Genomic DNA, 57,671 nt, shown 5'->3' with positions numbered 1-57,671 from the left:
TTCCCCGACAGCCAAACCGTTCCAGACGCCAAAAGATGATATCTTCCAGCGCCGGATCGCAAAGAATTCTAATTTCCCACCAGCTATGTGCCATAACGATTTTAGATTTTAGATTTTAGATTTTAGATTGGCCCAGGGGAACTGGAGACTGGGAACTGGGGAGTGAGGAATGAGGATTGGTTAATAGAAAAATTCCCGCTTTCTTGCCAATTACCAACGATCGATTACCCATTACCAATTATCAGTCCTGGCATCCAAAATCTAAACTCCTAAATCCGTCAAAGATTTACCGTGTAAGCATCCCGAATTCCCGGAACTTTGAGGATCTCCGCCAGTATCCCCTCTGGTAGAGGGTCATCGAGGCTCAAAACCATCACCGCATCGCCGCGCACGATTTTGCGGCCTACTTGCATACTGGCAATATTGACATTAAAACTGCCCAATTGGGAACCAATTTTGCCAATAATCCCCGGCATATCGCGGTGCAGGGTAAACAGCATATGGTGAGTGGGGGAAACGTTGACTGGGAAATCGTCAACGCTGGTAATCCGAATTTCGCTTTCGCCGAGCACTGCACCTGTCACGGTGTGTTCGCCGAGGGTTCCTTTGGCCGAGAGGTGCAGGGAGCCTGTGTAGTCGCGAATCGAGGCGTCTCTGGTTTCGACGACGCGAATTCCGCGTTCTTTGGCTTCAATGCTGGCGTTGACGTAGTTAACGCGCTCTCGCAGGGCTTGGGAGAGCAGGCCTTTGAGGGCGGCAACGACTACGGGCTGGCTTTGGTTGTTGGCCAATTCGCCTTGCAGTTGAACGTTGAGGTAATCGACTCTGCCTCCGGCTAGCTGGCTGACGAGGTTGCCGAGGGTTTCGGCGAGTTGCAGGTAGGGTTTGAGTTTTTCGATCGAGTCTGGGAAAATGCCGGGTATGTTGACAGCCGATCGCGCGGGCAATCCTAACAGTACATCGCGAATTTGTTCGGCAACATCGATCGCCACATTCACCTGAGCTTCCGCTGTGGATGCTCCCAAGTGGGGCGTCAGCACGATGTTCTGGCCGACATTCCGCAGCGGGGAATCGGCTTCCAGCGGTTCGTGTTCGTAAACGTCCAAAGCTGCGCCGGCGATCTTGCCTTCTTTGATGGCTTCTGCGAGGGCTGCTTCGTCGATGATGCCGCCTCTGGCGCAGTTTATGATGCGGGCAGTGGGCTTCATTTTCGACAGCACCTCAGCGTTAATTAAGTGCAGGGTTTCCGGCGTTTTGGGGATGTGCAGGGTGATGTAGTCGGATTCCCGCATCAGCAGTTCGAGTTCTACCAAGCGGCAGCCCAACTGGTCGGCTCTTTCGGTGGAAATGAAGGGGTCGTAAGCCAGCAGTTTCATGCCCATTGCTTTGGCTGCGGCCGCGAGGTGAGAGCCGATTTTGCCCAAACCGACGATGCCGAGGGTTTTTTTGTAAACTTCTACGCCGATAAAGCGGTTGCGTTCCCATTTACCACCTTTGACGGATGCGTTGGCTTCCGGGATGTGGCGGGACATGGAGAGCATCATGGCGATCGCGTGTTCGGCGGCGGCGATCGTGTTGCCTTCGGGGGAATTGACGACTACAATTCCTTTGCGGGTAGCGGCAGGTACATCGACATTATCTACGCCGACGCCGGCTCTGCCGATGATTTTGAGTGAATTCCCGGCTTCAATGATTTCTTTGGTAACTTGGGTGCCAGAACGGATCATCAAAGCGTCGTAATCTGGAATAATTCGTACCAGTTCTTCGGCTGAGAGTCCTGTGTTTACGTCAACTTGCGCGACTTGGGAGAGGATGTCAATTCCGGCTTGGTCGATCGGATCGGATACTAGAACTTTAGGCATAGCAAGCAATTGAGTGCAATAGTAAAAATAGACCGAGCGTTGGCGAGCTCAAAGTGAGACTTATGACTTAGAGCAGTATCTAACTGCTCAGCTCAAGCTTGCCTTTGTGCAGTTTGAATTGTATATGTATTCGGTCAAGGTCGGCCGTTTTTTGCGTGAAATATTTCAGCTTTGCGGGCGATCGGACTCTCTGACCGTCTGAAAATCCCGCAAGTGCTTAGCTAGTATGTCTTTTCGGTCTATAATAGACTTTGGCTATTCAAGCCTAACTATCAGGAATTGTTTTCTAATGAATTATCTTATCGCCGTACTGCCCGATCGAATTCAAGCCGAAGCTGCCTACTGTGCTCTGGAAAAAGAAGGCTTGCCCATGAAGCAAGTGAGCATTTTGGGCCGCGGCTATAAAACTGCTGATGAATTTGGCTTGATCGACCCGAACCAGCAAGCGAAGAAACAAGCTAAACTCATGGCTATTTGGCTGATTCCCTTTGGCTTTATTGCTGGCGTTACTTTCAGTCTGATGACTGAGTTGAAGACTTTTGCCTGGGCGGGCGAAATTGGCGATCACGCGATCGGTGGCTTACTCGGTGCGATCGCCGCTGCGATGGGCAGCGTTTTTGTAGGAGGCGCGGGGGGTATGGCTTTTGGTAGCGGCGATGCTTTGCCCTACCGCAACCGTTTGAATGCGGGTAAATTTTTGATTGCGGTTAAGGGTACTGATGATTTGACTGGGAAAGCTGCGAATATTTTGCAGCAGTTTGAACCCGAAAATATCCAAGGTTATACAGAGACTTAGTTATTTGTTTGTTAACAGTTGACTCTTGACAGTTGTTGACTGTTGACATTCAACTCGTGTAATATTTGGAGGCAGTTATGGAATCACAAACTATCCCCCTACATTCTCCCCTAGAATTAACGCTCGAATTAACAGACGAGCAGTTTTTTCAGTTGTGTATAGACAACCGGGATTTGAGATTTGAGCGCACTGCTAGTGGAGGATTGATTATTATGCCACCGACAGGTAGCGAGACAGGTAGACGGAATTCAGACCTAAACTATCAACTTCAATCTTGGAGCCGTCAAAATAAACATTTAGGAGAGGCTTTTGATTCTTCAACTGGATTTAAACTGCCCGACGGTACAGATATTTCTCCCGATGCTGCTTGGGTGCGCCGCGACAAGTGGGATGCTTTAACTCCCGAACAAAAAGAGAAATTTGCGCCGATTTGTCCAGATTTTGTGGTGGAATTGCGCTCGACCACTGATTCGCTAGAAAAATTGCGGGCTAAAATGAAAGTGTATGTGAAAAATGGAGCGAGGTTGGGATGGTTGCTCGATCGCAAAAATCGGAAAGTAGAGATATCCCGTCAAGGTAGAGAAGTAGAAATTTTAGATGAACCTGCAACTCTGTCAGGTGAAGATGTACTACCCGGTTTTGTGTTGGATTTAACAGATATTTTCTAAATAAGAAGACTCGGCGGTTGCAACCGCATCTATCAAGTTAAATAGGACTCGGCGGTTGAAACCGCGTCTACACAAGCAAAACCTGCCGACGCGGGTTAAAGATAGCGCGGTAAAATTACGTTATTCTCTTTAGTCCGCGGAGGCGGACATCGTTTGTATAGCAGCGGTTTCAACCGCCGTCTTATCTTTTCCCGCTAATTGATGATATGATAGGCTGCCAAAGGTTGCGTTTGGTATGACCTATGAAAATCCTCCACGGGACTTGGATTCCTCAAGCAGAAGAGAATTTTATTCAACCTGGAACGTTTTATATTTGGGTTGAAACCACTGAAAAGAAAAAACAGCCTGCTAAGGTTCATCCCCGACAATTGGAGACGGCACAGTTAAGAGAGTTTCTAACGAAAGAAGCCGGGATTCAACTGTCACCAGTCAGCAATACAAGTGCGATGGGGCGAGAATACGCGATCGTCCCTCGGTATTTTTTACTGCCCAGTGCCGACAACCAGCCGTTGCCATCTTTAGAACTAGCGCGATATTTAGAGACAGAGTTACCCGAAACATTTGAGTTGGAGTATTGGGAAGTTGATTGTGTGTCCATCGCCACCCACACTTTGACTAAAGTATTGAACGATCTGCATTTTTTTGCCCTCTACGATTTAGCAGAAGTTCAGTTTGGTTCAGACTTGCTATTTTGGTATCACTACACCCAAAGTTTTAAGCAAATTGTTCTGAAAGATCATTATATTCCGGCGTTGCGCTATCGAGAAACTGCTCCGATCGCGATCGCACCCATCGAAACATCCGAACCCGCTGAGAAAGCCACGCGCGGGCGTAAGAAAGCGGGCGAGACAAAAACCAAAACAACTGCAAAAACTCCAAAAACACCTGCCAAAATTGAACCCAGCTTTGAGATTTATCCGGGATGGGAAATTGTTTCAACACAGTACGAAACTGATTTACAACGCTATGTTGAATGGATGCCTTTAGTTTGTGTGTCCGGTTTTCGGAAGATCCAGCTACAAGATACACCAAAGTTCTACGATCGCGAACGGTTGCTGCGGCATTTTTCCGAGTGTGCGATCGCGGAAATTGTCACTCAAACCCCTATCCCAGCATCGTTTGAAAATAAGATTGCGGATTCTTTACTCCAAATCTGCCTCAACCAAACACGAAAAATCGCGCGAGTAAGCCTTGAACAATACCGGCAATGGCAAACCTGGCGCGATCGCATTACGCGCAATCAATCTGCTGACTCATTATCCCTCTGCTTTCAACTACAATCCCCCGAAAACCCCGAACAGCCTTGGGTTTTAGAGTTTCAGGTGGCTGGGAAAAAAGACCCATCTCTGCGGATGCCGTTGCAGGATTATTGGCGATCGCGATCGACTCAACAAAAACAGTTGCAAACACAATTCGGAGACAACTTTGAGCAACATTTGCTGACAAATCTCGGCTACGCTGCCCGCATTTATCCCCAACTTTGGCAAGGGCTAGAAACCGACAAACCCGTTAACATTTCCCTCAGCTTAGATGATGCCTTCACTTTTCTCAGCGAGTCCGCTTGGGTATTAGAAGATGCCGGATACAAAGTGATTGTCCCCGCTTGGTGGACGCCGAAGGGACGACAGCGGGCAAAGATTCGCCTGCAAGTCAAAGGAAAGGGCAGCAAGAGCGCTGCAATCAAGGGCAAAAGATTGTTTTCGGCGGATTCCTTGGTGGAATATCAGTATGAATTGGCGATCGGGGGTGAACGGGTTAGCGAACAAGAATGGCAGGCGTTAGTAAATAGCAAAACACCGCTGGTGCAGTTCCGAGGACAATGGATGGAACTGGACAAAGACAAGATGCAGGAGATGTTGGAGTTTTGGAAAAAACATCGCGAAGAGAATCCCGATGTCAGCTTGATTGACTTTATGAAGTTGACGGCAGAAGGAGAAGCTAGTGAAGAGTTAGAGGTGGAGCGCGATCGGGCTTTATCGGATATGTTGGAGAAGCTGCACGATAAGAGTCGGTTAGAGTTAATTGCAGATCCAGCAAAGTTTCAGGGCCAGTTACGGGATTACCAAAAGCGCGGCGTTTCTTGGTTGAGTTATTTGGAAAGTTTGGGATTAAATGGCTGTCTTGCCGATGATATGGGTTTGGGTAAATCGGCGCAGGTAATTGCTAGATTATTGCAAGAGCGGGAAGTTTTATATACTACAAAACAGACAGAAAAAAAGACAGAAAAAGCGATCGCGCCTTCGGTTCAACCTACGCTGCTAATTGCGCCCACATCCGTAGTTGGTAACTGGCAAAAGGAAATGGAAAAGTTTGCTCCAGAATTGCGATCGCTCATACACCACGGCCCTGGGCGCTTGCAAGATGCCAAGGAATTCAAAGCCGCCGTCCAAGGTTGCGATATGTTGATTACTTCGTTTACCTTGGTGCGAAAAGACGAGAAACTGTTGAGCAGCGTAGCGTGGCATCGCGTGGTAATTGATGAAGCGCAGAATATTAAAAATCCGAAAGCGGCGCAAACCAAGGCGATTTTAAAGTTACCCGCTACCCATCGACTGGCATTGACTGGAACACCCGTAGAAAATCGATTGCTGGATTTATGGTCAATTTTTAATTTCCTCAATCCGGGCTATCTGGGTAAAGAGGCGCAGTTTCGGAAGTTGTTTGAGATCCCGATTCAAAAAAATGGGAGTCGCACGCAATCGGCAGCGCTCAAAAAATTAGTGGAACCCTTTATACTCCGGCGCCTGAAAACCGATAAGTCGATTATTCAGGATCTCCCCGACAAAGTTGAGCAAAAACTCTACTGCAATCTCACCCGCGAGCAAGCTTCGCTTTATGAAGCGATTGTGAAAGAGGTAGAACAAGAAATTGACGCGGCGGAAGGGATGAAGCGCAAGGGGATGATTTTGGCGACACTGCTGAAGCTGAAGCAAATTTGTAACCATCCGCGCCAGTTTTTGCAAGATGAAAGTGAGTTTACACCAGAGCGATCGCACAAACTGGAACGGCTGATCGAGATGATTGAGGAAGTCAAAGCAGAAGGCGAAAGTTTATTGGTATTTACGCAGTTTACAGAACTGGGAAGCGCGTTGGAAAAATATATTAAACAAACGCTACATTACAACACTTACTACATCCACGGGGGAACCAGTCGCGAAAAACGGGAACGGATGATTTCAGAGTTTCAAGATCCAGAGTCTGAACCTTCGGTATTTATTCTGTCACTGAAGGCGGGCGGCGTGGGAATTACGCTGACAAAAGCCAATCACGTGTTCCATTTCGATCGCTGGTGGAATCCGGCGGTGGAAGATCAGGCAACGGATCGGGCGTTTCGGATCGGACAGCAAAAAAATGTGTTTGTGCATAAGTTTGTGGCGATTGGCACTTTGGAAGAAAAGATTGACCAAATGATTGAGGACAAAAAGAAATTGGCCGGGTCAATTATTGGTGCGGATGAATCGTGGTTGACTGAGTTGGATAATGAGGCATTTAAGAAATTAATTAGGCTCAATAAAAATGCGGTTCTAGATTAGGAGAAACCCAAAAATATGTCACAATTTACTCGGACTTGGTGGGGCAATAAATTTATCGATGCGTTAGAAAGATTTACAGATTCTGGGCGACTCGGACGGGGACGTTCTTATGCACGAAACGGCAAGGTGAAAAGCTTTGGCATGAATGATGGGTTAGTGATGGCACAGGTGAGAGGCTCGGTTAATCCTTATTTTGGGGTTTATAAGGAGCCTCTGTACACAACTCAAATTGAGTTTGAGCCAATTAGTCAGGAAAAGTGGCAAATGGCGATCGCCCAAATGGCATCAAAAGCCAGCTTCATCTCTCGGCTGCTGCTCAACGAAATGCCCGACAACATTGAAAATGCTTTCTCACCCCTCGGATTGCACCTTTTACCCAGCAGCCGCGAGGACTTTAAGACTACTTGCTCTTGCCCAGACTATAGCAATCCCTGCAAACATATTGCCGGAGTTTATTATTTGGTGGCGGCCGAATTGGACAAAGATCCATTTTTACTGTTTGAATTACGGGGGCTTTCTAAGGAAGTGCTGCACCGCGAATTGGCAAAAACGCCTTTGGGAATGGCGCTTTCTGCCGAGTTAACAGCGGATGCAGCGGCCCCTGTGGCGGTGGATTCCTATTACACGCAGGCGATCGCCAGTGAGGCGCAAATGGTCAGCCTGAAAGAGTTTTGGCATGGTGCGAAGCGATTGCCGCAGACGATTGAGGTGGCAGCGCAAAGTGGGGTAAGTGCGATCGTGGTGAAGAAACAGGGAGATTTTCCACAGTTTTGGCACAAGGATGGTTCGTTTATTGAGGCGATGGAAGAGCTGTATTTGCGGGTGAAGAAGAATAAGTAGTTGGGTGGACAATGCCGAAGCCATAAGTTTCTTGCATCCGTTTCAGCGCCATCTGATGGTAAGTTGGCTCAACATCTACCCCGATACTGTTGCGCCCCCAGTTGGCGGCGGCGACGCAGGTTGTTCCTGTCCCCATAAATGGGTCAAGTACCGTATCTCCTGCAAAAGAAAACATCCGCACCAGTCGTTCTGCCAGTTCCAAAGGATATGGGGCGGGGTGTTGCTTGGTGGAAGCGCCTTTGATATCCTGCCAAATCTGTTGAAACCACTGCCGGTGGAGAGTTTCCGGTATTACGGACAATACCCGTGCTGTGAGGGTGGGACTGCGGTACCCGCCCGGTTTGCGCTGCATCAGGATAAATTCGATGTCGTTTTTGATGACACCTCCGGGCTCATAAGGTTTGCCGAGAAAACTGGTGCCATTCCCCGCTGCTTCCAGGGAAGCATTGGCGATTTTGTACCAGATAATCGGTGCAAGGTTATCAAATCCCAGATGGCGACAGTGTTCCTGAATACTCGCGTGCAGGGGAAATACCATATGCCTGCCAAACCGCCTGCGGGCAACACAGACATCCCCGACCACAATCACCAGTCGTCCGCCGGGGACTAAAACCCGCCATACCTGCTGCCATACTCGATCGAGCTCCTGCAAAAACTTTTCGTAGTCTGCTATTTCGCCAAGCTGGTTGAGATTTTTGAGATATTCTTTTAAATTCCAGTACGGGGGCGATGTGACTACCAGATGTACGCTTTCATCGGGAATATGTGTCAAGTTTCGGCTATCGCCCTGTAGCAGGGAATGGAAAGATGGCAACCCCTGCACCTGATTCTGAATTTCCTGGATCAACGCCTTATTTTTGCTGATGGCAGGAATGGCGCGTTGCTCGTCTGCTGTTAGTAATGCCGTTGCTTCCTCGGGTACAAGGCTTTTATCCTGTAGCGCTTGTTTCAACGGTTCGGCTGCTTCCTGACACAGCAACCGCGTTGAAATATTAACCTTGCTTAAACTCGAAGACTTCATACATTTGGTACAATAATCGTGATCATCATATCAGCTTTACCAGCAACTAAAATCATAAGATCGTTATTTGATGATTTTAGACTATAATTAAGTTAGTGCGACTGTTAAAAAAGTAGACTTTTTAGTTACAGCAAGCTTTGGCAATTTCAAATTAGAATCTAAAATTGACTGATGTTACCAAGAGAAGAACTGTTAAAAGGCATTGAAAACCGCGAATGTGTGGCGCGGGCGATCGACCAAGCCGAACAAGCAATTAAAACTTGGGAAATTACTCTGACTGATTTTCTGTCGCCTCCAGAATTGGCGGACACTCTGACGGTATTTAAGCGGTTAACAGACGTGGAATTAGTGGCTTGGGGCGGCTACCCGCAAGCTGAAAGACAAAGAATTGCGATCGCGCGATCGGAAATCCCGATCGACTCTGGTAGCGTTAACGTTGCGGCAGTAGAAATCGCTGGCAATTTCTTGTTCGATACAGCTTCTCACCGCGACTTTTTGGGGGCGATGTTGGGTACGGGAATTGTCCGCGAGAAAACTGGCGATGTGATTGTTTTGGGAGAACGCGGCGCGCAAGCGATTGTCATGCCCGAGATGGTAGAGTATTTGGAGATGAGTTTGCAGCAAGTGCGATCGGTTCCTGTACAAACGCGGCGCATTGAGTTGAGCGAACTCAAAATTAGAGAACCCAAAAAGAAAGAAATGACAACGGTTGAAGCATCGATGAGATTGGATGCTGTTGCCTCGGCTGGATTCGCCATGTCTCGCAGCAAAATGGCCGATTTAATTGGCAGCGGTGACGTGCGAGTTAACTGGAAAGACGTTACTCAAGCTAGTTATAATGTCAAGTCTGGAGATTTAATTGCTGTTACGGGCAAGGGAAGATTGGAAATTGGGGAAGTTGCTGTTACTAAGAAGGAACGCTACCGAGTCCAGTTAACTCGGTATTTGTAATTCTCGGAATTAGTAATTGGGAATTGGGAATTGGGAATTAGGAATTCTCTTCCCTGTTCCTTTTTCCCGATAGTGGTTAAATGGGTTAAATCTCGTATACAATCTGTTGCCGAACTTTCCGAGAACCCACTTCGGTTAAATCCTTTAAATCCCGTAGACTGCTTCCTTGCCGAACTTCCTTCGTAATTACGCTTTCTCCCGAAACACCTTTTCTACCGACTTCACCAAAAGTTCTCGCGGCATCAATCGAGGCATATTGGCGATGATTTGATTGGGAATTCCCCCTGTCACAACATTAGACTCATTTTTATCTAAAGCTTTCAAAGCATCTCGCACTACTTCCGCTGCAGGAACGAGTTTTTGCCCGCTGCTGGATGCCATTGATTGAGGGAATTCAGCTACTGCGAAAAAGTCCGATTCTGTCGGCCCTGGACAAAGGCACAAAACGCCAATTCCTAAATCTTTGTTTTCCGCCCAAAGCGCCTCACTGAAACTTAAAACAAAAGCTTTAGTTGCTGCATAGATCGACAAGTACGGCATCGGTTGAAAAGCTGCGATGGAGGCAACATTGATGATACTTCCTGATTTTCGCTGCCGCATTCCCTGCAAAAATAAGTGCGATAGTTCAACTAATGCTACAATATTTAGTTGCACCATTGTTAGTTGTTTCGCAAGCGGGCGATCGGCAAAAACACCGTAATCTCCAAAACCCGCATTATTCACCAACAAATCAACCGTCCAACCTTTTTTAACAACTGTCTCAAATACAGCAGTTCCAGCGCCCGGTGCGCTCAAATCTTGCACGATCACTTCTACCCGAACCTTGAATTGTTGTTGCAGTGTAGCAGCTAGCTGTTGCAATTTGTCTTCGGAACGAGCTACCAAGATTAGATTGTGCTGGCGTTTGGCTAATTCGGCGGCAAAGGCTGCACCAATTCCGCCAGAAGCACCAGTGATTAAAGCAGTGGGCATGAACTTAATTCGGATTATGTGATAGAAACTTTATATATTTTAACAATTATTTGGGGGGGAACCTGTAAAATAATTAAAAGGGAATAGGTGAGTTTTATGGCGCGTCTTACCGATCGAGCTTTTGAAATTTTGCGGGCAGAAGTTGACAAGTGCGCGGCGGCTGATAGTCTAGCGGGTGATGTCTACCGACGGATGGTAATCAAGCGGTTGGAGAAGTTGCGATCGCAAAATGGCACTTTCGCCTCAAGAGAAGAAATCCGCGATACCTTCAAAGACGAATTTCCCAACTTCAGCGAACAAGCTCTTAAAGCTGCCGTCAAAGCCAACCGCCCGCCGGGATTGTTCGGTAAAATCATCTTTGCTGGGAGTTTGCTGGGAAGTGCTGCGGGGATAATTTGGCTGATTAACCTACCTTTTCCGATGATTCGCTGGCCCGTGGCCAAAACAATGCCGATATTGTTGCTGCCGAGTTTTATCAGTATGGATTACAATTACCGGCAGGCGATCGCCCTTGTGGAACAATCCGATCAACTAATCAATAAAGCCACGGCTGTCGCTGATTTTGACTTGGGCGAAACCAAAGCAAAACAGGCGCAAAAATACCTCGACGCTTTGCCGGTTTGGTTTTTAGGTTACTATCCACAAACCTACTGCTCTTTTTTCGGTTGCAGTTGGCGGTTTACACTCGATGAATTTCAAGCCGCCCGCAAAAATGTCGGGCGGATGGAGGCTCAAATTTTCCAGCAAAAAAATGCTTTTACTCAGTTAAATCAAGTCGAACAAACGCTAAAGGCGGCGAAACAGCAGTATCAGCAAGCCAAAACTGCTGCCGACAGACAAAAAGCGACGGTAAATTGGCAAAGTGCGATCGACCAACTCAATCAAATTCCCGCCGAAACCCTCGCGGGAGAAACGGCTAAGAAAACACTCAAAGCAGCAGAAAGAGACTTTCAAGCAATGGGCGGCGTCGCCACCGGTTCTGTGCAGGCTGACAACTTAATTGAAGCTGCCAAAGAATTTGCTCTCTCCGCCGCCGTCGCCTCGCAAAAACCTCCCCATCCCGCCGCAGAGTGGGAACAAATAGCAGAATTGTGGCAAGAAGGAATTAACCGACTGAAATTGATTTCTGTCGATAACCCTGGTTATCTCGATGCTCAAACCAAACTCGCTGAATATCAGAAAAACTTAGGAATTGCCCAGATTAGACTGGAAGCAGAAAAAGATTCGGCAACAGCTTTGCAAGCAGCTAAAAGCTTGTTTGCCAACTTGCAAAATAATGTGAATTCTCCGACTCAAAATCCCGGTAACTCGCTCAGCCAGTTGCAACAAATTATCAATCAATTAGAATCAGTCAAACCCGGTACAACAGTGTATCCCGAATCCCAAAAATGGCTGCAATCTGCTCGCAAGAAACAGCAAGAATGGCAAAAAAATTAGCTGTTGACTGTTGACTGTTGACTGTTGACTAATGACTAATTCCAACAACCAACTGCCAACTGCCAACTGCCAACTGACAACTGATATCGTTTCCGGTTGCATCGGAATAATAAAATCGAGTCAACAGTTAACACTCAACCATTGAGTTTTTCGACCCCTCCTTCAACAGTCAACAGTCAACAGTTAACAGTCAACAGTCAACAGCCAACTGCCAACTGACAAATTACCAAGTCGGGTCAACATACAAATTAATTGTCACTTGCTTTTTCCCGGAAGGGATGCCGGAAATACAAGCACAAATCGTATCTCCGCCATCAATTTCTACTTCGCAAGCGTGACAAGAACCCATGAGACAGCCTGTAGGAATAGAAACCCCTGCACGTTTGGCTACATCTAATAAAAGCTCTCCCGGTTCAGCTTCAACTGTAACATTATCTGGTATAAAACAAACTTTTGTCATAGAATTTTAACCTCAACTCTAACAAACAATAATCAACAGTTAACAGTCAACAGTTAACAGTTAACAGTCAACAGTTAACTAATTAACCTAAAATATGCTTTATATCTAAATGCTTTTCCACTGTATCTGCTAGAGAGTCTAACAAAGCTTCTCGGTGTTCTCGGTAATTAGAAATACCTGTAGGCAATGCGCGGAGTCCCCGCTGCTGCCGCAAGTGATTTAACCAAGCTCGCCGCCAAGCTCCGTTGTCAAAGATGCCGTGCAGATAAGTGCCCCAAATTGATTGAGAAGTATTGACAATGCCTAAACTAGCATCGTCAAATAACGGTTCAGTCAAATCTGACTCTAGGATTTGCGTTTTTCCTTGATGAATTTCGTAACCGGAAACGGGCAAACCGGGTTGAGGATAGTTAGATGTTACGATGCGTTGGCGGGCAATTTTGTTCGGTGCCATCGCAGTTTTTAAAGGCAGCAATCCCAATCCTTCAAATTCTCCTTTTTCTCCCTCAAGGCCTTCTTTATCGCTGATACTTTCTCCCAGCATCTGAAAGCCGCCGCAAATTCCCATGACTGTACCGCCAGCTACTAAATAATTTTGAATAGCTTTTGCCATACCTGTTTGGCGCAGCACGTGCAAATCAGAAATTGTAGTTTTAGACCCTGGTAAAATCACGGCGTCTGGATGGCCTAAATGGTCTTTTGGGCTGACATATTTGACGGTCACGGTAGTTTCCGACTCCAAGGGGTCAAAGTCGGTAAAATTAGAAATTCGGGGCAGGCGAATGACCGAAATATTTATCTCGGTTTGAGAATTGGGAGAACGCCGATCGAGCAAATCGAGAGAATCTTCCGAGGGAAACACTTCGTCTATCCAAGGAATCACCCCAACTACCGGGATTCCCGTCCTTTTTTCTAGCCAAGTCAGACCCGGATCTAAGATCGATTTTTGTCCTCGGAACTTATTAATAATAAATCCTTTAATTAAAGCCCGTTCGTCGGGATCGAGCAATTCCAAAGTGCCGATAATGTGAGCAAAAGCACCGCCGCGATCGATATCAACTACTAGCAAAGTCCGAGCTTTTAAGTATTTAGCTACCCGCATATTTGTTAAATCGCGGTGTTTGAGATTGATCTCAGCAGGGCTGCCGGCTCCCTCACACACAATCATGTCAAATTCTTGGCCGAGAAATTCTAAAGAGTCCCGAATAGCTTGCCAGCCAAGATCGAAATACTGCTCGTAATATTGAGATGCTCGCACATTGGCGATCGCCCGGCCCTTGACAATCAATTGAGAAGTCATGTCTCCTTGCGGCTTGAGCAAAATCGGATTCATTTCTACCCAAGGTGCGACGCCTGCTGCCCAAGCTTGCACTGCTTGAGCGTAGCCAATCTCTCCGCCAGCGGCTGTGACATAGGAATTCAGTGCCATATTCTGACCTTTAAACGGAGTTACCCGCCAGCCCCGCCGAGCAAAAATTCGACACAACGCTGCCACCAGTAAAGATTTCCCTGCGTGAGATGTTGTTCCCACGACCATAATTGCTTTCATAATATTAAGGGAGAAGGAAAAAGGAATAAGACAGAAGGCAGAAGGCAGAAGGCAGAAGTAAGAAGGCAGAAAGCAGAATCAAAAAAATTCTGGTTTCTACCTTTTGCTTTCTTCCTCAAGATAACGGCTTATCTTCTTCCGATACCTTCTCAGACTTGGATTCAGCGGCCGGTTTAGCAGTGTCTACTACCTCCGAAGTGGGGGGATTGGGGCGAATCAATTCCGGTTGTTCTGCCTCAGAAGATGGTTTTGTATCTGTGGATTCGACGATCGAGATCGCTGATACTGAAACCGTTTCCACCTGCACGCTCAACCCAGGTTCTCCCGGTACTTGTATCTCTACAGGCTCTGCCACTTCCACCACAGTCATTTCTAGAGATACAGCAGGGGCTTCTGCTTCCGTTGCGCCTGCTGCTGCTGCTTCCGGTTCACCCACCCGGGCCTCCAGCGTTTCTTGAGCCAACGGCGCTGTCTGAGTTTCAGCGGAGGCTCGGTCTAAAATTGGAGTTTCCCCTATTTTGTCAGAACTCGCGGTTTCTGCGGCCATCAACTCGGCCATTGCTTCAACATCGGTGGGAAACGGCAGTCCTTGGCTGGTTTCAACAGCAGTGTTGCTGCTTTCGGCTGCAACTTCCGCAGCCGCCTCGGCTAATTCGGATTCGAGAATCTGGTCGATCGCCGGTGCAGGAGTTGCCGTTATTTTAGATTCAGGTGCGATCGATTCTGGAGTGGCTGAAGGTGTTGGTGCCGTCTGGGGAGTTGCATCAGACTTGTTTTTACCCGCACCCCGTCCCAACATACCGCCGAGACTATTTTTGATATTGCCGAACAGACTTCCGAAACCGCCGGATTTTTTAGCTGTTTTGGCAGGAGTTGAGTTTGCCTCAGAGGCTGGCGTTGGTGTCGCCGTTGGGGCTGCCGAACTCGCAGCAGACTGGGACTCTTTAGCCATCGCCCTCCACATCTCGTCAAAATCATCGTCTTCTGGCTGCTGTTTGGCTTCTGGCTGAGCCTCTGTTGGCTCCACAGTTGCTGGTGCTGCAATTTCTGAAAATTCTATAGGTAGAGGTAGAGGAGTGAAGCTGCTGGCTAATTCTGCTGGGGTTGGTGAAGTCTCAGCAACAGGAGTTTCGACCGAAAAGACGGGTATTTCTGCAATTGCAGGTGCGCTGCTGTCGGGAATTTTCAAGTCAGGGGCGATCGCACTTTCCGGGGTCGGATCGATCGTCGAACTTTCGGCAATTTCAGCTATTGGCGAAGTCGTCGGCTTTTCCTCTAGCTTTACCTCGCCCTTATCCGCAGCGGGTGCTGGAACCGCATCAGTTTTCGGTTTGGGCGATCGAACAAACTTAGGTTTTTTCGCTGCGGGCTCTTTTTTCTTGCCGAACAAGCCCGCTAACGGCCCGCCCGCGGCCCCCGGCAAATTCACCGACTGAGGAATCGGCGTTTTCTCAGCAACGGGTGTCACCAGTCTGCGCAAAGTCAGAGTTTCCCAAGCAAACCAGGCCAACATAGCCACGCCCGCCATTTGACCGAGCAGCAGAGCACCGGTAATTCGTCCCGCACAAACCCATAAAATTAACGCATAAAAAAGTCCTACACCGCTCCAGGTAAAATCACTTTTGCGGTGAACTTCTGGAAAAAAGAATGCCGCCATGTAAATACTGAAGCTGCCCAGACCGACTGCCAACGCTAGAAAGTATGCAAGCATATTGTCGGTACCTCCGCTGTTTCAAATAACTTCTACGCGCTAATTCTACCTTTGAGAGAGACTCAACGGCTTCTTTCTCTGGGACAATTCTTGATTTGTAGGGAAGTTTGGCAAGGAACCAGTGTAAGGAATTTAACACGTTCAACCGATGTTGACAGTAGAAGTGCGAGGAAAGATTTCCCACTCTCCCCCACTTCCCTAGGGCCCATCACCCCCTATCCCCACACCCCCTATCCCCATCACCCCCTGCTCAGTGGTGATAGATGTCACTTAAACTATGCCCGTGCGATCGCACCAAGCGACTGAGGATGTTTATATGTTGTAGGTGTAAGAGGAATTATGCCCTAGGGCGTATGTATTGGAGACAGTGCCATGTTAGAAAAACTATTATTAGCTGCCGGCTTAACCTTATCGCTTCACATATTTCCCGGACTCAGCACTTCCGCGCCATTACCGAAAAATTTGGTATTGCGATCGAGCGATCGGCCCACTCAAACCCTAAAAGTTCCCGTCATTGCAGCACCCGCAGACATCAAGCCGAACGTCCAATCCTAATGATACGTGCCATATAATACGTGCAAGTGCGATCGAACTTAGGCAGAGCCTCTCTATAATATTTTTTTCGAGCTGTTCTCTTTTTTATGTGACTGTTCACAACTCATCAGTTTGTAGTCAGGGCTTTAGTCCTCATTAATATCACCGAATAAGGACTAAAGCCCTTACTACAAACCGTAGGCCAATAATTAGTAGCAGATAGAACATTAATTCCCATAACATACTAGACAAATCTCAACATTAGGTTGTCTCCTAGAGACATTCAAACCTTAAAAAACTTGGGAAACCTTGGGTAAAGGCTCAAAATAGATATATGATGTCAGATTGAGCTTAAAGCTAATCAGCACATTGACTATTAAATCAAGGAAAGTAAAAATGGGACTTAGCGATATTCTCTTGAATGAAAACAACAGAGAAACTTTTGTTGATGACTGTGTAAAGTTGATAGACCAACAAGTTGCAGCAGCGCCGGGATTGGGTGGTCTTGCTCTTAAAGCTGCCTACTCTACTGTCAAGGGGATACGGGCTGACTATTGCGCCCAAGTCCTCGATCAACTTCTGCCAGAAATCTCGATCGCACTCGATCCGATGTGGACTGAAGCGAAAAACAATGGCAACCCAGTAGAATATCTGACCCAAAGAAAAGCTGAAGTAGCAGACGAATTGCTCCAGATCAGCGACAAAAGAGTCGAGAACAGCACAAGAGCGATGGTTAAAGGTGCCTATGCCAAACTCCGCCCCTCAGCAAAGAATTACGTGGAAAAGGGAATACCGGATTTAGCCGAAATTATTAATAAATATAGTCCGGCCTGATAAGTGAGCAACGGCTAAAAAACAGAATAGCCAGATACCCGGCTTCTTCAAAAAATCGGGTATCTAAAAGCAGAATTATTCGTAAGTTTGCAGTTAGGAGAAAGAGTCCTAATTTTATGCTTATCTATTGCCAATTACCCACTGATTTGCAGCCAATATTTTCAACATCGCCTGTCCGGTAATTCCCAACCCCAAAAACATCACAAAAACCGCGCTAATCTCAGGCAGAAATTTGACTGCTGTTATCTGTTTTGGCAGTTTATCAAAATTCCGTTTGGCATAAACTAAGATTAATCCGATCGCACTCAGCACTAAAGCCAATCCCAAACTAAAGGCTACCACTAGCGTCATTCCCAAACCAACATTGCCCAAAGCAGACGCGCTCAACAGCATCACCAAAGCGGAAGGACAAGGCAACAAACCGCCGGAAATTCCCAACCCTAATAAGCTTTTCCAAGTGATAGCAGAACCATCAGCACCGGGAGGCAAATGCGAGTGAATCCGGCCGTCTCCGTGATGGTGGTAGTCGTGAGATATATCGCGTTTTACAGGCTTGAATTCTCGCTCCCAACTTCCTCTACTCAAAAGATTTACTGGTTCTTCACATTCCGCAGCAAGGACTTTACTCCTTAAAAACCAGTTTTTATTAAAAATTTTAGTTTTGATTTTTTTGAGAACTTCAGTCCTCACTACCAACCTAGTCTTAATTTTTGATAAGAGTAAGTTAAACCCGATTACGGCTACTAATAAACCAGAGATTAAACTCAGCCAAGGATCTAATTTTTCTGGGTCGATTAAGTGAGAAGCAAACAAAGAAATGCCGCCCACCGCAAACACGCCAGCAGTGTGAGTAATTGTAGTCGTCGCTGCTAAAAATAAAGCGTGTGCCGGAGTAGCCCGCGAACCCACTAAATAAGCGCCGACTATGGTTTTTCCGTGTCCGGGCGACATCGCGTGCACGCATCCCCAAGCAAATGCTCCTGCTACTGCTAGCAGCAAACTCCAACCTGAATCCCAGATAGATTCATTTCCTGCTAACAAAAAGTCCCGGTTTTGCGGAGTAAACACAAAGCTTTTTACCGCACCCGCTTGCACGATCGTAGCTTGACAGCTAGCTGTCACCACTCCGGGCAAAAACAGATTGTAATTAATCCGCAATTTATCGGGTTTTGAGATGGAAATTGAGTCGGGTAAACCGGGGGTTATATTTTGAGAAAGTGCGGCCCAGGTGTAGTTTAAGATTAAGGTGCTGTGGGTATTCGGCTGCTGGATTAAGCTGGCGGTTTTAGCTGCTATGTCTAGCGGTGTTACTGCTACGGAGCCTTGAATGTTGCTGCTGTTGGCAATGCGAATTTGTTGGCTGAAAAACTTTTCTAGCTGTGTTTGGTGGCTGCGAACTTCAGCAGGTTGTAGCTGGCTGTCTCGATTGTCGTCGGCGAATTTGGTCAAGCCGGTTGGGAAGGTTAATGTTACTTCGGTTTGCAAATCGTTGACTACTATTTCTGCTACGGATAAGTCTGACCAGTGCGAGTAAACGGGTCGGATTGAGGTTGTTAGTAACAATGAAACTGTCAGAACAAATAGGATAAATAATTTTGAAATTCGGTTCATTTTGTACTGCATAAATACCTATTTTTTTAGTAATTTTCGGATGAATTATTTGTTTGTGTTGTGATTTTTCCGGCGCGCTTACCCGCAAGCCCGCCGGCGATTGAAATCCCCGTCTCATAGCGAAAGTCGGTTGAAACCGACTGAATAGCTAATCAAATTCAACAATTGCGGATTTCAGTCCTATGCAAGAGGACTTAAGCTTTTAGCCAGGGGTTTCAACCCCTGGCGGATTGACGGAATAGCGAACTTGGCAGAATGGCTGCTATTAGTTAATCTCAAAATTCATAACTTCCCAAGCCCAATGCTTGGCGAGATCGATCGTCAAAATTCGGGTCAATTTCCTTGGACTTTTGAAAATAAGCGCGAGATTCAGTATTCTTACCTAAAGTCCGGGCGATCGCACCAGCCCGGTAAAACATACCCGCATCGCGAATCCCCGATCGCACTATTTCCGCCATCACTCGATCGGCCTTTTGCCATTCCCCAGTGGCCGAAAGCGCCCAAGCCAAAGTATCCAGCGTCACCGCATCCCGCCGAATTTTCACCTCCTCCTGCATTAATGCCAGCGCTTCCGTGACATCCTGCGATCGACCTTTTTCCAGCAGCAAACTTGCCAAATCCCTGCGGTGGCCAAAACCGCCAGATCCAGAAACCTGTTCCTGTCGCAGCCCCGCTTCTGCTTTGTCCCGAAGTCGCCGGGATTCGATCGCATCTCCCTGCAAATCCTTCACCCTCGCCATACCGCGATCGACAATGCGATCGAACACAGTCGCAACCGCGCCAGAATACGCAGAAACCTTGCTGTAATAGCCTTCCGCCTCTCGATAATTGCCCTGCCGCGTCTCCAAATCCGCCAAATAAATCAGCGCCAGCGGGTATCGTGGCACTAACCGCAGCGCCTCCAAAAACAGCGCTTTCGCCTGCACAAACTGCCCGCGACGCGCGTAAAATCGACCCAAGAGCGATCGGGCCCGCGCCGAACCAGCAACCTCTCCCGGTTCCTCGGCCGCCATTGCTTGGCGGTAATCCTGCAAAACCTCAGCATCTCGGCCCTGAGACTCTCTCACCAAAGCTCTCAAAGTGAGAGAACCCAAGTTTGGAATCCGGTTAACTAAGGCTTCTGCGGCAGCATTTGCCTCGCTCACTTTACCCATCGCTAAGTGAGATGTAACTGAAAGGGCGATCGCATCTTCATTGTCAAAACCCGCCTGTTTAGCAAAGCGCAAAGCAGTAGCAAAATCGTGTCTGGCCTCGGCAATTCGAGCTAAAACTAACAGCGCACCTTGGTTGTCAAAAGGCAAATCGGCGATCGACCTTTGAGCCGCTTGTTCTGCCAATAAAAACCAACCTCCCTCCCCAGTAGCGCGAGCCATTTTCAAATAAGAGCCCGCCAGTGACGCCCGGTTCAAACCGCTGCGGGAATCAACAGCCAATCGCTGCTGGTAAAAAGCTATTTCTTGCTGAATTGCTTCCTTTTGATTCGGATTATTTCTCAAACTTTCCGAAAACTGATAGCGGTAATTAGCATCTAAATTTTCGGGACTTTTGTTAGAAAAGTTTTCTGAAATAAAACGCAAATTTGGAGGTAAATTCACTACTACCATCCCAACTAAAGGAACCGCTATCAGCAGCCACCACGAGAAAACATCCGATTTTATTTCCGGTTTAATTTGAGTTTTCATACATCCGCGTTAATCAGCGTTCATCTGCGGTTAAAAAAAGGATTTTCCATCTGTCATTAATCAATAAACTATAACTAATGACAGATGACTAATGACTAATGACTAATGACTAATTAGGCAAAGCCAAATAAGGAAAATTCGGTTCTAAAGGTTTGTGTCCCTGAGCCGGATTTCCCGGAGTTCCGTTATATGAAACGTTATCGCCAACCGGAGAACCTACCAAAGCTCCCAGAGTGATATCAATAACGTCGTCCATCAGCATACGACCTCCGATCAAGCTTCCTTGAGCATTTGTAGCGCTAGCGTAGCCGCTGGTTTTTGTGGTATCGATCCGCATGACATCGGGCAAGAAAGCTCCGGCGATCGCATTTGGATCGACATTATCCCGACCGTCCAAAAGATCCACAGCATTCAGAGTAGCAACAGCTTCCTGCCGCACCGGAGCAGCAGCAGCACTCAAATCCAATCTCGGAGGAATATTATTAAATGCCTCCAGATAAGCGGGAGAAACTATCAAACCTTCATTAATTGCAGGTCTCGCCAAACGCTCGAATTGTTTGAAACCGCCAGCTCCATCCCGGATCGAAACTGTTGACCAAACATCAAAAGTATTCGCCCCAGTTCCTGCTTGCAAAAACGCTTTCGGAACGCGGACAGCAATTGTATTGACGTTGTAACCTTTAGTAAAGTCGATCGCTTGATTCGGTTGTTTAAAAGCAGTGCGCGGCCCTGTTCCCAAAGCTGCGGCGCGAACTCGGAAAAATTGTTCCACATCAAAGAAAAACGGGTCTTCCCGCAAACCTGCAAATACAGTCAAGTTAGAACCGCCCACAGGTACTGTATTCAAAACAGCATTAGAATTCAGCGGAGTTGTGGCAATTAGCCCGCCGTTAACTGTAGTCTTAGCAACAGTCTCCGAGCCACCGCGAACAACAGTTACAGCCACTGCTTGCATACCTTGATTGTTAGGCGGACTGAAGGCAAACCGCAAGATAATATCCGAGCGTCCAGTAGGTGTAGAATTCACGTCACCTACCTGCGTGATGTGAAATTGGTAGAGGGCTGTAGTGCTGAAATAATATTGATAGCGAGCTACAGACCTGGGATTTGAATTCATGGTAAATACTAAATCCCCGTCTGCAGCACCGGAGTTTTGGTCTTTTTCGCGATATACGTACAGGTCAGTTAAATTGACCGCGCGACCTTTAATATCTACTTCGCCGTCGTCGTGGTCGGAAGCGACAATTATCCCTGGAGTTAATAGAGCAATTAGAGCTACTTCAATAGCTAGTATGGTTCGGCGAATTTTTTTTGTGAGCTTCACAGTTAGCACCTTTATTGCAATGAAATTTTTGCACAAATCAATGGTAAATAACCCGCATTCGCGGGTTTGACTTTTGTAGCAACAGGTTGAAATCTGTCAACCTGTCGGGCTTTTGCGCTGTTGCTGAGCCTTCTCCTATTGGTGGTATACGAAGGTTTGGCAATTTTGGATCTGTGCTGCCAGATTAATTTATGTAAAAAAGTGTGTTATTGAGGATTTACTCGTTCCCGGACTATGCTTGGGAATGCCCGATTCGAGACAGAGCCTCTCTCGATCTAGTGGAGTCAGAGCATCGCTTATATGAGTTCCCAGGCTCTGCTTGGGAGCTAGCGAACGGAGCTTAGGAACGAGTTAATCGCGCGGTTTTGACGGTTCAGGCTCCGGGCATTTATTCGTTGTGCATAAAGCGGATTGCTAACTGTCAAAAAAATTACTAATCAGGTGGTAAAATTCAAGATAACTTGGGATTTTTACAATTCAAAGCACGACAAAATTAGCCGGAAAAGGCATACTCCAGCTTGTACCCCCAACTTCAAACTTACAATTATGTTCTGTAGTGATATACGCCGAATTGTTAATTTTGGATCTGTGCCGTCAAAACAAAAATTTTGGGTACACTGAAATGACAGGCCAGAAGTCAGGCGATGAATCGCTGCTTTTAGTGCAGATTGCCCAGAAAGACCAAACGGCATTAGCTAAACTTTACGATCGCTACGGTCGCCCAAGTTACGCTCTCGCTTACAAAATTCTGGGTTCGGTAGAAGAAGCTGAAGAAGTTGTAATCGATGTTTTTTCCCAAATTTGGCAAAAAGCAGCAACTTACGATCCTTCTCGCAGTCGAGCAGATACCTGGTTGTTCATGCTGACCCGCAGTCGTTCCCTCGATCGGCTCCGAGCGATGCAGCGAACAGTCCGGGCGGCTGAAGCTTGTCTGGAAGATGCTAAAGTACCCATCTCTAGCGTTGCAGAACCGATGGAAGATGCAATGTTTAAAGAACGCAGCGAACAAGTCAAAGCAGCCTTAGAAAAATTGCCAAAGGAACAGCAAGAGGCGATCGAACTCGCCTACTACCAAGGGCTGACTTGCGCGGCGATATCAGCTAAAACTGGTATCCCGACAGGTACAATCAAAACCAGAATTCGGTTGGGTATTTCCAAATTGCGTCAAGCTTTGAGCGAACAATTTTTTTAGATTGTCAAAAAACAAAATTTAAGTTGTTTAACATCAATCTAAAATTATGGCATCTCCAATCATCCATCTTGAGTGCGAGGGCAGCAGACAAATCTGAAATTTAAAATCAACCTAGGCTGAATTACAATTAATCGCGGAAAACAGATGGAAATGATGCCAGACGAGGAATATAACATCCTTGCAGCCCTTCAAGCTCTCGATATCCTCGACGAGTCAGAACGCGGCGCATTTGCAGAGAAATTGAAAGAATCCGCAGAACTTACAAGTGAATTAGCGGCTTTAGAATCAACAATTGCCGCGATCGCCTACACAGCCCCCCCAGTTCCCCTCGCCCCCCACCTCAAAAACCGCCTGTTCCAGCGCATAGCCGAACTACCGCCAACCCCGGCAGAATCAGTCAATTTAAAGCCCATTGTTACCTCCTCAACGGAGAACAATGCTCCATCTTTAATCGTGCGATCGAATGATGTCAAATGGAAATCTTATGGAGTTCCGGGAGTCTCGTTTGGCAAGCTTTATATTGACAAAAAAAAGCGCGAAATTACCTGCTTGATGCGACTAGAACCGGGAGCAACATTTCCCCTGCACCGACACGCTGCCTCGGAGGAAGTGTTTGTGTTAGAAGGAGACTTAATTGTAGAAGGGGAAAGTTGCCATCAAGGTGACTACATTCGCTCTCTTCCCGGTTCCATACATTCCTCCCTGACACAACGGGGATGTGTGCTGTTAATGAAAACTTCCATAGACAACGAAATGCTAGTCTGATATTATGTTTGTTGAATTGCCGACAGATTGGAGGGCGGGTTTATGTAGATTTTTAGTTAAAATTATAGATTGTTGGTGAAACCCGCCCCTACAATTATTTCGGTTAATTTACCGGACCCGCTCTGACTCAATAACACCGCTTTTATCCGCATTCTGCGGTTAAAAATCCCAGCTATATCACGTAATTCCAATGCTAAAATACTCGCGTTTAACTGCTGTTTTGTCCGCCATTATTATACAATTTGTAACGAGCGAAAAAAGCGCAATCGCCCAAGAACGCGAAGGATGTTTTCTTGTCAATTCAGCGGGAGAAGTAATTAACTTAAATTTGTTGTGTTCGCCTCAAGAATCAGACATTAAGCTGACAGGAAACGATGGGAAATTTCTCGAAGATTACAAACGCTTAGCAAAAAGCTACTCTCCAGAAGCCACGGACAATTTACTGCAAGCAATCCAAAGGGCCCCCGGTCAAAAAATTGCGGCAGCTAAAAGAATGTGTGCGGAAGCAAAATCTGGAGTTTCTCTGCCGGAAGTTAAATTAAGAGCGATCGGGCAAGCTGCCAGTATCGACAATCCAACTGTCAAAGAAAGTTTTCTCGCCGATGCCGATATTATTACCACCCTTGCCGCCAACCATTATTGCCCGGAATTAGCTAATAAATAAATGCTAATGTAGGGGCAATTCATGAATTGCCCCTAGCTGAAATCAGCAGCATTTTACGATCGTTACCGTGGTTCGACTAGCAGAGTAATATTGTCTGTACCAACCACAGAAACGATTTGACCGCGAACTAGAGTTACTTCTTGCTCGCACCGTGCGGGCCACCAACTGGCCTGAAAATGAACGCGACCAACGCAATGGGGTTGGATTTCTTCATCGATGATCGCTTCTTGCTCGAAATTCTGAGATCGGTCAACGCCTGGAACTGGCTGTGGCTCAGAAATGGTTTGCCCAAAAACAATCCTGTTCAGCATTTGTGCAAAAGGAGCTAGAACTCTTGCAACTAAATTTCGCGACTTCAGTTGTATCATGGCAGTAAGTTAATTTAACGTTTGCCACCTTTGTCTTGGTATTCACCAGACCGAGGTGGTTTTTTATATTGTCCTATTTCTGGATACTGACTGTCAAGCAAGATTATGTTATTTATTGGCTTTGCAGTGTCTATAAAATAGACAATTAGACTGGTGATTTTAAGCAGGGACAGCAGAATGGCGATCGCCCTCGGTGTGGTTATTTACTTTAAAAGCTCCTTGAAGCGTCATTATTGAAAATCTTGCTGGTCAGAAGGCTGGCAAAGCCGGGAAGTTGTCAAGTGCGATCGCCGTTAATATTGTCTAAATATTAAACAAATATTATTAGCAGTACGGGAACAGTCCAGCGATCTCTGCGTCCAAAGCTTCGAGAGGGCAACAAATAGCCTGAACCTCTTACCCACTTGTGTATAAATGGAGTACAATTGATACCTGGGGCAGCATCAAGTACATCTCAGAAACCTGAAATCAGGGTAGGATATATTGGCATCGCCCTACAAAATGAAAAGTGCTGTAACTTTCATAACAAAATAGAGTATAGGTAATTATGACCGATCGCCAAAATGACAGCTTAGAAAAATATGAAGAGGAAGAAAATCGCTATTGGCAACAATTGCGTCAAGAATTTAATCGCTATAAAAGCGATCTAGACGTTACCAACGTAGAACTAGCAGAAGGTCTCGGCATCAGCCGTCAGCCCCTAGTATCATTTATGAACAACTCCAGCAATAAATTGCCAATTCGCAGGTCTCACCTGATGCGTCTGTGGGATTTTCTGACTGCGCCAGAACAAATTGAGCGTAAAAATATTTCAGATGAAGCGAAGTCCAACCGCGAACAGTTGCGGGAAGCAGGCTCAAATAGCTTGCTAAAAGCTGCGGGATTTTTACCGAGTTCAACAAATATGATTGTGGAAGTAGATCCCAGCAGACACCAACAATTGCAGCGAATTACTTCTCGGCTTTCTAATTTAGAATTTACAGAATTTACTGATTTTATTAAAATCACAGAAGCTATTGAAAATGAAATCGCAGCCAGGTATTATCACGTTTCAATTCCTGACGAAAAACCCATAATTGATGGTTACGCATCTTTAGAAAATATAGACATTATTGTTCAGCAGTGGTGGAACGCTCGCATTCACTATGAAAAACCCAGTAGAAAAATGCTAGAGGGTCTTAAAGAGGCAATCACTAAACTCATAGCATTAGGCAAATCAGAATTTAATAAAGCCGAACTTTTCGAGCTGTTTTTGTGCATATTAGAGCACGAGCAGACTACTGCTAACATGAATAGATTTTTAAGAAAAATTAGAGTGACAGAGTGTCAATTTAAAACACTGACATTTTCTTTGGATGAAGATACGGATGATTTAGGTACAAAGCAATTGTTAAAAAATGCAGCAATTAGAGCAGAAAGGTACTTGAGAGGTGACTTATATCCCGAAATTTCTGACACAGCGATCGAAGTATCTGTTACCTGCAACTTTGGCAAAACCAATCAAAATGTATGCTGGCAATATTGTTCATCTGGGACTTACTATGACAATATGCTAACTGCTGTTGCTAGGGGAATGGGATACCGGTCGAATCTTAAACTTGTAGATATTGCTTCGCAGGCATTAGGTAGAAAAGAAGTTACAACTAGACTGGTTAAAGCCTCAGCTACATTAAAGGATGAAGGCAAAAACGATCGAGATGATAAATTTTATCAGGGAGTATGGATCGATCTAGATACGATTACCAGCATTCTGCAATCACTTGTCTCAGCAGCAACGAGTTGGCTGTCTGAAAATTTGAGTGCCGATGAGCTTTGTAAGAATTATTATGAAGTTTGCCAAGCAGTAGCAGAGATAGAAAATAGTTTAAATTACTGTCATAAATTAACGAGTGGTTATGTCTTTCAGACAGACCGCCGTCTGAAGGATCGGTCTGTTAAAAGTTACCTGAAAGAAGCGATCGAGCAAATTAAAGAACTCCAAAAAACCTATTTAAAAGCTCATCCAATTTTTAGAGAGTTTTATGCCAGCGATTTAGAGCGCCAATTGTGTATAGCTAATTTAATTTTAGCGCGTTCAGCTCACATTCAAATCAACATGACAGAAGCTGCAGAATTTTTGTCAGAAGTTGGGGTGGCATTGAACGGCAACAGTCAATTATCTAAATATCAACCTGTTGTTATTATGTACAGGCTCGAAGAAATGTTGCACAGATTTTTGTCTGGCGATCGCTCTTTTATAGAACAGAAGCAATGGCAATCTCCATCGTCCAGCTATAATATTAATAATTGTTTGGATGAACTGAAAACATACATCAAACAAGGAAATTTAAAGTACGGCAGTTATCCAGGACGTTTTGATTTTGATGTATATTTATGTGCATCAGAAATTTTTGCCCGCTCCGCTAGATTGGATTTTTGCTCAGAATTAGAAAGTGTCCAAAAGCTAGACACTGCTGCTGAAAATTTCTTGATGGCGGCATACTGTTCCTCAAAAATTGGCTTGAGACTCAAAGCCGCTCACTTGCTCGCCAATGCCAGCCGGGTCTGCTGTAGGTTAGGAGATGGCGATCGAGCTGAAAAATTAGCCAATCTTACAGAAAATATCATTAAAGCAGAAATTAAGCCAACAGATGTGTTTAGTTATCAGGAAGCAATTCTAGTAGAAGTGAACATAGCCAGAGGTGAAAGACTTTTGCTTATTGATTGCTCTTTTACAGAAGCCTTGAAGATGTTTTTTATGTCACTCAAAGGTTCAATTTATTTAGGATTTACCAGACTAATTGCTCAAAATTTTTACAATATTGCGAGAGTAGCTGAAAAACTCAAAACCTCTCAGCTTAAATTTGCAATGCTGTTGGCAAAATACTTTGAAAAACAATACTTAGAATTGTTTGACGAAACAAAAGGATGGGAAAGAACTAAGGTTGCTACCGAAGCGATGAACTTCTTAAGTAACCTCGATTCTAGTGCTGATTGGGAAACAATTGCCAAGCTGTTCAAAGAGGAGGCTAAAAGTATATGGCATCAATGTTTTGAAGAAGCTAATCCGGGAAAAGAGGGAAATCACCCGGTTGAGGAGGCGATCGACAATTATAAGTTTTTGTGCAAGTTGAAATAAAAAATCGATGAAACATTTAAAATCAAGCTCCGCGGACTTGCGGGATTTATTCAAAGACAGCATTACAGTTAAATACCTCGCGGAACCGCTGAAAGCTGTCCCCGCTTGCGAAGACGCAGCCAAATTGCGATCGTGGATGGAAGCCCGCGATTTTGACGTGCTCGGGATCGAAGAAAACGGCACGGTTTGCGGCTATGTAGAACGATCGCATTTAGGTAAAGGCAAGTGCAGCGACTACCAGCAAATTTTTCACCCCTCACAATTAATCGCCGCGGCCACTCCTTTAATGGAATTGCTCCCGCTGCTGCGAGAAAAACCGAGATTATTTGTATTGGAAAGCAACAGGATCAACGGAATTGTTACCTGCGGCGATTTGCAAAAAGCACCGGTGCGGATGCTACTGTTTGGATTGGTGACGCTTCTCGAAATGAATTTATTGCGGATCGTGCGGATTTACTTTCCCCAAGATTCTTGGCAGAAATTCCTTAAAAGCGATCGCATCGTAGCGGCAAAACACCTTTGGGAATTGGGGCGATCCCGAAATGAAGCAATTGACTTAATCGATTACCTGCAATTCTGCGACAAGCGAGATTTAATCCTGACTTCAGCGGAAATAGTCGATCGGCTGGGGCTCAAATCCAAACGCTACGGAGAGCGTTTTTTAAAATCAGCAGAAGCATTGAGAAACAAATTAGCTCACGCTCAAGATTTAATTAACGGTTCTTCTTGGCCGGAAGTGATTTTTTTAGCTCAGGAAATAGAAGCGCTTTTGCAGCGCTGCGAAGAAATTGAAATAGCCACACCACTGGATTAGATAGCCTTTCATGGGTAACATTAGTTTTTAGTAAGGTGCGCAGTACGCACCTTACATTGAGTTTTTACGAAGGTGTGCACGGCTCGCACTACATTAGTTTTTAATTTTTAACTTCCTGTTGGTGTACTGAGGAACCCACCCTTGAGCAGTGGTGTAATACTGCACAGCTTTCAAGTACAACGACGGAGTGAGATAAAACCAATGTTCGGTATTTGCGGGCACTTTAATGTATTCTTCAGCTTCCAGCATTAACTGTACCTGACAGCCGTTAGAATACACAAACCCAAAAACACATTCCCCAGCTAAAATGTGAAGAACTTCTGGATCTGTGTGGGTGTGAGTGCGATTGCTTTGAGCCATAAGCGGGTAAATCTGTGGCGAACCGGGGTGCAGCACTTTTAAGTCGCACCACTGACATCCGTCTGCACGCTTGAACTGTTGCAACTCGCTTTGAAATGCTGCGAGTATCTGCTGTTTTTCTGTTACATTGAGAATGTCTTGGGCTAGCAGTTCTCGAACCGCAGGATTTTCCCTCATTGGCAGACGATCGATCTGAACATTTAAAACAGCCAGTTGGCTTGCGATCGCCCCAATATCCCTATATGTCCTACCGTCTTCTAGTTGCATAACAGCCATTGTAAACCACCTATTTATTTGGCTTTGAGAATTTAGTTTACTGCTTCCATCTAGTGTTACAGACTAAACTCCTGCTTATTTTCAATAATAGCCGATCGTTAAAAATAGATAGTTGGTATAACAATTTATTAAACATTTATCACAGTTTCACTCTAAGATTTTAGATTTTAACTTTTATTTAATAACATTGAGAGTTGGGTTCGATGCACGCTGCACCTTAGTGGTTGAAAAACAGGGCGAATAAATCTCAAAAAAAATTAAAGACTGCCAAACCAGGAGCAGTTTTGAGAATCAAACATTGCAAAAATTAGCTGCAAAGCAATTCCCCACAGTACGGGTGGCCGCTTAACAGCGCGCCGAACGACTAGAAAATGCGTAGGACAAACCGACAAAAACAGCTAGCCCCAATACAGAAATAAGCCTTTCCATTTGAGTCACATTCCCTTATAATTAAAGATTAAAGCTCAAAATTACGGCGCAGCCTAATTGCTGCTACTTTTATGTCTCTACCTATAGTTGCTATTATTGGACGCCCCAATGTAGGCAAATCGACGATCGTCAACCGTTTAGCCAACACCCAAGACGCGATCGTCCACGACGAAGCAGGAATCACGCGCGATCGCACTTACAGACCGGCATACTGGGGCGATCGGGAATATCAAGTCGTAGACACCGGCGGGTTAGTATTCGACGACGAGACAGAATTTCTGCCTTTAATTCGCGAACAAGCAATGGCGGCCCTGGCAGAAGCCAGCGCAGCCATTTTCGTAGTAGACGGACAAACCGGGCTCACCGGCGGCGACGAATCGATCGCATCTTGGCTGAGACTGCAAAAAGTCCCAGTCATTCTCGCCGTCAACAAATGCGAATCAGAAAATACAGGACTCACCCAAGCAGCCGACTTTTGGCAATTGGGACTGGGAGAACCTTACCCAATTTCCGGCATTCACGGCAACGGCACCGGCGAATTGCTCGACAAATTAATAACTTATCTTCCCACGGAAGTATTACCAGAAGTTGAGGAAATTAAAGTAGCAATTATCGGTCGTCCTAACGTGGGCAAATCGAGTTTGTTAAACGCATTTCTCGGAGAAAATCGCGCTATAGTCAGCCCGATTTCCGGGACAACCCGGGACGCGATCGACACCTTAGTAGAACGCAACGGTCAAACCTACCGCCTGATCGACACAGCCGGAATCCGCAAAAAGAAAAACGTCGAATACGGCGCAGAATTTTTCGGGATCAACCGCGCTTTCAAAGCCATCCGCCGCGCCAACGTCATACTGTTAGTAATTGACGCAATTGACGGCGTTACGGATCAAGACCAAAAATTAGCCGATCGCATCAGCCAAGAAGGTCGAGCCTGCATTATAGTCGTCAACAAATGGGACGCAGTAGAAAAAGACTCCGACACCATCTACGAGTACGAAAGAGAAGTAAGAACCCGACTTTATTTCCTCGACTGGGCAGAAATGATTTTTGTTAGCGCTATGAGCGGACAGCGAGTTGAAAAAATCATTGAATTAGTAGACAAAGCCTCCGACGAACACAAGCGCCGCGTCACTACCGCCGTCATTAACGAAGTCATAGAAGAAGCCACAACCTGGCACTCAGCCCCAGTTACCCGCCAAGGAAAACAAGGCAAAATCTATTACGGTACTCAAGTGCGATCGCAGCCACCGACAATCGCCCTATTTGTCAACGATCCCAAACGCTTCACCGAAAATTACCGCCGCTACATGGAAAGCCAATTCCGCAAACACCTCGGCTTTACCGGTACACCAATGCGGCTGCTTTGGAGAGGCAAAAAAGTTCGTGCCACAGAAATGAGCACAACCAACAGAGCACTGCGCGTGAAGTGATTTTAGATTTTAGATTGTGGATTTTAGATTGAAGAGAAAACGCAGTTTAATGGTATAATTAAGTTGCGATTTTTTTCTTTTGTCTTCCTTCGCCTCTTGGCAATTCAATTACTTGGTATGTGAAACAATTCCCAATCAAACAATCTAAAATCTAAAATCGCAAGGTGGACGAACAAGAGTTTAAAAGAAGAACAAAGCAGCTAGCATTGAGAGTTATTAAGCTAGTAGATGCGCTGCCAAAAGGCTCAGCTTCTCAGGTAATTGGCAAGCAGTTAATACGTTCAGCAACTTCTGTAGGAGCCAATTATCGAGCGGCTTGTCGTGCTAAGTCAACAGCAGACTTAATTTCTAAACTCAGGATAGTGGAAGAAGAAGCGGATGAAAGTCTTTACTGGATGGAGCTAATAGTTGAAGCTGAATTGGTTGATGCCACTAAATTGAAAAGTATCATGTCAGAAACGAATGAAATTTTAGCGATGACAGTTGCATCCATCAAAACTTTAATTGCTAAAAACCCAACAGCAAATCGAAAATAAAACAATGTCAAATCCCCAACCGAAATTTCAATCAAAAATCAAACTATCAAATAATCCTCCCTCAATAAATCAATTACTCAATCAAATAATTCTCTTCAAAAATCAATCCCTGAATCAATCAATCCCTGAATCAATCAATCCCTGAATCCCTCAATAAATTCCTCAATCAATTCGTCAATCAATTCGTCAATCAATTCGTCAATCAATTCGTCAAACAATCCCTCAATCTAAAATCTAAAATCTAAAATCTAAAATCTAAAATCTAAAAGATGGACTTACTTAGATCGCTCCCCATTGGACTCTACCTAGAACAACCCGTAACCTGGCTTCACAGGCTAGACTCCCGCGTAAAATTAGCCTGGTTGATGACATTTCTGATTGCCCCAATACTCGCCAATCCCATCTGGCGGTTGATGCTAGTAGGAATGTTAATCGTACTGACACTAACCGCAGCAATTCCCCTGCGCGTGTGGAAACAGCAAATGGGAATGCTGCTGCTATTCTGCCTATTAGTATTTTGCATCAGCGCGATCGCCCCCGACGCACTCCCATCAGAACACCAGCCCCGCCTCCCAGCCGACGAATTAACCTTTTCTCAACAGCCGACAACCCTCCCCCCGCCATCCCCCAAAAAACCCTGGTACAATCCCTTTAATTTAGGCGGGAAATCCCCAATCCAAAATCCAAAATCCCAAATCCAAAATTCCCTCCCCCAACCCACAAACTACAGTTACGTTTTATTCAAACAAGGCCCGATTAAAATCACCCGCAAATCCCTAGATTTAGCTATCAACGTCAGCACCCTATTTTTCACAGTAATTTACAGCACCAACCTCTACCTCCTTACCACAGCCAGTGAAGAAATCACCAGCGCGATCGAAAACTTAATGCAACCTCTGCGCCGCTTGAACTGGCCTGTTACCGAAATAGCACTAACATTAACGTTATCTTTGCGCTTCATTCCCCTAGTATTGGAAGAAATACAAAATTTAGTGCGATCGGTCAGAACCCGAGCGATAAACTGGAAAAAACTCGGATTTCGCCGCGCCGCTGAAGTTTGGTTGATGATAGCCGAGCGACTCTTAGAAAACTTGCTCCTGCGAGCCGAACAAATAGCCAGCGCCATGAAAGTTCGCGGCTTCACCAGTCCCGATCGACACCGTGTAGAATGGCACCAGTTGCAATTGAAAATCCGAGACTGGATCGCCCTCGGCTGCTTGATCGTCCTCTGGAGCGCCCGCTTGCTTTGGGGCTGGGACAGTTAAGATTTTAGATTTTAGATTTTAGATTTTAGATTGAATAATATTGAAGAATTGGAAATGACTGATTTGATATGGTTTTGGAGCACGAGCCTACATTTGAGTAAGTTTTGTGTTGTACCCGAGTGTCCTGCTAAAGTAATGGAGACAAATATTTAGAGATCCAAAACCTTGAACATCTATCTCGGGACAGATATCGTATATGTTCCGCGCATTCAATCGGCATTAGACCGCTTTGGCAATCGCTTCCTCGAAAAAGTTTACACCCCCACCGAACAAAGAGACTGCGGGCAACTAAATTCTCAAGACAGCAGCATTAAAGGTAAAATGAATCGAGTTTCCTGCAACCAACTAGCGGGGCGCTGGGCGGCAAAAGAAGCCGTTGTCAAAGCTCTAGGGACGGGATGGCGGGGAATACGGTATGCAGATGTCGAAATTCGGCGCTCCGAAAACGGTGCTCCAAACGTGCAACTGCACGGAACCGCAGCAGCACGAGCCTCTGTTTGGGGAAATTGCCAGTGGCAATTGAGCCTCAGCCATGACGGAGACTATTGTATGGCTACGGCGATCGCCCTTTGTACCCCCCTCTCAAACAACCCCGTCCCCACAAACACCGAAACTAAAATCTAAAATCGAAATCTTTAATCTAAAATTGACCGACTGTAAACCTGAATGACTACTGAAACTTACCTGAATCATCCAAACTTTGGCCTCCTCTTCAGGGTATCCCAGGTTGAAGACAGCCAAGAATTATTTACCACCCTATACGCCCAGCGCCTATTTTTTTTGGTAACAAACGGCCCTGGCGGTCTGAGATTTGAACCCATCAGTCGCTCCGACGCTCGCCTCATGGTGGAAATTCGCCTGCGAACCCTGCGTCGCAGCGGTCAATATCAGGAGTACGACCAATTGCAGGCGATTCACAAGCGCACATTTCAATAGCGAAAATCAGTAATTGGTAATCGGTAATTGGTAATTTGGTAATTAGTAACTGTCTTAATTTTCCCAACCTCTAGTTTCCAGCGTTGAGCACCCATGACCATTGCCTCTCGAATTAACAGCATTCGCCAACAGTTGCCGGAATCCGTGCGGTTAATTGCCGTTACCAAACAGGTACCCACTGATGCTATCCGCGAAGCATACGAAGCCGGCATCCGGGATTTTGGCGAGAGTAAGGTTCAAGAGACTGCCGAAAAACAAAGCCAACTGCAAGATTTGCCGGATATCAACTGGCATTTGATCGGCCACTTGCAAGCCAACAAAGCAGCCAAGGCCCTAGAGCATTTCCAGTGGATTCACTCTCTCGACAACTTAAAACTCGCTCAGCGGCTCTCGCGCTTGGCGGGCGAACAGTCCTGCTCTCCCGAAGTCTGCCTGCAAGTCAAAATGTTGCCCGACCCCGACAAATTCGGCTGGAGCGTCCCAGAACTGCTTGCCGACCTCCCAGAACTCAACAAATGTCAGCATATCAAAATTCAAGGTTTGATGACAATACCTCCGCTGGGATTAGATGACTCGCAAATCTTAGAATTGTTTAACAGCACCCGCGAACTTGCTGACAAAATCGATCGGCAAAATTTGCCCCGCATTCAAATGCAGCAGCTCTCGATGGGGATGTCGGGAGATTATCATTTGGCAATTCAAGCAGGTGCTACTATGGTACGGCTAGGAACAAGCTTGTTTGGCTCTAGAAGAGGACAACTTGGGTTAAAAATAGAGTAGTTAGCCACCCGCGACTAACCCGCAACGCGAGTTATAGTCGGGGCAGCACAGTCGTGAAGGAGCTTAAATGGTGAACATTTTTTCTAAGCTACGAGATTTTGTAGGCTTCCCCAATGAGCCTGAGTACGATTACGAGTACGACGAAACCGAAGGCGATCGCTTTCAGAACGTCTACCAACCGCCTGAACCGAACGCCGCCGCAGCCGCAGCAGCAGAAGAAGAACGCCGCCAAAATCGCAGAATGCGGGAGCGGTCAGTAGTAGGATCGACAGGTACGGATGTTGTTGCACCAACCGGGGGAGTAGGGTCAGTAATGAATAACGTGATTGGAATGCCTGGAGCTATGAACGGGATTTCGGAAGTAGTAGTGATGGAGCCGCGCACTTTTGAAGAGATGCCGGCAGCAATTCGAGCTCTTAAAGAACGGAAGTCTGTGGTTTTGAACCTAACGGTGATGGACCCAGACCAAGCGCAAAGAGCTGTGGACTTTGTGGCGGGCGGTACTTACGCCCTTGACGGCCATCAAGAGCGAATTGGCGAAAGTATTTTCTTGTTTACGCCTAGCTGCGTGCAGGTGAGAACTCAGTCTGGTGTGGTTCACGAAGTGCCTCCCGCTCAAGGACGGCCCCGCGCTGCTGCTCCTGCACCGACAGTCTGGCCGGCAGAACAAGCTCAAATCGCTCAGTAGTTAGTTGACAGTTGACAGTTGACAGTGGTCAGTAGTCAGTAGTCAGTAGTCAGTAGTTAGTAGTCAGTAGTCAGTAGTCAGTAGTTAACAACTAATAACTGTGGAATAAAGACTGCGGATTAATAACATTAGCTAACAACTAAGTAACCAATGACAACTGATAACTGACAACTGACAACTGATAACTGACTGACAACTGACAACTGACAACTGACAACTGACTAATGACTAACATAAAATTTGGTACGATCGGCGGTGGGGTAATGGGAGAAGCTCTCTTATCCCGTTTAATAGCAGAAAAAGTTTATTTGCCTTCAGAAATATTGGTGAGCGAGCCTGGGGTAAAGCGCCGCGAGTTTTTGACTGAGAAATACGGGATTGGAACAACAGCCAGCAATCTAGAAGTTGCTGCCGCTACAGAAGTGCTGTTTTTGGCAATTAAACCGCAAGTTTTTGATACGGTAGCTTTGGAGTTGGCCGTGGCGGCCGATCGCAAACAGGGAAATAATGGAGAAACCGCTAATTCGCAGCCAGAAGCGGTGGTAGTGTCGATTTTGGCAGGAGTGCCGCTCAGCAAGCTCGAACCCGCGTTCCCGGGGCGGGGAGTGCTGCGTGTGATGCCGAATACTCCGGCAACGGTAGGAGCGGGAATGAGCGCGATCGCTCCGGGAAAACTTGTTCAACCGGCTGATTTAGAATTGGTAAAGCGCATCTTTCAGGCCGTGGGAGAAGTGGTAGAAGTGCCTGAGAGTATGCTGGATGCGGTGACGGGGCTTTCGGGTTCCGGGCCCGGTTATGTAGCAATTTTGATTGAGGCATTGACAGATGGAGGAGTTTGTGCAGGACTGCCGCGGGCGATCGCCTCTCAATTAGCCCTGCAAACAGTATTCGGTACGGCGAAACTGTTGCAAGAAACGGGAATGCACCCAGCAGAATTGAAAGATCGAGTTACAAGTCCCGGCGGCACGACTATTGCGGGAATTGCTAAATTAGAGAGTAGCGGCTTTCGATCGGCCCTAATCGAAGCAGTGAAAGCAGCTTGTTTGCGTTCTCAAGAATTAGGGAAATAAGTCAGGAATGACGCACAGAAACAATCAGAAATGAGTTCAATCGCAGTTTAAACCTGCCTCTGCCGCTGTCGGATACTTGACGGGAACAAAAGCGAGGCCGAACCGCTCTTTTGGACACTCTACAATATGTACTAAATCGCTGGGATGATTTTTCCGATCGCCATTTTCCGGCGAGTTAAACTGAATGGTTCCTGTTGCTCCCCAAGCCCTAAAATCAGGAGATGAAAGCGTTCTTTGCATTCCTTCGCGACTGGGTTCCTGCTGCATTTCCAATGCCTTTATGAGTGCGCGCGCTGCATCGTAACCTGAAGCTATACGAGTATTTCCCTCTTCTCCCCACAGCGAGCGAGCCTGTTGAGGAAATTCTTTGTTGGGGCTGTTTAAGGGATGCCAGCCGACAGAAAGGATTAGTTTTTTAAACAACTTTTGCGGTTGCCCAGATACAAATTCTAACATTTGCGGACACATCAGCATCCATGCCCCGGCAATCCAATTGCGATCGGCGTTAAGTTTTATTATCTCAAATGCGCTGTCTAAGGCTCCCGTAACATGAGGGTCTGGAACTAACACGATCGCAGTTTCTGCGTTCGCCTGGATTTCCTCGATCGCTCTTTGGGCGTTGAAGTCTGTTTTAAATAAATCGAAATCGCGAATGCAGACTATTTTTCCCCCTTGGCGGTCTCGAAAATACGTTGTGTACTCTTCCTTAAAAGATGCGCTGAATGGGCTTTCCTGATTGTATAAAATGGCTGCTTGTGTTTGATTTTTTGCGATGAGGTAGTCGGCTATATCTCTAGCGATTAAACTGCTCGTATATTGAGTCCGAAAGAAAAATTTTTTAGGCTCATCTGTCAGCTCTTCCGTGGCTGCACCCGGAGACATCAAAACCAGATTATTATTATTGTAAATATCTACCGTGTACATCGTCATCTCGCTGCTAGCGTGACCGACAACTGCTAAAATCTCCGGTTGATTTACCAGTGAGATTGCTCTTTGTCTTGCCTTTCTTTCATCGTTCCCATCGTCAGCAATAATTACTTTAAGTCCTTTGCCGTTAATGGCTTGACTTGGTAAAAAACCTCGACCGGGAAAGTCCCGATCGCTAGCATTGGACAGTCCCAAATTAACTTCTGTTTGCGCTTGAGCCACTCCGCGCAGAAATTCTTTTGCCTGAGCACCAAGCAGAGCAAAACTGTCCGGCTTTCTCCCACAAATGGGAATGGCTACAGCAATTGTGTAATAAGGAGCGTTGCTGACCTCCAGAAAAGCATTGTTCAGGTAAACTAAAGTTTCTGGATCTTTGCCGTATTCTCTATGCCACGATTGTTTGAATAAATTAAAAGCTTGCTCTGAATTTGAAGCTGCAAATTTTTCAACTCCTCTTTGCTTTAACCGAGGACGAGAACTGGTAAAGAGAATTCTTTCTCCGGCACTTAAATTATCTGGGAGGACTAAACGAGGGTTTGATCCCACAGGTGTCCTGCTGTCACTGGCGATCGAATATCCCACTCCCACCTGCGTCCCAATCTCAATCGGCGGTGAGGGCGATACCACCACCGATCGCAAATCCTGCAAAACATCAGCAGCGGATTGATAGCGATGGTTAAAGTGGTAGCGCACCATCTTATTTAAAACTTTTTCCAGCTTGTCGCTAATTTGTACCATCGGGCGATCGTCAATTGAGTAATGCCAGACGAGTTCCCCAGTTCTTTGATGATTAAAAAAGTCTTGAATATCTAAACCTGCGATCGCTTGAATGCCGATGATTCCCGCAGCATAGATATCGCTGTTAAATCTGGGCTGATTTGTCCACTGTTCGGCTGGCATATAACCCTCTGTACCAACGGCGCGAGTTTGAGTTATTTGACCGTTTTCGATCGCCAAAGTGCCGATCGCTTTTACTGCCCCAAAATCAATTAACACAATTTTGCCGTCAAGCTTGCGCCGGATTAAGTTTGACGGTTTAATATCTCGGTGAATAATACCTTGAGAGTGTACGCACTCTAAAACTGACAAAATGTCCAGCAATAAATCAATAACTGCTGACTCCTGAAACTGTCTGCCTGAAACGATTTCTTTGTTGAGCGGATTTCCGTCGATGTATTCTTGAATTAAGTAAAATTTTCCCTGTTCTTGAAAGCGATCTATCAACTTGGGAATCTGCGGACACTTATCGAGATACTTCAGGGTTTTAGCTTCTTTTTCAAATTGCTGTTGTGCTTCCTCCAACAGCCGCCCATCGTTAGATTCAGGAGGCGGAATTTCCTTGACGACGCACAGGGGATTTTCGGGGCTACCTAAAGCGTCGTTAGCCGTATAGGTTTTGGCAAACCCTCCCTCACCTAATTTACCGATTATTTGATAGCGATCGCGCAGAATATCCCCTGGCTTCAGGCACATAAGTTTTTTACAATCTCTCGACTCGCTGCACTCGTTGATGTTGATTTTACCATCGGGCGGGGACGGGTTTATATAGTTTACTCAATATAGTTGACTCGCCAGTATGTAAGGCCGCCCTCTGGGCGGTTCATGTACTGCCTAGAGGGTGGCGTTACGAAGAAAATTGAATCAACGAGTTCAATCGCACTTTAAACCTGCCGCTTTTGCCGTCGGATACTTGACGGGAACAAATGTGACGCCAAACTTTTCTTTCTCACACTTGACAATATGCACTAAATCTGGTCTAAAATTTTGGCGATCGCCCTTCGGATCAAACTCAATAGTTCCGGTTGCTCCTGTGGCGCTAAAATTCGGATCCGCAATAGTTTTCTGCATCCCTTCGCGGCTGGGTTGCGGTTGGTTTTCTATTGCTTTAATTAGCGTCAGAGTTGCATCGTAGGTTAAAGCAGTGCGGTGGTTGACGTTTCCTCCCCAAAGCTGTCGAGCATTTTCGTCAAATGTGGGGTTGGGAGCAGCTAAGGGATGCCAAGAGGATGATGTCACCAGTTTCTCAAAAGACTTTAACTGGGAGGCAGTTTCTAAGGTTTTCTGGCTGTAGATTCCCCCGGTTCCCACTACCCAATTGCGATCGCCATTGGCTTTAATAAGTGCCATCGCATTTTTGACTGCATCCGGGACATGACTCGTACTTAAGACGATCGCTGTTTTCTCGGTTCGCTCGATTTCTTGTAATGCTAGTTCAACGTTAAAATTTTTCTTACACAAATCGTATTCAGTGATGCTGACAATATTTCCTCCTGCTTTTCTAAACTGTTTTCTGAATTCTTCCCACAATGAAGAAGTAGCTTGAATCTCAGGACAGTAGAAACCCGCAGCTTTTTTGGAACCTGCCTTTTCAATCAGATAGTTCTTGAAGTTTTCAGCAGTAATTTGATGTCTAGGGACAGTGCGAAAGAAAAACTTCCGACGTTGTTCTGTTAATTGTTCCGTTGTACTCCCAGGCGAAATTAAGACTAAGTGATTTTCGTCATAAGTATCGACGGCATGCACAGTCATCTCGCTAGTATAGTGACCGACGACACCCAAAATATCGGTTTGCTTGACGAGTGAAGAGGCCCTAGCTTTTGCCTCTGTTTTCAGATTGGCATCGTCAGCGATAATGACTCTAATACCCTTGCCACTAATGGCTTTCCCTGCTAAAAAACTTTGACCGGGAAAGTCGTTATTGCGATCGGAATTAAAGAGTCCTACGTTGACTTCTGTTTGGGCCTGGGCAATGCCGCGCAACATTTCTCTAGCCAAATCAGAATTGACAGTACCTCCTTCGCTGTTGCTAATGGGAACGGCAACTGCCAGGGTGTAGTAATCAGCTTTTTTTGCCTTCAAAAGGGCATTATTCATGTAAATTAAAGTTTCTGGGTCTTTGCGTTCTTCTTCGTTCCACGATTGTTTTAATAAAGTAAAAGCTGATTGATAATCTGAAGCAAAAAAGTCATTAACTCCCCTTTGTTTCAATCGAGAAGCAGATGTTTTGATGAGGATTTCCTCGCCGCAACTCAAAGCATCTCCCTGGATTAAAGGACAAGTTTTAGGTGTGAAAATTTTGTGTATTAGAAATGCTCCTAGCCCGACGCATCCTGCGATCGCCGCGAACAAGCAGACTCTCAATATATGTCTCCACCTGCATGGAGGTTTCGGCGGTGTTAGCGATCGCAAATCCTGCAACACTTCAGCAACAGATTGATAGCGATCGTTAAAATGGTAGCGCACCATCTTATTTAAAAATTTTTTGAGAGGCTCGCTAATTTGTATCATCGGGCGATCGTCTGCTGAGTAGTGCCAGATCAGTTCCCCAGTGCTTGTATGATGACAAAGTTCTTTAATATCGAACCCTGTGATAGCTTGAATACCGATGATTCCCGCAGCATAGATATCGCTGTTAAATCTGGGCTGATTTTTCCACTGTTCGGCCGGCATATAACCCTCTGTACCAACAGCACGAGTTTGAGTTATTTGGCCGCCCTCGATCGCCAAATTGCTAATACCTTTTACTGCCCCAAAATCAATTAACACAATTTTGCCGTCAAGCTTGCGCCGGATTAAGTTTGACGGTTTAATATCTCGGTGAATAATACCTTGAGAGTGTACGCACTCTAAAACTGACAAAATGTCCAGCAATAAATCAATAACTGCTGACTCCTGAAACTGTCTGCCTGAAACGATTTCTTTGTTGAGCGGATTTCCGTCGATGTATTCTTGAATTAAGTAAAATTTTCCCTGTTCTTGAAAGCGATCTATCAACTTGGGAATCTGCGGACACTTATCGAGATACTTCAGGGTTTTAGCTTCTTTTTCAAATTGCTGTTGTGCTTCCTCCAACAGCCGCCCATCGTTAGATTCAGGAGGCGGAATTTCCTTGACGACGCACAGGGGATTTCCAGGGCTGTCCAAGTCGTTAGCCGTATAGGTTTTAGCAAACCCTCCCTCACCTAATTTAGCGATAATTCGGTAGCGATCGCGCAGAATATCCCCTGGATTCAGACACATAAATTGTTCCATCCCCTTAACTCGCTGCACTCGTTGGTGTCGAGCGTACCACAAATATGACTTTTATGAACTCAAAGTTATGACTTTTATGAACTCAAAGTTATGAATATATGAATTGATTTTAAGAGTGGCTTATTTAATAATCTTGGCATCTGAGATTTTAGGGAGAAAATATTTTATGGCTTTACAAAGAGACCCATCAGGATCGTCGCGCTTCTTTGGGGACAATACATCCGAATACGTAGATTTACGGGTCGGAAGTGGAGGAATTTCCTCTGGGGGAGTTTTGCTGCTGGGAGGTGACGATACAATCGATGGCGCAATAACCAACGATTTGATTTTTGGCAATGAGGGGGAAGATATTCTCAGAGGGATTTTTGGCAACGATTCTTTATTCGGGGGAAAAGGGAAAGACGCAATATTGGGAGGGGACGGAAATGACTCTATCAACGGCGGTCAAGATGGAGATGTGCTTTTTGGTGACGCAGGAAATGATGTTTTATTGGGCGGTAAAGGCAATGATTTTTTAGTCAGCGGTAGCGGAAATGACACTCTGGTGGGAGGTTTGGGTCGCGACATCTTACTGTCGGCGCAGGAGAATGGTTCATTCAAAATCGGGGGTACTAATTTGTACGTTCTCCAAACAGAACCCGGAGTTACAGATATCAATAATGCCGACATTATTTTAAATTTCAGAAACGCTTTTGATAAAATTGGATTAGCAGACGGTTTGACGGTGAATGATATAGTGTTGGAAAATTTGCCAAATGTACTCATTACAGTACAGTTTGAAGTTCCGCAATCTGCGGGTTATTTGTTCACGCCCGCTCAATTAAAACCCACATCGATGGTGACTTCAGGGACTGCTATCAAACTCAGGAATTCAGGAGAATTCATCGGTTTTGTGGAGGCTGTAACGCCTGCTCAACTGCAAAACAGCATTCTAAACAGCATTATCTCAGTTCAGGGATTCTAAGCTGTAGAATGCGCTGCAAAGCATCCTGCAAAAGCTTAAATCGAAGATTGGACAGAGAAAGAGTAATCTGCAACCAGCGGTACAACCATACTAATTACCGATCGCTAGCTGCTGTTTCCAATTTCTCTCCAATCCTCGGTTCAGTACCGTTCAAAAGCCGCTGAATATTGCTCCGATGTCGGACAATTACAAATACGCCCCCAGCAATGCCAAACAATACATAAGCTAGCGGCTGATGTAAAGCAAACATCAATCCAGCCACGCTAATTGCTCCGATAATCGAGCTTAAAGAAACAATTCGCGACACCGCAAACACGATTCCAAAAATTCCGAAGGTTCCTAAACCAACAGGCCAGTACAAACCGAGCAAAACTCCCAAACTCGTAGCGACAGATTTGCCGCCAGTAAACCCCAGCCAGATTGATTTGCTGTGGCCCAAAATAGCAGAGAAACCCGCCAAAGTTGCCATCCAAGGGATGACAGTTGCAGTATTTTCTAAACCGGCGGCGGTTGCTAGCTGCTGGGTAAAACTGAGAGAGTAAATGTAGCGGATTAGGACGATCGCACTTACCCCCTTCAACACGTCAACCAGCAACACCCCCAACCCCGGCCACTTCCCCAAAGTTCTCAGTACGTTAGTCGCACCAGTCGAACCCGAACCAACCTCTCGAATATCAATTCCTAGCATCCATTTCCCCAAGGCGTACCCAGTCGGAATCGATCCCAGCAGATAAGCTGCTATTAGCAATGCGCCATTTAAAATTATCCAGCTAGCCATTTTTTAATTTGAAATTTGTTTTACAGGAGAAGGAAGTTCGGCAATGGATTCTGTAACGGATGGAATAAGGAAGAAGCAATTCCGGTTAATTTCACCGGGATTTTCTTCAGTCCCCGCCGGCGGACTTTGTTTGTACAGCAGGGAATTTTATTCGCCCGGAATCGCTCAAAATTCTTTAGCCGTCGTCAAACTTTGCGGGTCAGAAGCAAAAGCCAGCCACATCGGAAATTGCAGCATTGACAAACTAATTAAATCCTCAGTTTCATCAATGACAATTAGCGGCAATTTGCCATCTTTAACCAGTCGATCGGCTTTTTGAGCCAAAGCTTCCGCAGACTCAAACATAATAATCCCGCGTTCCGGGCCGAAATCGCTGCGAGTAATGCCCAAACAATCTTGCAAACCCCGACGCCACTCTCCCAAACGTTCTGGACTGTTGGCGAGCACCAAAGTCCGCACCCGTCCACCGTAGACGCTTCTGAGCACAGAAATAATTGTCGAAGTAATCAAGATATTTTGCAAGCGCGAACCCATAGTGCGCAAAGCACCTCTTCCTCCTTGAGTGAAAAACCAGTTAGAAACTCGTTCCGCGTGGATGGGTTCAAAAGTGCGGCGGAGTTGCCAAGGCGGGCCGTAGTAGTCGGGGACAGTGCGATATTGGTCGAGGGTACGGCGAATTTGTTTGGCTTGTTCTTGAAATCCCTGTTCGGCAAATCGGGGATTTACGGGTGCTGAAGATTCAGACTCCTCAGCAGGAATTTGCTTGGGCGTCTCTTGCGCCGGTGGCGTCAAATCTAAGAATTCGGCGGTAGCGGCCAAATCCTGCAAACTGCCGACAAGATAGTCTTTGAAACCCTGGACTCGAATTGCTAAATCTTGGGAGACGCCGGCAAAAGTGGTGCGCATTTCCTTTTGAATTCGATCGCGCCGGCGTTCGAGTTTTTCTACTTCGATTTGCAGTGCTTGTTTGCGCTGATCTAATTGAATCAAGCCGTCTTGTACCAAACGCCCGATCGATGCTTGAGCCTCGCCCAACGCTTCTAAGGCCTTGGCTTTGTCGGCTTCCAAGGCGGCAATTTTTTCAGTCAAATTTTGTTCTTGCTGCTGCAATTCTTTGACTCTCTCTGCCAACTGTTCGGTAACATTTTCTGAGATGCGCGTTACCGTGTCTGCGGTTGCTGTTGGCGGGGAGTCGCTTGGAGGATCGATTTGAGCGATGGGACTTTGTGATTCGGCATCGTCGGTGTCGATCCCGATTTGGGCGAGTGCGCCTGCTTCGTTCACGAATTCGGCGATTTCGGCATCTGCCTCGCCCAGCGGCGGGTCTGTTTCGCCCGGGAGTTGGGCGGCGGACTCCTGAAGCTCGATCGACAAATCCGGTGTTTGAGATGGAAGTTGGTACTCCGTCTGATTCACGGGTAAATTGACTTCGCCGTCAGCGGTTGGGGCGGCTGGTTGTGCTTGCGGTTCTTGAGTTGGAGATTCGTCTGAATTCATGGGAAATTTGGTTCGGCGTAGGGCACGGAAAAGTTAAAAATTTAAAATTAACAACTTTTTTAGTCTTGACGGGGACAGCGCTGTTCTAAGCAGGTCTGTAGCATTTTACGATCGAATAGAATCGGGAAAGAGTGAATGCTGTTAATTTCTTTGAAGTAAAACCAAATCGGCACAGCGGGCCACAATATGCGCCAATTTTGCCATTCTCGGTAAGGAAAGCGGCGGATTAATTTGGACATTCGATAAATGTCCAAATCGGTTGGGGTAAATTGCAGCCGGAGGGTGGCGGCTTGGTACATCAGAAACAAGCCGAACAGCGAAACCGACAAACTCGCCCACTTCTGCACGAACAGCAGCGGTACGGCGGCCAGTACCAAAGCTAGGGGAAGCGCATAACTCGGAGCGAGTTCGATCGTATTTGTCGGCGCAGTCGAAGAGGCAGTTGTAGTCACGGGTTTAAATCAAGGGTAGTAAAGGAATGTTGCCAATTATTCATATTTTATCTGTTTCCTAGCTTACAAGCCTTTGAGTACGCTAGAGCCCGTCCCCTGAAACATCAGCCAAGTCATGAAAAAGTTCACAATAAAAATAGCCAGTAAAGCCGTCACCACCGCCGTAGTAGTCGATTGACCGACGCCTTTTGCCCCGCCGGTGGTGGTCAAACCCCAGCTAGTGCCGATTACAGCAATCAAACCACCGAACACAAAAGCCTTAATTGCCGCGCTGCAAATATCCCACAGACTCAGGAAATTGCGGACTGATTCTAAAAACACGCTTTGAGAGATGCCGTACATCGTCGTAGCAATCAGCAGTCCGCCGATGATGCCGGTGAAGAGAGACAAGATGGTTAAAATTGGCAGCATCAAGCAGCAAGCAAGGACGCGGGGAATTACTAAATAGTCGATCGGGTCTGTTCTGAGCATCAGCAGGGCATCTATCTGCTCTGTTACCTGCATCGTGCCGATTTCCGCCGCAAAAGCCGAACCTACCCGTCCCGTTACGATCACGGCTGTTAACACGGGGCCGAGCTCGCGAGTCAAAGACAAAGCCAAAACGCCGCCGACGACATTGCCGGCCCCGAGGTTAATAAACTCTCTCGCTACCTGAATAGTAAATACCATGCCGACAAAACCCGCAGTCAGCAAAGCAATCAGCAGAGATTCCGGGCCGACTGCTGCCATTTGGTCGAGCGTGTTGCGCCGGTGAATTTTGCGCGTCAGCAAGTGCAGCATGACTTGGCCGCCCAATAAAATTGCTGCCAGCAACCGCTGACTCCACAAACTGAGGCTCGAAGATTTAGTGGTGCTCAAGGGGATTTCGAGTATAGAACAACTGCCAAAAATGAAATCTATCTACAAATCTTAAACAAGTTTTTTCTATAACATTTAAGATTTCTGACAGAACCGGCCACTGAGGGCGATCGCTGCCTATCGTAGAAAAGGACAAGTTTTGTTTGCTTGCACCGTTCGGCAGTTTAGCTGAATTTACTGACTATTATGAGCATTTTTCCCAATTTTCTTCGCTCTGTACTGCTGACGAGCCTGTTGAGCTTTGTCGCCCCCTTATTGTTAATCGGCGCGGGATTGACTAGCTTTTCCTTGATCCGTCTTGTGCCTGCTCTCCAAGGGGTCGGTCGTTCTGGAGAAGACCTGATTTTGCAGTTCTTAGCTACTTTCGGCAGCGGCTGTCCCCTCCAGGGATTTTTAGTTATCGGTCTAACTTTTGGTTTGGTGGGTGCTTTGTTTGATACCTACGCTTCTTATCAGCATTCGCGGTGGGGTTAACCGATCTGAGATTGGAGATTTTAAATTTTAGATTTTAGGTGGGAACTTCTAGATGCAATCTAAAATCTAAAGTTGTTTGGCTGAGGTGCGATCGGATACCCGCACCTGGGATGATTTTACAATACCGCTCGCGAATGTTCGGAAATGCGATCGGCTTTTTTGCGGAAAACCGAATCCCCCAATTTCGGGAGCTGAAATATATTAAATACAGGTTGAGTCAAGTGTTTCTCAATCTCTCAAAATTTCAGATAGTCGAGGTATTAGTTATGGCACTTATTCGTTGGGAACCTTTGCGGGAAATGGACTCCTTGCAGCGAGAAATGAATCGGTTGTTTGATAGCTTGACTCCGGCAACCGATCGCGCATCTAACGGTGTTGCTTTTGTACCCCCCGCCGAACTCGATGAAACTCCCGAAGCCATCCACCTTAAATTAGAAATTCCGGGCATGGAAGCTAAGGATTTGGACGTACAAGTAACCGCAGAAGCTGTTGCAATTAGCGGCGAACGCCGTCACGAAAGTAAGAGTGAAGATAAAGGCATGACTCGCTCTGAGTTCCGCTACGGTTCGTTCCGCCGGGTGATTCCCCTACCCGCGCGAGTTCAAAATGACAGCGTAGAAGCTGAGTACAAAAATGGAGTTTTGCACCTGAATTTGCCCAAAGCGGAAGCGGAAAAGAACCGCGTGGTTAAAGTTCAACTCGGCTAATAAATAATTGTTGGCTAATAGCTGATAGATAGGGCGTGCGGTGCGCGCCCTATTTGTTTGGGGAATTGGGAATTGGGAATTGGTAATTGGGCCGAAAAGCATTGGGCATTGGTAATTGGCCATTGCGAGTTTGAGGAATGATTCTTCCTTTTTCCTTCTTCGTTCTTCCATCCATCCGTTACATCCTCAGAAAGCGAATCCGTTGCCGAACTTCCTTGTTCCGATTCTTCAACCGTGCTAAACTCCAATAAGCAATGGTTGGTGAGGAGACTTGCGTGCCGAGTCAGGGAGTGGGAGGAAATGGAATTGCTTCTGAGTTTGGAGACTTAACCGGGATGACTCGCCAAGAAGTCGATGATTTCTTGCGCGGATTGGGTGCAGAAATCAGAACTACTAGAGAGGGTTATGTTGAATATAAATTTTTTGATAAGTCAACAGTAATGATCCGTCCTAACGGTGAAGTGATTAGAACGCCTGCACCGAAATATGGCTCGGATGGAAGAAATATCAACAAAGGTTTGCGTCTCGATAGAGATGGTAATTTATTGCGGACGAAAGACGAATTTGGTAATTTAATTCCAGGTACTCACAATACGGGAGAAAAATTAAATGAGTGATTGGAAGGATGACTATAACTTGCTTGGATTGGGTGGCTTTACATCTTTAATCACAAAAGTCAACGTATCTTTATGGGGAAACGAAGTATTAATTGAATGCGTCTACAATCCCGAAGAAAGATTGCCTTATATCCTGGCATTCAAAGACTGTCGCGATATCAGTTGGACTGTACACGATGAAGGGGCAGTTGGCGAACTGGAAGCTGAATTCTTCGGAATTTCATTGGGCGAGCCGGAACACCGCAAGCCGGCGGTGATTACTACAGATATTTTTGAAATTTCAATTTTGTACGGCAGTTTTAGCATTCACAAGGGAGAAAACCTAAATGCTCAAGTAGAAGATTTAGAAACAGAGGATTGGGGTATCACAATCACCAGCAGCAGTATTGTAGAAATTGTAAACCCCCGCGCGGTTAAATTGCCAAGCCGTTAGTAATATTATGTCGTGTAAAATAACTATTACAGTCATGGACGCACTCCGACTCCTCGAAACTGGGTTTTTTACCTAATCTGCGGGTTTTAACGAAGTATTTTCGTAAAAAACCCGGTTTCTGGGCCCCCATGCGTAAGTCCTATATTATTAGGTTTGTAGTGAGGACTGAATTCCTCATCAAAAATCTGAGGATTGAAGTCCTCACTACAAAAGAATTACCAATTTTTCAAAAAAGACAGTAGGTATTGTTGCCCGCCTCAGTTTACGATACTTAATAGAACTTTTTTCCCAGATGAGGTAAAACACAATGCCTGATATTGTTGATATTGCCGTAGGTGCGGGTTCGTTCCAAACCCTCGTAACAGCCGTGCAAGTAGCTAATTTAGTAGACGCGCTCAAAAGTCCGGGCCCTTTTACTGTCTTTGCACCCAATGACGATGCTTTTGCAAAATTGCCACCGGGAACTATCACAACCCTAGTGCAGAACGTTCCCCAACTGACTAGGATTTTGATGTTTCATGTCGTCTCCGGCAAGTTTATGAAAGCTGATTTGGCAAAACTCGGTTTTGTTACTTCCTTGGAAGGTTCGCCGATTAAAATTGATTGTTCTGACGGTTTTGAGGTGAAAAATGCTACTGTTGTCGCTGCGGATATCGAAGCTGATAACGGCGTCATCCATGTGATCGATAACGTGATTTTAATGGGGTAGTTTCACCATCCCACGATTTTCGATTTTCAATTTTCGATTGACTCTACAGATGAATTTGAGGGTTTGAACTTTGGTCTAAACTTTTTTGAATTTAACCACGAAAGTCTGGAGCTTGCATCTGTCTGTGGGTGTAAGGTTAAGTCGGGCAATGGGAGCGAAAGCTTGCATAGAGCAGTGTCTCTTTGCTCCCGATCGCGCCCTTTTTTTTAGCGGTTGAAGGTAATATCAATATCATAAAGTTGTCTTTTGGCCGCATATGCCGCATATATTTTCAAATCATTGTTTACAAAAGTTTGAAAATCAATAATTATAATAGAAGCAAACCAGTGTGGTGAGCACTATGCAAATCCTAGCCGCCAGCCTCAAAGCAAAAGTCCGCCAGCGTACATTGGAACTGCAAGTTCTCAATGAACTTACTGCAAAAGTTCAAGCCGCTCTCAGTGCTGATGAAATTTGGTCTGCGTGTCTGGCATATCTCGATCGCCTGATTCCTGGCGCGGCGATCGCAATTTTGACGCCACCGGACGATCGAATATACCTGCAACAGTTACAGCCTTTAACTGCTCGCGTCAGAGCCGAAATTGAAAGGCGCTTGCAAGCTGCTCGCGCGGAATGGCTCGCCGGCAATCGGGACTGGGCGCACAACATCGATCCGCCACCAATTGCTCAGTTTCAGTCGGTCTTGATGGCACCAGCCAACCCGGATGAAAGTGAAGAATTGTTGGGAGTATTTTTTATAGGTGCAGACCAGACAAATGCTTTTAATTTGGAACACCTTTGTTTGCTTCACACGGTCGCTCAAGTTTGTGCCAAATCGTTAATTTACTTAGCAGCTAAAACGACCCCTGTCAAGAGGAAAGCTAAAAATTTTTTTGCTCGGGATGCGGAAAGTCAAGAACTCTTGTTGCGGGCTTTAATCGAAGGTGATCCGGACAGAGTTTTTGCGAAAGATAGAAATTTTAGATACATTTTTGTAAATCAAAGTTTTGCGGAATATTTGGGAAAAAATATTGAAGAAATTATAGGCAAAGATGATATTGAATTAGGGTTTTCAGCCGAATTAGTATTCGGCGATCGCAACGGCGGGGTTGGGGGCATCCGCGAGGAAGATCGAGCTGTGCTGGCGGGGGAGATGGTTCGCAATCCCTACCAGGCGATCGCCTTTGAAGGTGGCAAACAGCACGTATTTGACACGCAAAAACTGCCACTGCGCGATGCCGAGGGCAATATATTTGCGGTTTTGGGTTTTTCTCGGGAGATTGCTCCATTGCAGGCCACAGATGAAGCCAGGAATCAAAGCCAAGCCAAACTGCAAAAAATTACTGCTAGCGTACCGGGTACGGTATATCAAATTGACTTGCATCCAGACGGCTCGATGGCCTTCTCGTTTGTGAGCGCGGGCTGCCGAGAATTGTATGAAATAGAACCAGAGGCTGCTCAGCAGGATTTTAATGTAATTGTTGACATGATTCATCCCGAAGATCGAGATGATTTTCTCAACTCGGTGACGCTTTCTGCTGAAAATTTGCAGCCTTGGCGCTGGGAAGGAAGAATTGTCACTCCGTCGGGAAAACTTAAATGGGTGCAAGGAGCTTCCCAGCCAGAATTGCAAGCATCGGGGAAGATAGTTTACTACGGCTTGTTCACGGATATTAGCGCCAGGAAACAAGCTGAATTGAAGCTGCAACTTTATCAACAAATCTTTTTAAAATCCAACGATGCGATCGCGATCTTAGACCCCCAAGGCTATTACTTAGAAACAAATCAAGCTCACACGGCTTTGCTGGGTTACAGTGCATCGAAATTGTGGGGAAAAACCCCGGTAATTCACATGGGAGAACAGGCATTTGCCTCGGTAATGCAAACCTTGGGAGAAACTGGGAGTTACCGAGGCGAAATGACCTTTATTAAGGCTTTGCCAGAAGGAACAGTTGAGGTCGAGCTTTCGGCTTTTGCGGTTCTCAATGATGCTGGGGATGTAGTTTGCTACGTAAATGTCAAAAGAGACATAACCGAACGCAAGCGAGCTGAGGAAAAACTAAAGCTTTACCGAGAAATATTTTTAAACTCCAATGATGCGATCGTCATTATCGATGCTGACGGGTTTTTCCTCGAACAAAATCGCGCTCACCAATCGCTTCTAGAATACACAGACGCGGAATTAGAAGCAGAAGCGTCGCCGCTGGTTGCGGGGGAGCGGTTTTCGACAATTGCCAAAAGTTTAGCGAAAACAGGAACTTTTCGGGGCGAAATTACTAACTGCACTAAACAAGGTCGCACGCTGGCGATCGACGTTGCCGCATATTCTATGATTAACAACGCCGGCGATGTAATTTGTCACGTCTGCGTCAAGCGCGACATTACCGAACGCAAAAAAGGAGAAGAAGAACGGCAAAAATTTGTGTCGCTGATTGAAAACAGCAGCGATTTTATCGGTATGGCTACCCTAAAAGGCAAAACGCTGTTTGTCAACGAAGCCGGACGAAAACTGGTGGGTGTAGATAATCTTTCGGCACTGCTTTATGCCGAGATCTGGGAGTATATCGGCCCAACTTTTCAACAAAAATTCAGTCAAGAGATTTTGCCAACAATTATCAGTCAGGGTCAGTGGCAAGGCGAAGGTCAAATGCACCACTTGCACAGCGGAAAACCCATTGATGTTGTGATGAATGCTTTTCTGGTCAAGCACCCTCAAACCAGCGAACCGCTGTGCTTTGCTGCGGTAATTCGCGATGTCACCGAACGCAAGCAAGCTGAGAGAATGCTGCGGGAACAAGCAGAACAAGAACGGCTGGTTTCGGCGATCGCCCAGCGAGTCCGCCAGTCTCTCAACCTGACTCAAACTCTGAGCACTGCTGTACAAGAAGTGCGGCAGTTGCTGGCCACTGACCGCACGGTAATTTATCGTTTTGAGTCCGAGGAAACAGCGCTTGTTGTTGTGGAATCTGTAGGGGATGATTGGATGCCACTGCTGGGCAGAAAAGTTCAAAGAACATCCTTTGGGGAAAGTTATGTATGGCTGTACAGTGCAGGAACAATTCAAGCAATGGCAGATATCTATACGGCCAATTTGAGCGAGGAACACCGAGATTTACTTGCTAGTTTGCAGGTAAGGGCTAATTTAGTTGTACCAATTTTTATAGGCGATGAAAGTCAGGGGTTGGCAACAGAATACTCGCCGGAAACTCAAATGAACCCGCCGGGAAGGAGTTTGGAAACGAGTCAAAATCGGTTGTGGGGATTGCTGATTGCCCATCAGTGCAGAGCTCCGCGTGTTTGGACTGATTCTGAGATGGATTTGCTGGGAAGGTTGAGCGTGCAGTTGGCGATCGCCATTCAGCAATCTACTCTTTTTGAACAAGCGCAGCAGGCCCGAGAAGCAGCCCTAGAAGCGTCTCGAATGAAGTCGCTATTTTTAGCAAATATGAGTCACGAAATCCGTACTCCGATGAATGGAGTGATGGGGATGACTGATTTGCTGCTGAAAACGCATCTTACTCCCGAACAGCTTGATTTTGTACAGACGCTGAAACTCAGCGGTCAAAATTTACTGTCCATCATTAACGATATTCTGGACCTCTCCAAACTGGAAGCAGGAGAAATGCGCTTAGAAACGATCGAATTTAACCTCAGTATCTGTCTGGATGAAGTGCTGGATTTGTTGGCAAGTCCCGCACAAGCAAAAGGTATAGAAGTGGTGGCACTGATTGACAGCGACGTGCCGCTGCAAATTAAAGCCGATGCAGCGCGGTTGCGGCAAATACTCACTAATTTGATCAACAATGCTATTAAGTTTACAGAAGCAGGAGAAGTGGTAATTGAGGTTTCTACTGCTAGTAGTCCAGGGTTATTGGCAGCCAGCGATGACCAGAAAAAATTAGAAAATAGCGAGCCGTTAAAAGTCGAAAACAATGGCTCGATCTTCCTGATTTTTAAAGTGACAGATACAGGAATCGGGATTGCTCCCGAAGACCAAAAAAAGCTGTTTCAATCTTTTACTCAAGTAGATGCTTCTACGACCAGAAAATATGGTGGCACAGGTTTGGGTCTGGCTATTTCTAAGGAGTTGGTGGAGTTAATGGGTGGGCAAATCGGTGTGGAAAGTACCCCTGGCCGAGGCTCGACTTTTTGGTTTACTGTGCCGACAGTTAAGGAAAATTTAACTGCGCTAGGGACAGCATGCGAAGTGAATTTGGAAACGGTGCTGGCGGGGCGAAAAATGTTAGTTGCCAGCGACAAGCCGACAGTGCGAAAAGTGTTAGTGAGAATGGCTGTTGTGTGGGGAATGGAAGTTGAGGAGGTTGAGAACGGTTGGATGGCGATCGCATCTCTGTATAAAGCTGTCAGCGTTAATTGCCCTTACGATATCGTTTTGGTTGATATTCAGTTGCCCGAAATGGTGGCGGGAAGTCTCGAACGCTTGAGGGTTTCTGAACCGGCAATGCAGCAGACAAAGTGGGTGGTGCTGACTTCAATAACTCAGGTTGCAGAGGCGAAACGCTTGGTAGATAGCGGTTTTAGCGGCTATTTAACTAAACCTGTTAAAGCTCACCGGCTATTTGATTGCTTGGCGAATGCGATCGCCCCGAGTACGCTGATTGATGAGCCGCTGGCAAATCCAACCTTCAATAGAGCCTCAGCTATTGACAACCGCGAGTTAGCGAGTTTAAAGATTTTGTTAGTTGAAGATACTCCAATCAATCAAAAAGTTGGTCTGAATCAACTCAGAGTTTTGGGATGCGCGGCGGATGTTGCGAATAACGGCGCAGAGGCGCTATCTATGGTTGCTCAGAAAAAGTATGACATTGTGTTGATGGACTGTCAGATGCCGGTGTTGGACGGTTACGAAGCAACGCTGGAATTGCGCCGCCTGGAAGCGGCAAATGCTGCTGCTGGCAAGATGGAGCCGCATCAAAAGACGGTGGTGATTGCGATGACGGCGAATGCTTTGAAGGGCGATCGGGAAAAGTGTCTGGCGGCGGGCATGGACGATTATATTAGCAAACCTATATCGATTGAAAAGTTAAAATCGGTACTAGCAAATTGGTCTGCCAAGCTAAAAATTGAAACTCCCAATTTGAATGGTGAGGAACTTAAAAACTCTGAGCCACCAGATATCCAATCGGTAGTCGATATGGCACGTTTGCACGAAATTGCGGGCGCTGATTTAGAGTTTGAGCGGGAAATACTGCAAGCTTTTGTGGTGGATACCGGTAGTTATTTAGAAGCTGCTAAGGGGGCGATCGCCTCGGGAGATATGGAGACACTGGCCCGCCACGCTCATCAAATTAAAGGTGTCAGCGCTACGGCGGCGGTGCGGTTAATGCCCTCCATGGCCGATCGGCTTCAAAGTCTGGCTGAATCAAATGATTTGGAGGGGGCTACAAAAATCATTGCTGAATTAGAAATAATTCTGGCGAGGGTTGAAAAGTTGGTGGCGACTGAGTAATAAATTTTCTTTTGAACCGGGCTCTCCAGCCCGATCCCGGACAGCTTATGGCAGCCCCGCGATCGCTCGCGTGTTAAGATTTTTAATCTTTTATCAAGATATTTATCTCAATGTGACGGAATTGGGAACTCTTATAACATCTTGTGTGTTGTAGCTTATGACACTACTACATTAAGTTATTGTGGTCAAATATAAAATAATCATTAAGCCGATCGAGATGAGTGTGCTTTTCGTCGATCGGCTTGAGACACCAAGACTAGCTTTTCGCTAGGCCCGCCCATTAAGTGCGTATTTACGCTCAACGAGGTTTTATGACTCCAGTCATGTTACGCCAACTCTGGTCATTAATTGAGACCACCCAAGCCACTCTGTTAGTTAATTTGGACGATGCCACCCTGGTACAGTGGCTGCTGAAACAGTTAAAGACCAACTCTGCGCTTAATGGCAAAGAAGCAGATTTGTTGGACGAATACATCCAGTCTCGGCTTTCCCTAATCCGCGATTTAGCTGAGCAGCGGCTAGCACCAGAGCTACTGTGAACGCATTCAATCAAAATCGGATAAATATTCCAGGGAAGGGCGAAGATCGCTTGCGGCGGGCAAAAATAGCAGAAAAGAAACCCGGTTTCAAGGATAAATCTTGGGTTTGACGACGAGACCTCCAGCCGGAAACCGGATTTCTAGCTCTCCGCGCCCAGCTTGCTCAAAAAAAAACAGGCGGGTAGTCGGTGCAGTTGCCGCCATGCAGAATGGCTAATTTGAAAGCGGAGGCTGTGTAGATCGCCGATCGCCACAGTTCTGACAGCTACAAGGTAGGATTGTCAGGAAAGCATTCTATTAAAATCTATGCGTAAATGGGGATTTTTGCTGCTAGCAAGCGTGTTACTTACGGCACCGTTGGCGTCTTGTAGGGATCGATCGGCACAAATCGGACAAACACCAGCAACAACAACTGCCGAAGGCAAATCGCAACAAGGTTCGAGCCGGTTAGATACAATTGTCAGCCGCGGCAAACTGATTTGCGGCGTCAGCGGCGAACTGCCGGGTTTTAGCTTTGTAGACGAAAAAGGCAAATATTCGGGACTGGATGTGGATGTGTGCAGGGCTGTCGCGGCGGCAATATTTGACGACCCAGAAAAAGTCGAGTACCGAAAACTCAACGCCAAAGATAGATTTACAGTTTTGCAGGCGGGAGAAATCGACATTCTCAGCCGAAATACCACCTACACGGCGAGTCGGGACAGCACTACCGGACTGGAATTTGCCCCGGTGATCTTTTATGACTCTCAAAGCATCATGGTCAAAAAAGACAGCGGCATCAAAAGTTTAAAAGATTTTGCGGGCAAATCTATCTGCGTGCAGACAGGTACGAGCACGGAACAAAATTTGTCCGACCAAATGCGAAAATTAGGAGTTAAATACACTCCTGTGGTGTTTGAAGATGTGAATGCTGTCTTTGCTACCTATCAAGAAGGTCGCTGTCAAGGTGTTACTGCCGATCGATCGCAACTCGTCTCGAAGCGCACAACTCTGCCGAATTCCGAGAATAATGTTGTTTTGCCGATCGTGATGTCAAAAGAACCCTTAGCCCCAGCGGTGAAAAGCGGCGATCCTAAATGGTCGGACGCGGTGAAATGGGTTATTTTTGCGGCGATTGAAGCTGAAGATTTGGGAATTAATTCGGGAAATGCAGACAAAATTGTGGCAAGCACTACAGACCCGAATGTCAAACGTTTGCTAGGAACAGAAGGAGATTTAGGTAAAGGTTTGGGACTCCCGAACGACTACGCAGTCCGCGTTGTTAAGAAAGTCGGGAATTACGGAGAAATGTACGATCGCAACCTCGGCCCCAAAAGTACACTTAAGTTAGAACGCGGTCAAAACAGACTCTGGAAAGATGGCGGTTTGCTTTACTCGCCGCCGTTCCGCTAATTGTAGGTAACTGTTGACAGTGGACTGTTAACAGTTAACCAACAAGATATTTTAGACAGCAAGGTACTCCGCGCTTACCAGACTTGTAAGGTGCTTACTAGGTGTAGCCTACAAGTTTAGGCAGGCTAAAGTTAGGTATAGTGCAATACGGTTCAGTTAACACTGTTAATTCCCCGGAGAGCCCCCTCGCATCCCCCTTAAGAAGGGGGACGCAAGAGCAACTTCTTGTCCCCCCCTTAAAAAGGGGGGCTAGGGGGGATCGGTCTTATTTGAACCGTATTGAGGTATAGTGTGCTCTACATTAAACAGTTATGAACCCAGAACCTCAACCGGGCAAATCGCAGAAAATTTCCAAATTTAAAGATATATCAAAACTGCTGCGGGACGATCGCTTCTGGAAAATTGCCGGACAGGCGATAGCCCTAATTTTAGTAATAGTTGTTATCGCCATTCTCTGGGACAATCTCAGTGCCAATTACTCGCAACTGGGGATTGCATTTGGATTTGATTTTCTCAATTCCCAAGCATCTTTTGACATCGGCGAAAGTGTCATTCCCTACAGTCCCGAAAACAGTTACAGACAAGCTTATTTTGTCGGTTTAATCAACTCGCTGCGGGTAATGGGTTTCGGCATTATTTTCGCAACCGTTGCGGGTTTGACTGTAGGAATTGCGCGCCTTTCCGACAATTGGCTGTTGCGGAGTTTGGCTGGTTTGTATGTAGAAATTTTGCGAAATACGCCGTTATTGCTGCAATTATTTTTCTGGTATTTTGCAGTTTTCATTTCCCTGCCAAAACTCGAAGACAACCCGCAGTTACGCGGGCCGATTTACTTGACAAATCGCGGCATTGCTGTACCTTGGCCTGTGGCTTTGCCGGGTTTTGAGAGTTGGTTGATTTTGCTAACTGTCGGAGTTTTGGCGGCGGCGGGGCTGTGGATGTGGCGGGCGCGGGTGATGTTAGAAGAAGCTAAGCCGGGAAGACAGTTGTTTTGGGCTGTAGGTGCGATCGGGCTGAGTGCAATCTTAGCTTGGATTATCACCAAAAATCTGCCTTTTCGTTTAGATTTCCCCCGCCTGACGCCAGAATTGCAACTCGAAGGAGGATTAAAATTAACTCCTGAATTCGTAGCCTTGGTGACAGGGCTCAGCTTGTATACTGGCAGTTACATTGCAGAAATTGTCCGGGCCGGAATTCAGTCAGTATCGAGAGGCCAGTGGGAAGCCGGAAAGTCTTTAGGGCTGAAGTCGGGAACAATGATGCGGATGGTAATTTTGCCGCAAGCTTTGCGGGTGATTGTGCCGCCTTTAACCAGTCAGTATCTGAATTTAGCTAAGAATTCGAGTTTAGCGGTTGCGGTTGCT

The 57,671-nt window shown here is 46.1% G+C and carries 49 protein-coding genes (2 of these 49 only partly in view); 31 read left to right on the top strand and 18 right to left on the bottom strand.

Features of this window, described 5'->3' with window-relative positions; genetic code table 11:
* Together prmA and serA are read right to left on the bottom strand one after the other, a co-directional pair.
* Window positions 1–94, bottom strand: partial view of a 50S ribosomal protein L11 methyltransferase gene (gene prmA, locus QUB30_RS11630; RefSeq protein WP_333333302.1) — the beginning only. Its footprint begins 797 nt before the window's first position; only the first 94 of its 891 coding nucleotides appear in the window; its start codon is at window positions 92–94; the stop codon falls past the left edge of the window.
* 184 nt (window positions 95–278) lie between these two features.
* Window positions 279–1,862 (bottom strand): phosphoglycerate dehydrogenase, encoded by a 1,584-nt coding sequence (gene serA, locus QUB30_RS11625; protein WP_333333300.1) that lies wholly within the window; start codon window positions 1,860–1,862, stop codon window positions 279–281.
* Window positions 1,863–2,151: 289 nt separating this feature from the next.
* Between serA and QUB30_RS11620 the strand changes: the two genes are divergently transcribed.
* From QUB30_RS11620 to QUB30_RS11605, 4 genes are all read left to right on the top strand, one after another.
* Window positions 2,152–2,658, top strand: a complete 507-nt coding sequence (locus QUB30_RS11620; protein WP_333065611.1) for a hypothetical protein — start codon at window positions 2,152–2,154, stop codon at window positions 2,656–2,658.
* 77 nt (window positions 2,659–2,735) lie between these two features.
* Complete coding sequence (locus QUB30_RS11615) at window positions 2,736–3,326, top strand: Uma2 family endonuclease (protein WP_333333298.1); 591 nt, start codon at window positions 2,736–2,738, stop codon at window positions 3,324–3,326.
* Between the two features lie 242 nt (window positions 3,327–3,568).
* Complete coding sequence (locus QUB30_RS11610; RefSeq protein ID WP_333333295.1) at window positions 3,569–6,859, top strand: DEAD/DEAH box helicase; 3,291 nt, start codon at window positions 3,569–3,571, stop codon at window positions 6,857–6,859.
* 15 nt (window positions 6,860–6,874) lie between these two features.
* Complete coding sequence (locus QUB30_RS11605) at window positions 6,875–7,699, top strand: SWIM zinc finger family protein (RefSeq protein ID WP_333333294.1); 825 nt, start codon at window positions 6,875–6,877, stop codon at window positions 7,697–7,699.
* Here the strand turns inward: QUB30_RS11605 and QUB30_RS11600 are convergent.
* A complete protein-coding gene (locus QUB30_RS11600) occupies window positions 7,650–8,720 on the bottom strand; it encodes a site-specific DNA-methyltransferase (RefSeq protein ID WP_333333292.1) in 1,071 nt (356 codons plus the stop codon). The genes QUB30_RS11605 and QUB30_RS11600 overlap by 50 nt on opposite strands.
* A 171-nt stretch (window positions 8,721–8,891) precedes the next feature.
* Here QUB30_RS11600 and QUB30_RS11595 point away from each other — a divergent pair, with 171 nt between their 5' ends.
* On the top strand, window positions 8,892–9,671 hold the full coding sequence (locus tag QUB30_RS11595; protein WP_333333289.1) for a photosystem II S4 domain protein: 780 nt from the start codon (window positions 8,892–8,894) through the stop codon (window positions 9,669–9,671).
* A 186-nt stretch (window positions 9,672–9,857) separates the two neighbouring features.
* Here QUB30_RS11595 and QUB30_RS11590 read toward each other — a convergent pair whose 3' ends face one another.
* Window positions 9,858–10,643 carry an SDR family oxidoreductase gene (locus tag QUB30_RS11590; protein WP_333333287.1) on the bottom strand — a complete coding sequence of 262 codons (786 nt, stop codon included), beginning with the start codon at window positions 10,641–10,643 and terminating at the stop codon, window positions 9,858–9,860.
* A 96-nt stretch (window positions 10,644–10,739) separates the two neighbouring features.
* Between QUB30_RS11590 and QUB30_RS11585 the strand changes: the two genes are divergently transcribed.
* Window positions 10,740–12,080, top strand: a complete 1,341-nt coding sequence (locus tag QUB30_RS11585; RefSeq protein ID WP_333333285.1) for a hypothetical protein — start codon at window positions 10,740–10,742, stop codon at window positions 12,078–12,080.
* Between the two features lie 223 nt (window positions 12,081–12,303).
* On the opposite strand, the gene QUB30_RS11580 is transcribed toward QUB30_RS11585, so the two are convergent.
* From QUB30_RS11580 to QUB30_RS11570, 3 genes are all read right to left on the bottom strand, one after another.
* On the bottom strand, window positions 12,304–12,540 hold the full coding sequence (locus QUB30_RS11580) for a 2Fe-2S iron-sulfur cluster binding domain-containing protein (protein ID WP_333333283.1): 237 nt from the start codon (window positions 12,538–12,540) through the stop codon (window positions 12,304–12,306).
* An 82-nt stretch (window positions 12,541–12,622) separates the two neighbouring features.
* Window positions 12,623–14,089, bottom strand: coding sequence for a cobyric acid synthase CobQ (gene cobQ / locus QUB30_RS11575; protein WP_333333281.1), 1,467 nt, complete (start codon window positions 14,087–14,089; stop codon window positions 12,623–12,625).
* A gap of 115 nt (window positions 14,090–14,204) precedes the next feature.
* Window positions 14,205–15,800 carry a Ycf66 family protein gene (locus QUB30_RS11570; protein WP_333333279.1) on the bottom strand — a complete coding sequence of 532 codons (1,596 nt, stop codon included), beginning with the start codon at window positions 15,798–15,800 and terminating at the stop codon, window positions 14,205–14,207.
* Window positions 15,801–16,172: 372 nt separating this feature from the next.
* On the opposite strand from QUB30_RS11570, the gene QUB30_RS11565 reads away from it, so the two are divergent.
* Together QUB30_RS11565 and QUB30_RS11560 are read left to right on the top strand one after the other, a co-directional pair.
* The gene (locus QUB30_RS11565; RefSeq protein ID WP_333333277.1) at window positions 16,173–16,355 is read left to right on the top strand and encodes a hypothetical protein; all 183 of its coding nucleotides are present in this window, start codon (window positions 16,173–16,175) and stop codon (window positions 16,353–16,355) included.
* 375 nt (window positions 16,356–16,730) lie between these two features.
* Window positions 16,731–17,168, top strand: coding sequence for a DUF6918 family protein (locus QUB30_RS11560; protein WP_333333275.1), 438 nt, complete (start codon window positions 16,731–16,733; stop codon window positions 17,166–17,168).
* Between the two features lie 120 nt (window positions 17,169–17,288).
* Here the strand turns inward: QUB30_RS11560 and QUB30_RS11555 are convergent, their stop codons facing one another.
* The 3 genes from QUB30_RS11555 to QUB30_RS11545 all read right to left on the bottom strand — a co-directional run bounded on the left by QUB30_RS11555 (window position 17,289) and on the right by QUB30_RS11545 (window position 21,785).
* On the bottom strand, window positions 17,289–18,779 hold the full coding sequence (locus tag QUB30_RS11555; RefSeq protein WP_333333273.1) for a HoxN/HupN/NixA family nickel/cobalt transporter: 1,491 nt from the start codon (window positions 18,777–18,779) through the stop codon (window positions 17,289–17,291).
* Between the two features lie 275 nt (window positions 18,780–19,054).
* Window positions 19,055–20,461 (bottom strand): tetratricopeptide repeat protein, encoded by a 1,407-nt coding sequence (locus QUB30_RS11550; protein ID WP_333333271.1) that lies wholly within the window; start codon window positions 20,459–20,461, stop codon window positions 19,055–19,057.
* 109 nt (window positions 20,462–20,570) lie between these two features.
* Complete coding sequence (locus tag QUB30_RS11545; RefSeq protein WP_333333269.1) at window positions 20,571–21,785, bottom strand: DUF4331 domain-containing protein; 1,215 nt, start codon at window positions 21,783–21,785, stop codon at window positions 20,571–20,573.
* A gap of 622 nt (window positions 21,786–22,407) precedes the next feature.
* Between QUB30_RS11545 and QUB30_RS11540 the strand changes: the two genes are divergently transcribed.
* The 3 genes from QUB30_RS11540 to QUB30_RS11530 all read left to right on the top strand — a co-directional run bounded on the left by QUB30_RS11540 (window position 22,408) and on the right by QUB30_RS11530 (window position 24,406).
* A complete protein-coding gene (locus tag QUB30_RS11540; protein ID WP_333333267.1) occupies window positions 22,408–22,977 on the top strand; it encodes a sigma-70 family RNA polymerase sigma factor in 570 nt (189 codons plus the stop codon).
* Window positions 22,978–23,127: 150 nt separating this feature from the next.
* Entirely contained in the window at window positions 23,128–23,742 is a 615-nt protein-coding gene (locus tag QUB30_RS11535; protein WP_333333265.1) for a cupin domain-containing protein, read from the top strand.
* A gap of 190 nt (window positions 23,743–23,932) precedes the next feature.
* On the top strand, window positions 23,933–24,406 hold the full coding sequence (locus QUB30_RS11530) for a DUF732 domain-containing protein (protein WP_333333263.1): 474 nt from the start codon (window positions 23,933–23,935) through the stop codon (window positions 24,404–24,406).
* Between the two features lie 62 nt (window positions 24,407–24,468).
* Here the strand turns inward: QUB30_RS11530 and QUB30_RS11525 are convergent, their stop codons facing one another.
* The gene (locus QUB30_RS11525; RefSeq protein WP_333333261.1) at window positions 24,469–24,717 is read right to left on the bottom strand and encodes an NfeD family protein; all 249 of its coding nucleotides are present in this window, start codon (window positions 24,715–24,717) and stop codon (window positions 24,469–24,471) included.
* A gap of 604 nt (window positions 24,718–25,321) precedes the next feature.
* Here QUB30_RS11525 and QUB30_RS11520 point away from each other — a divergent pair.
* Both QUB30_RS11520 and QUB30_RS11515 read left to right on the top strand, forming a co-directional pair.
* Entirely contained in the window at window positions 25,322–27,892 is a 2,571-nt protein-coding gene (locus QUB30_RS11520) for a hypothetical protein (RefSeq protein ID WP_333333259.1), read from the top strand.
* 7 nt (window positions 27,893–27,899) lie between these two features.
* Complete coding sequence (locus QUB30_RS11515) at window positions 27,900–28,706, top strand: hypothetical protein (RefSeq protein WP_333333257.1); 807 nt, start codon at window positions 27,900–27,902, stop codon at window positions 28,704–28,706.
* A 93-nt stretch (window positions 28,707–28,799) separates the two neighbouring features.
* Here QUB30_RS11515 and QUB30_RS11510 read toward each other — a convergent pair whose 3' ends face one another.
* Window positions 28,800–29,342 (bottom strand): acireductone dioxygenase, encoded by a 543-nt coding sequence (locus tag QUB30_RS11510; protein WP_333203593.1) that lies wholly within the window; start codon window positions 29,340–29,342, stop codon window positions 28,800–28,802.
* Window positions 29,343–29,842: 500 nt separating this feature from the next.
* Here QUB30_RS11510 and der point away from each other — a divergent pair, with 500 nt between their 5' ends.
* The 8 genes from der to proC all read left to right on the top strand — a co-directional run bounded on the left by der (window position 29,843) and on the right by proC (window position 36,479).
* Window positions 29,843–31,204 (top strand): ribosome biogenesis GTPase Der, encoded by a 1,362-nt coding sequence (gene der / locus QUB30_RS11505; protein WP_333333255.1) that lies wholly within the window; start codon window positions 29,843–29,845, stop codon window positions 31,202–31,204.
* 164 nt (window positions 31,205–31,368) lie between these two features.
* Complete coding sequence (locus QUB30_RS11500) at window positions 31,369–31,740, top strand: four helix bundle protein (protein WP_333211850.1); 372 nt, start codon at window positions 31,369–31,371, stop codon at window positions 31,738–31,740.
* 269 nt (window positions 31,741–32,009) lie between these two features.
* A complete protein-coding gene (locus QUB30_RS11495; protein WP_333333252.1) occupies window positions 32,010–33,005 on the top strand; it encodes an energy-coupling factor transporter transmembrane protein EcfT in 996 nt (331 codons plus the stop codon).
* A 165-nt stretch (window positions 33,006–33,170) separates the two neighbouring features.
* The gene (gene acpS, locus QUB30_RS11490) at window positions 33,171–33,629 is read left to right on the top strand and encodes a holo-ACP synthase (protein ID WP_333333250.1); all 459 of its coding nucleotides are present in this window, start codon (window positions 33,171–33,173) and stop codon (window positions 33,627–33,629) included.
* A 42-nt stretch (window positions 33,630–33,671) separates the two neighbouring features.
* Complete coding sequence (gene pipX, locus QUB30_RS11485) at window positions 33,672–33,941, top strand: transcriptional coactivator PipX (protein ID WP_333240037.1); 270 nt, start codon at window positions 33,672–33,674, stop codon at window positions 33,939–33,941.
* Between the two features lie 93 nt (window positions 33,942–34,034).
* Entirely contained in the window at window positions 34,035–34,721 is a 687-nt protein-coding gene (locus tag QUB30_RS11480; RefSeq protein ID WP_333333249.1) for a YggS family pyridoxal phosphate-dependent enzyme, read from the top strand.
* 67 nt (window positions 34,722–34,788) lie between these two features.
* The gene (locus QUB30_RS11475) at window positions 34,789–35,409 is read left to right on the top strand and encodes a cell division protein SepF (protein WP_333333247.1); all 621 of its coding nucleotides are present in this window, start codon (window positions 34,789–34,791) and stop codon (window positions 35,407–35,409) included.
* Window positions 35,410–35,633: 224 nt separating this feature from the next.
* Complete coding sequence (gene proC / locus QUB30_RS11470) at window positions 35,634–36,479, top strand: pyrroline-5-carboxylate reductase (RefSeq protein ID WP_333333245.1); 846 nt, start codon at window positions 35,634–35,636, stop codon at window positions 36,477–36,479.
* Between the two features lie 36 nt (window positions 36,480–36,515).
* Here the strand turns inward: proC and QUB30_RS11465 are convergent, their stop codons facing one another.
* Window positions 36,516–38,879 carry a bifunctional serine/threonine-protein kinase/ABC transporter substrate-binding protein gene (locus QUB30_RS11465; RefSeq protein WP_333333243.1) on the bottom strand — a complete coding sequence of 788 codons (2,364 nt, stop codon included), beginning with the start codon at window positions 38,877–38,879 and terminating at the stop codon, window positions 36,516–36,518.
* Between the two features lie 177 nt (window positions 38,880–39,056).
* Complete coding sequence (locus QUB30_RS11460) at window positions 39,057–41,480, bottom strand: bifunctional serine/threonine-protein kinase/ABC transporter substrate-binding protein (protein WP_333333241.1); 2,424 nt, start codon at window positions 41,478–41,480, stop codon at window positions 39,057–39,059.
* Between the two features lie 124 nt (window positions 41,481–41,604).
* On the opposite strand from QUB30_RS11460, the gene QUB30_RS11455 reads away from it, so the two are divergent.
* Window positions 41,605–42,402, top strand: coding sequence for a calcium-binding protein (locus QUB30_RS11455; RefSeq protein ID WP_333333239.1), 798 nt, complete (start codon window positions 41,605–41,607; stop codon window positions 42,400–42,402).
* A 94-nt stretch (window positions 42,403–42,496) separates the two neighbouring features.
* On the opposite strand, the gene plsY is transcribed toward QUB30_RS11455, so the two are convergent.
* The 4 genes from plsY to QUB30_RS11435 all read right to left on the bottom strand — a co-directional run bounded on the left by plsY (window position 42,497) and on the right by QUB30_RS11435 (window position 45,987).
* A complete protein-coding gene (plsY, locus tag QUB30_RS11450; protein ID WP_333333237.1) occupies window positions 42,497–43,180 on the bottom strand; it encodes a glycerol-3-phosphate 1-O-acyltransferase PlsY in 684 nt (227 codons plus the stop codon).
* A 165-nt stretch (window positions 43,181–43,345) separates the two neighbouring features.
* Complete coding sequence (locus QUB30_RS11445; protein WP_333333235.1) at window positions 43,346–44,677, bottom strand: DUF3086 domain-containing protein; 1,332 nt, start codon at window positions 44,675–44,677, stop codon at window positions 43,346–43,348.
* Window positions 44,678–44,736: 59 nt separating this feature from the next.
* Window positions 44,737–45,129 (bottom strand): DUF3119 family protein, encoded by a 393-nt coding sequence (locus QUB30_RS11440; RefSeq protein ID WP_333333233.1) that lies wholly within the window; start codon window positions 45,127–45,129, stop codon window positions 44,737–44,739.
* 63 nt (window positions 45,130–45,192) lie between these two features.
* Window positions 45,193–45,987, bottom strand: a complete 795-nt coding sequence (locus QUB30_RS11435; RefSeq protein WP_333333231.1) for an MlaE family lipid ABC transporter permease subunit — start codon at window positions 45,985–45,987, stop codon at window positions 45,193–45,195.
* A gap of 186 nt (window positions 45,988–46,173) precedes the next feature.
* Between QUB30_RS11435 and QUB30_RS11430 the strand changes: the two genes are divergently transcribed.
* The 9 genes from QUB30_RS11430 to QUB30_RS11390 form a co-directional block, all read left to right on the top strand.
* Entirely contained in the window at window positions 46,174–46,461 is a 288-nt protein-coding gene (locus tag QUB30_RS11430; RefSeq protein ID WP_333333229.1) for a hypothetical protein, read from the top strand.
* A 266-nt stretch (window positions 46,462–46,727) separates the two neighbouring features.
* The gene (locus tag QUB30_RS11425; RefSeq protein WP_333333340.1) at window positions 46,728–47,168 is read left to right on the top strand and encodes an Hsp20/alpha crystallin family protein; all 441 of its coding nucleotides are present in this window, start codon (window positions 46,728–46,730) and stop codon (window positions 47,166–47,168) included.
* 254 nt (window positions 47,169–47,422) lie between these two features.
* On the top strand, window positions 47,423–47,785 hold the full coding sequence (locus QUB30_RS11420; RefSeq protein WP_333333227.1) for a hypothetical protein: 363 nt from the start codon (window positions 47,423–47,425) through the stop codon (window positions 47,783–47,785).
* Window positions 47,778–48,218, top strand: coding sequence for a hypothetical protein (locus QUB30_RS11415; RefSeq protein WP_333333225.1), 441 nt, complete (start codon window positions 47,778–47,780; stop codon window positions 48,216–48,218). Before QUB30_RS11420 ends, QUB30_RS11415 begins: the two co-directional genes overlap by 8 nt.
* Before the next feature lie 307 nt (window positions 48,219–48,525).
* Window positions 48,526–48,927 (top strand): fasciclin domain-containing protein, encoded by a 402-nt coding sequence (locus QUB30_RS11410; protein WP_015178455.1) that lies wholly within the window; start codon window positions 48,526–48,528, stop codon window positions 48,925–48,927.
* A 340-nt stretch (window positions 48,928–49,267) separates the two neighbouring features.
* A complete protein-coding gene (locus QUB30_RS11405) occupies window positions 49,268–54,376 on the top strand; it encodes a PAS domain S-box protein (protein ID WP_333333338.1) in 5,109 nt (1,702 codons plus the stop codon).
* A 311-nt stretch (window positions 54,377–54,687) separates the two neighbouring features.
* Complete coding sequence (locus tag QUB30_RS11400) at window positions 54,688–54,915, top strand: hypothetical protein (protein WP_015178453.1); 228 nt, start codon at window positions 54,688–54,690, stop codon at window positions 54,913–54,915.
* 306 nt (window positions 54,916–55,221) lie between these two features.
* Window positions 55,222–56,307: an amino acid ABC transporter substrate-binding protein gene (locus QUB30_RS11395; RefSeq protein ID WP_333333222.1), complete on the top strand. Its 1,086-nt coding sequence runs from the start codon at window positions 55,222–55,224 to the stop codon at window positions 56,305–56,307.
* A gap of 311 nt (window positions 56,308–56,618) precedes the next feature.
* Window positions 56,619–57,671: the 5' portion of an ABC transporter permease subunit gene (locus QUB30_RS11390; RefSeq protein WP_333333220.1), read on the top strand. It continues 162 nt past the right edge of the window; 1,053 of the gene's 1,215 nt are visible here — the first part of the coding sequence; the start codon lies at window positions 56,619–56,621; its stop codon lies beyond the right edge, outside the window.

Origin of the sequence: Microcoleus sp. BROC3 (assembly GCF_036702515.1) — a bacterium.
Lineage (GTDB): Bacteria > Cyanobacteriota > Cyanobacteriia > Cyanobacteriales > Microcoleaceae > Microcoleus.
Note: the sequence above shows the minus strand (reverse complement) of the source record. Positions and strands in the feature narration are given on the sequence as shown.

Bases quoted from the DNA above. Each gene is read 5' to 3' on its own strand.
- QUB30_RS11550 (WP_333333271.1), bottom strand. From the start codon at position 20,461: ATGAAAACTCAAATTAAACCGGAAATAAAATCGGATGTTTTCTCGTGG.
- QUB30_RS11570 (WP_333333279.1), bottom strand. From the start codon at position 15,800: ATGCTTGCATACTTTCTAGCGTTGGCAGTCGGTCTGGGCAGCTTCAGT.
- QUB30_RS11510 (WP_333203593.1), bottom strand. From the start codon at position 29,342: ATGGCTGTTATGCAACTAGAAGACGGTAGGACATATAGGGATATTGGG.
- QUB30_RS11605 (WP_333333294.1), top strand. From the start codon at position 6,875: ATGTCACAATTTACTCGGACTTGGTGGGGCAATAAATTTATCGATGCG.
- QUB30_RS11400 (WP_015178453.1), top strand. From the start codon at position 54,688: ATGACTCCAGTCATGTTACGCCAACTCTGGTCATTAATTGAGACCACC.
- QUB30_RS11395 (WP_333333222.1), top strand. From the start codon at position 55,222: ATGCGTAAATGGGGATTTTTGCTGCTAGCAAGCGTGTTACTTACGGCA.
- QUB30_RS11555 (WP_333333273.1), bottom strand. From the start codon at position 18,779: ATGAACCGAATTTCAAAATTATTTATCCTATTTGTTCTGACAGTTTCA.
- QUB30_RS11620 (WP_333065611.1), top strand. From the start codon at position 2,152: ATGAATTATCTTATCGCCGTACTGCCCGATCGAATTCAAGCCGAAGCT.
- QUB30_RS11530 (WP_333333263.1), top strand. From the start codon at position 23,933: ATGCTAAAATACTCGCGTTTAACTGCTGTTTTGTCCGCCATTATTATA.
- QUB30_RS11515 (WP_333333257.1), top strand. From the start codon at position 27,900: ATGAAACATTTAAAATCAAGCTCCGCGGACTTGCGGGATTTATTCAAA.
- QUB30_RS11425 (WP_333333340.1), top strand. From the start codon at position 46,728: ATGGCACTTATTCGTTGGGAACCTTTGCGGGAAATGGACTCCTTGCAG.
- pipX (WP_333240037.1), top strand. From the start codon at position 33,672: ATGACTACTGAAACTTACCTGAATCATCCAAACTTTGGCCTCCTCTTC.
- QUB30_RS11480 (WP_333333249.1), top strand. From the start codon at position 34,035: ATGACCATTGCCTCTCGAATTAACAGCATTCGCCAACAGTTGCCGGAA.
- QUB30_RS11565 (WP_333333277.1), top strand. From the start codon at position 16,173: ATGTTAGAAAAACTATTATTAGCTGCCGGCTTAACCTTATCGCTTCAC.
- QUB30_RS11590 (WP_333333287.1), bottom strand. From the start codon at position 10,643: ATGCCCACTGCTTTAATCACTGGTGCTTCTGGCGGAATTGGTGCAGCC.
- QUB30_RS11430 (WP_333333229.1), top strand. From the start codon at position 46,174: ATGAGCATTTTTCCCAATTTTCTTCGCTCTGTACTGCTGACGAGCCTG.
- QUB30_RS11610 (WP_333333295.1), top strand. From the start codon at position 3,569: ATGAAAATCCTCCACGGGACTTGGATTCCTCAAGCAGAAGAGAATTTT.
- QUB30_RS11595 (WP_333333289.1), top strand. From the start codon at position 8,892: ATGTTACCAAGAGAAGAACTGTTAAAAGGCATTGAAAACCGCGAATGT.
- QUB30_RS11525 (WP_333333261.1), bottom strand. From the start codon at position 24,717: ATGCTGAACAGGATTGTTTTTGGGCAAACCATTTCTGAGCCACAGCCA.
- QUB30_RS11585 (WP_333333285.1), top strand. From the start codon at position 10,740: ATGGCGCGTCTTACCGATCGAGCTTTTGAAATTTTGCGGGCAGAAGTT.
- QUB30_RS11475 (WP_333333247.1), top strand. From the start codon at position 34,789: ATGGTGAACATTTTTTCTAAGCTACGAGATTTTGTAGGCTTCCCCAAT.
- QUB30_RS11600 (WP_333333292.1), bottom strand. From the start codon at position 8,720: ATGAAGTCTTCGAGTTTAAGCAAGGTTAATATTTCAACGCGGTTGCTG.
- QUB30_RS11535 (WP_333333265.1), top strand. From the start codon at position 23,128: ATGATGCCAGACGAGGAATATAACATCCTTGCAGCCCTTCAAGCTCTC.
- QUB30_RS11580 (WP_333333283.1), bottom strand. From the start codon at position 12,540: ATGACAAAAGTTTGTTTTATACCAGATAATGTTACAGTTGAAGCTGAA.
- QUB30_RS11445 (WP_333333235.1), bottom strand. From the start codon at position 44,677: ATGAATTCAGACGAATCTCCAACTCAAGAACCGCAAGCACAACCAGCC.
- plsY (WP_333333237.1), bottom strand. From the start codon at position 43,180: ATGGCTAGCTGGATAATTTTAAATGGCGCATTGCTAATAGCAGCTTAT.
- QUB30_RS11560 (WP_333333275.1), top strand. From the start codon at position 16,731: ATGGGACTTAGCGATATTCTCTTGAATGAAAACAACAGAGAAACTTTT.
- QUB30_RS11465 (WP_333333243.1), bottom strand. From the start codon at position 38,879: ATGTGCCTGAAGCCAGGGGATATTCTGCGCGATCGCTATCAAATAATC.
- QUB30_RS11520 (WP_333333259.1), top strand. From the start codon at position 25,322: ATGACCGATCGCCAAAATGACAGCTTAGAAAAATATGAAGAGGAAGAA.
- proC (WP_333333245.1), top strand. From the start codon at position 35,634: ATGACTAACATAAAATTTGGTACGATCGGCGGTGGGGTAATGGGAGAA.
- QUB30_RS11405 (WP_333333338.1), top strand. From the start codon at position 49,268: ATGCAAATCCTAGCCGCCAGCCTCAAAGCAAAAGTCCGCCAGCGTACA.
- cobQ (WP_333333281.1), bottom strand. From the start codon at position 14,089: ATGAAAGCAATTATGGTCGTGGGAACAACATCTCACGCAGGGAAATCT.
- serA (WP_333333300.1), bottom strand. From the start codon at position 1,862: ATGCCTAAAGTTCTAGTATCCGATCCGATCGACCAAGCCGGAATTGAC.
- QUB30_RS11455 (WP_333333239.1), top strand. From the start codon at position 41,605: ATGGCTTTACAAAGAGACCCATCAGGATCGTCGCGCTTCTTTGGGGAC.
- QUB30_RS11615 (WP_333333298.1), top strand. From the start codon at position 2,736: ATGGAATCACAAACTATCCCCCTACATTCTCCCCTAGAATTAACGCTC.
- der (WP_333333255.1), top strand. From the start codon at position 29,843: ATGTCTCTACCTATAGTTGCTATTATTGGACGCCCCAATGTAGGCAAA.
- QUB30_RS11540 (WP_333333267.1), top strand. From the start codon at position 22,408: ATGACAGGCCAGAAGTCAGGCGATGAATCGCTGCTTTTAGTGCAGATT.
- QUB30_RS11420 (WP_333333227.1), top strand. From the start codon at position 47,423: ATGGTTGGTGAGGAGACTTGCGTGCCGAGTCAGGGAGTGGGAGGAAAT.
- QUB30_RS11415 (WP_333333225.1), top strand. From the start codon at position 47,778: ATGAGTGATTGGAAGGATGACTATAACTTGCTTGGATTGGGTGGCTTT.
- QUB30_RS11410 (WP_015178455.1), top strand. From the start codon at position 48,526: ATGCCTGATATTGTTGATATTGCCGTAGGTGCGGGTTCGTTCCAAACC.
- QUB30_RS11495 (WP_333333252.1), top strand. From the start codon at position 32,010: ATGGACTTACTTAGATCGCTCCCCATTGGACTCTACCTAGAACAACCC.